Source organism: Paenarthrobacter sp. NPDC057981, from assembly GCF_042886835.1.
GTDB lineage: Bacteria > Actinomycetota > Actinomycetes > Actinomycetales > Micrococcaceae > Arthrobacter.
This window is the reverse complement of sequence record NZ_JBHVQI010000002.1, coordinates 281,790-338,255: the sequence shown is the minus strand read 5'-3', so window position 1 is coordinate 338,255 and position 56,466 is coordinate 281,790. Positions and strand designations below refer to the sequence as shown.

Genomic DNA, 56,466 nt, shown 5'->3' with positions numbered 1-56,466 from the left:
CCAAGGAAATGGTCCAGTCCTTGTTCATCGCCGGGTTCACCAAGCGCCAACCGAGCGTGGTCGAAGCCAGGGTCATGTCACCGGCCGGGTAGGGCTTGGACGTCTTGGGCAGCACCCACGGCGCACGGGACATCGACTCCGCGCCACCCACCAGCACCACATCGGCGTCGCCGGCATTGATCTGGCGGGAAGCGATGATCGCCGCATCCAAGGACGAGCCACAGAGGCGGTTCACCGTGGTGCCCGGGATCGAGACCGGCAGGCCAGCCAACAGCGTCGCCATGCGGGCAACGTTGCGGTTCTCCTCGCCGGCGCCGTTCGCGTTGCCGAACACCACCTCGTCGATCCGCTCAACGTCCAAGCCGGGTGCGCGACGAACTGACTCCCGCACAACATGGGCCGCGAGGTCATCGGGACGGACAGCAGCAAGCCCGGAGCCGAACTTACCAAACGGCGTGCGCACGGCGTCGTACACAAATGCCTGGTTCATAAAATTTCCTTCGTTTCTTGATACCCAACTAGGGGACAGCAAACGTCGCTATGAGCCCTCATTGGGACAGGTGCTGTCCCCTAGTTGGGTGAGCGGGGGTTAGTTGGGTGAGTTGGCGTCGATTTCCGCGAAGACCTTTTGGGCCGTCTTGAACGCCGAGTTGGCCGACGGCACGCTGCAATAGATGGCGGTCTGAAGCAGGATTTCCTTGATCTCGTCCCTGCTCAGGCCGTTGTTGAGGGCAGCCCGGACATGCATGGCCAGCTCCTCCCAGTGACCGTGCGCCACCAGCGCAGTCAGCGTCACCGCAGAACGCATCTGCCGGCTCAGCCCCGGCCGCGTCCAGATTCCACCCCAGGCAATCCTGGTGATCATGTCCTGGTAGTCCTCGGTGAAGGAATCCTTCGCGGCGTTGGCCCGGTCCACATGCGCGTCGCCGAGCACTTCGCGGCGGACCACCATGCCGGCGTCGTAGATTTCCTGCGCGGTAGCCTCGGGCTGGACAGCCCCGTTCCGCTCTGAAGACAAGCTCACAGTCCGTTCTCCTTCATGAAGTTCCGCATCAAACCAGCCACGATCGCAGGCGCCTCGGCAGGCGCGAGGTGCCCCACGCCGTCGAGCGCTTCCGCCACGGCGTACGAACCGCCCGCCCGGACACCCGAGACAATTTCCTCAGCAACCGACGGCGGCGCAACGGTATCCTCGACGCCGGCAATCGCCTGGGTGGGAACGGTGATGCTGCCGAGCTGCTCGCGGACATCGAACGCGGCAAGGGCTTCGCAGCAGAATGAGTAGCTGAAGCGGTCGGCGTCGCGCAGAGCGTGCAGGAGCCGACTGCTGATTTCGGGCTGGCGGTCCATGAAGCCCTTGGCGAACCAGCGCTCAGCCGAGCCTTGGATCATCACCGGCGTGCCGAGCTTCCGCACTGTTTCCGCCCGCTCCAGCCAGCCTTCCGGGGTGCCGAGCTTCGCGCCGCTGCACTGCACAGACAGGCTGCGGAGGCGGTCGCCGTGTTTGATGCCGAGCTGCAGGCCGGTGGCCCCGCCCAGCGAAACGCCCGCGTAATGGAACCGCGCGCCCGGCGCAACGGAATCGACAAGATCGACGACGGCGTCAGCCAGTTCCGCGACATCGAAACCTTCCGTGGCGGCCGGCGAGATGCCGTGGCCGGGCAGGTCCCAGCCGATGACGTCGTACTCGTCGCCGAGGAGGGCCGCGGTTTCGGACCACAGCACGGTGGAAGTACCCAAAGACGGGCCCACCACCAGGAGCGGCTTGGCTCCGAGTTCGCGCTGCGGGGACAGCAGCACAGCCTTGACGGTTGGCTTAGCCACGATGGGCTCCCTTCGTTGAAGCGGTGTATTCGGGGTAGGCGGCGAGGATGCGGCGACTGATTTCCGCGGCCTCGCCAAGGTAGCTGGCGGGGTCCAGCAGGGCGTCAAGCGCGGCGTCGGTCAGCTTGTCCGTGGGGACGGCTTCCCGGAGGAGCTTGCGGTACGTGTCCGCCTGCCGGGTTGCCGGAGCTTGGAGCGTTTCGTCGACGACGGCCTGCAGCTTCTGCTTTCCGTCCTCGCCGAGGAGAGGTGCGACGGCGGCCGACACACCTTCGCTGAGGAGCAGCGGCCCCGAGATCTCAAGGTTCCGACGCATGGCTTCGGGGAACACACGGAGGCCGCCGCTTAGCTCGCGAAGTTGGCGGGCAGCACCCAGAGCCAACGCCAGCAGCCGACGCAAGGCGGGCCATTCCGTGTGCCAGGCACCATCGGGCCGCTCGTCGTTGAAGGTGCCGGCAGCCGAGTGGAGCTGGGATGCCAGGGCCGGCGCCTGAAGTGCCGCACTGCGGATCAGCACGGACAGCACGGGGTTCTGCTTCTGCGGCATGGCCGACGAAACCCCGCGTCCGGCTGCCAAAGGTTCCCCGAGTTCGCCAACTTCCGGGCGGCTCAGGAACACCAGGTCCGAGGCGATCTTGCCGAAAGCATCCAGCAGGGAAGCCAGGGAATCACCCAGGCCAGTGACGGCCAGGCGGTTGGTGTGCCAAGGTGCCGGAGCGGGGGTCAGGCCAAGCTTGAGGGCCAGCGCATCCGCCAGCATGAACGGCGTGGAGCCGGAGCCCGCAGTCAATTTGGACCCGGAGGCCAGCGTTCCACTGGCGCCGCCGAACTGCACCGGCAACTCAACTGACTCCAGACGAGTGGCCGCCGCAGCGACTCCCTGGAACCATTGCGCAGCCTTGAGCCCGAAGGTGTACGGAAGGGCATGCTGCGTCAGGCTCCTGCCCACGCACAGCGTGTCCGCATGCTGTTCCGCCAAGCTGGCGAGCGCCGTCGTCGTGCTCTTTACTTCAGTGAGCAACGCCGAAACGGTGCGGCTGGCCAACAGCATGAGGGCGGAGTCGAGAACGTCCTGGCTGGTGAGGGAGGTGTGGACGGCTTTGCCCGCGCCGATCCCGGTTGCATCCAGGCTGCGCACATGTGCGCGGAGTTCACCGAGCAGCGGGATCACCGGGTTGGCGCCGCCTTGGGCGCGTTCGGCGATGACGACGAGGTCGTAGTGACCGGGGTCGGCGGCTTCGGCCACCACAGCTGCCGAACCTTCGGGGGCCAGCCCGGCTTCCTCGAGGACGGCCGCCCAGGCGGCTTCGACGTCGAGGATCGCCGCGATCACGGCACGGTCGCCCGTCAGTGCGGTCACCGCAGGGGAGGCAGTAACGGGGCTGAGGAGGCCGAAGTCGCCGTCGGTCATGATGCTGCCGACTCCTCTGAGGCCAGATCCAGCGAACCGTCCTGCTGGAAGTCCAGGAACACGGTCTCGTCCTGACCCTGGAGGCGGATGTCCCAGGTGAGTCCGCCGTCGGGATCGCGGCGGGCGATCAGCGTTTTGCGGCGCTCGGGGTCTAGGGAGCTGAGCAAAGGATCGTTGGCCAGCGCTTCCTCGTTTTCGGGCAGGTACACGCGGGTGAAGAGGCGGTTCATGAGGCCACGGGCGAAGACTGCGATGGAGATGAACGGCGCCGCTCCAGCCTTAAGCGGTCCCGGGTTCACCGTGGTGAAGGTGTAGACGCCCGAGTTGCCAACGGCGCCACGGCCCCAGCCGGTGAAAGTGTAGCCATCGCGGACCAGGGAGCCGGTGCGCTGGACGATGTTGCCCCCAGAGTCCGGCTGCCAGATCTCAAGGATGGCGTCCGGGATGGTGTGGCCCGCGCCGTCGTACACCGTGCCCTGGAGGCGGATGCTGCCCGGGCTGCCCGGTGCCAGGAGCTCGTTGTCCTTGTTAAAGGGGAGGGCGTAGCCGTAGAAGGGTCCGACGGTCTGGCCCGGTGTGGGTGTCAGCTTGCTCATGTGCCTACTCCTCGTCCCCGGCGTCGCCGAATGCTTCGTTTTCGGTCCAGGTCCGCTTGGAACCGGTCAGGATGATGTCCCACTTGTAGCCGAGGGCCCATTCGGGGCTGGTCAGCTCGTGGTCGTACTGCGCCACCAGGCGGTCGCGGGCGTCCTGGTCCACGATCGACTGGTAGATGGGGTCCAGCGGGAAGAGCTGGTCGCCCGGGAAGTACATCTGGGTGACGATGCGCTGGGTGAACTCCGAGCCGAACATGGAGAAGTGGATGTGGGCCGGGCGCCAGGCGTTGAGGTGGTTCTTCCACGGGTACGCGCCGGGCTTGATGGTGGTGAAGGAGTAGGAGCCGTCGGCGCCCGTGATGCAGCGTCCGACGCCGGTGAAGTTGGGGTCGAGCGGGGCGGGGTGCTGGTCGCGCTTGTGGATGTAGCGGCCCGATGCGTTGGCCTGCCAGATTTCCACGAGCTGACCGGCGACCGGGCGACCGTCGCCATCAAGGACGCGGCCGGCAACGATGATGCGCTCACCCTGCGGCTCGCCGTTGTGCTGGATGGTCAGGTCTGATTCCAGTGCGTGCACGTCCTGGTGCCCGAATGCCGGCGAGTACAGCTCGATGGTTTCCGGGTCTGCGTGGTGCAGGCTCTTGGTGGGGTGGCGCAGGATGGAGCTGCGGTAGGGCGCGTAGTCCAGGCGCGGCATGGTTTCCGGTGCCCTGCCGTTCTTCAAGGCCTCGGCGTACCGGTCTCCGATGGACTTGATCTCAGCACTGAGGTCCGCCTGCGTTTCCACTTTCTTGGACTCATGCGCGGCGTGTGGCTCAGCTGGCGGCACGAGTTCCTCGGATTCGAGAGCTTGTGCGGTGTTGTCTTGCGGCACAACCGGCTCCTTTCTATGGATTCTTCTACTGGATGGGGCGGCTATGCCCGGTGGAGTGAGTCGTATTGGACGGCGTGGCGGACGGGTGCATTCGGGGCTCCGTAGCCGTCGTAGTTGCCGCGGCGCTCCACCATTTCGAAGAACACACTGCCCACTGTGGCGGTGTAGAAGTGGAGGAATTCGCCGTTGGCGTCCCGGTCATACAGGAGGTTGAGCTCCTGGAGAGTGGCCAGGAAGCCGGGTTCAAGATCAAACCGCGCATCCAGGTCCTCGTAGTAGTTGGCCGGAATCTGCAGGAACTCGAGGCCACGCTCCTGTGCTGACCGGGCTGTTGCCACGAGGTCGTCCACTGCGAACGCGATGTGTTCCTGGTACGTTTTGCGTGCTTTTTCGCCCTGCTGCACAGGTGCCAGATTCAGGACCAACCGAACCGCGCCGTTGCTGGTCTCCATGACCTGCGAGCGAACCAGGCCGCTGGGACTGGGAACCTCGGCGAACGGCTGCGGTTCCAGGGCCAGCGCGCTGGTGTAGAAGAGGACGGCCTCGTCGAAGTGCTGCCACGGCTGGGCCAGATTCACATGGTCGATGACGGCGTTCTGCTGTGCACGCGGGTGCTCCAGCCCTTCGCCGAATTCGTGGGTCCAAGCAGCCGTACCGTCCGGGTTTCCCTGGCAGAGGAAAATCTCGGTGGAGTCCGGCGCGGAAATGCCCTGGAACACTTCCTCGTCCGCCTGCACCTTGCGGGCGACCACGGGGGCCTTGAGCTGCTGGGCGCGGGCCGAGGCAATTACTGGAGAGTCGACGTCGAACCCCAAAGCGGCGATAGCCGGTTCCGTGTGCGAGGCCGCTTGCTCGTTGATGATCACGCGGGCCTGGCCCATGGTCCACAGCTGGACGTCCTTGGTGCGGTGCCGGCCTTCGAATTCGAAGCCGAGCTGCCCGAGGAGCTTCTCCAGCTGGGCCGTGTCGTCGGCCTTGACCTCGGCGAAGTTGAACCCGGCGGGCTCGTTCACCTTGGGCAGCGTGGCCAGTTCCATGGGATAACGACGGCGGGAGTTCTGTTGGGTCTCTGCCGTGCCTGCCGCCGGGCTGCTGGCCAGCCACTTGGCGCTCTGTTCTTCCAGCCAGATGAGTGAGCGCATGGCGTCCACGGCCGTCCGCTCCACGTCCGACTGGCGGAACACATCGTTGAAGACCTCCAGGGAGACGGGCCCGGTGTAGCCCGCACGGACCACGTGACCCATGAACTTGGCGAGCTCGAACTGGCCCTCCCCGGGGAAAACCCGGTAGTGGCGGCTCCAGGACAGCACATCCATGGAGAGCTTGGGGGCATCCGCTACCTGAACGAAGAAGATCTTCTCCGCGTTGATGTCCTCGATCGGTGCGGTGTCCCAGTCGCGGGAAAGGATGTGGAACGAGTCAAGGCACGTGCCCAGATTGGGGTGGCCCACCATCTCGACCAGGCGGTGGGCGTGCTCGTAGTCGTTGACGTACTTGCCCCAGGCCAAGGCCTCGTAGGCAACCTTGACCCCGTGGTCCCCCGCCAGTTGGGCAAGTTCGGCCAGCTGTTCCGCCCTCAGTTGGTCATCGTCGATGGTGGCCGTGGCCACGTTGGAGCAGACCAGGATGGCGTCCATGCCAAGGCGGGCCATCAGCTTGAACTTGGCCTCCGCCCGTTTGAGGTTTGCCTCCAGCAGGTCCGGAGTGACGCCGTCGAAATCCCGGAACGGCTGGTAAAGGTCCAGACCCAAGCCGAGGTCTGCGGCCATTTTGCGCACATCTTCAGGGCTGAGCGACGAGGTGACAAGGTCCTGTTCGAAGATCTCGATGCCGTCAAAGCCCGCGATGGCGCAGGCCTGCATCTTCTCCTTCAGGGTTCCGGACAGGCAGACGGTGGCGATTCCGGTACGCATTAGTGGGCCGCCTTAGCGAGGGGGCCGGCGGTGAGCGAGGCTGCAGCGTCTTCCAGGGCGATCAGTTCCAGGAAGTGCGTGCGCATCCGATCGCGGTCGGCGTCCCTTCCGGTGAAGAGTTTGAAGGCGTCGGCCGCCTGGCCAACCGCCATACGGCCGCCGTCGAGCACTGCGCAACCCTTGGCGCGCGCTTCGCGGACCAGTTGCGTCTCGATGGGGCGGTAGACGATGTCTGCTACCCAATGGCGGGTTTCCAGGAGTCCGATATCGAGCGGGAGGCCAGGGTGCGCGGCCATGCCGACCGGCGTGCAGTGCACCAGTCCGTCGGCAAGGGGCATCAGCTCCGGCAACTCGTCCAGGCCCCGCGGCGTGACGGTAGCGTCAGGGAAGAGACTTGAAAGTTCCGCTGCGCGTTCACTCGACCGGGCGGTGTCCATGTCAACGAGGTCCAGGGTCTTTACCCCGGCCTTGAGCAGCGCGTAGGCGACGGCGGAACCGGCACCTCCCGCACCCAACTGGACGACACGGTCCAGCTTGGCTCCGGGCAGACCGTCGGCGAGCGCCGAACCGAAGCCGGAAAAGTCTGTGTTGTGGCCGATGAAGCGGCCGTCCTGGATCAGGACCGTATTCACGGCACCCAGGCGGGCGGCGTCGTCGGAAATTTCGTCAAGGTGCCCCAGCACCAACTGCTTGCAGGGGTGCGTGATGTTGAGGCCGTTGAAGCCCATCCGCTGGGCTGCTGTGAGGAGATCCCCGACGGCGGTGGCCGGCAATGCGAGTTCCAGCAGGTCGATGGGGCGGTACAGCAAGCGAAGGCCCTGCACATCGGCCTCGCGTTCATGCATGGGCGGAGTGAGCGAGGGCATGACGCCTTCACCAATCAGGCCCACCAGAACGGATTCAGCTCGGTTGCTCATCCTCAAGCTCCTTTTACTTCAGTCCCGCGGGTCGGCGTTTCAGGGACGCTTCGCCCGCGGTGTTATCCAGATTACTACAGTTGTTCATACTCCGCACGCTTGTTCTTATCGCGAACATTTGACGCACACACCCCCGCCCCCTACCCAACTAGGGGACAGCAAACGCTCCAATGGGCGCTCATTGCGACACCTGCTGTCCCCTAGTTGGGTCAGCGCTGGGGCAGGCGGGCCGCGAGTTCAGCCGCGGCTTCCTGGAGCGTGGGCACGTGGGCGACGAGTTCCTCCATGGTCAGGCGGAACACCGGCACCGCCGTCGCTAGCGAGGCGAAGGCGTGACCCTGCGAGTTGAGGACCGGCACGGCGACGGCGCGCATGCCGATCTCGTTTTCCTCGTCCATCACGGCATACCCCTGGCGGCGGACCTGCTCGATTTCCTCCCGGAACTTGTCACGGTCCGTGATGGAGTGCTCGGTCAGAGCGTCGAGGGGAAGTTCCTCAAGGAGCCGCTTGCGCTCCAGCTCGGTTTCGAATGCCACGATCGCCTTGCCCACCGACGTTGTGTGCAAGGCACCAAGATGCCCGGGGTCACTGGTCACGCGGAAGGTCTTGGGGCCATCGACTTTGTTGACCGTCAGGTGATGGTCGCCGTCGCGGACCGAGAGAATGGTTGCCTCATGAGTGCGCTCCGTGACCCGCTGCAACACCGGAAGAGCCGTGGCAGCGAAGCCGTGGTGGTTGGAAACCCGCTGCCCGAGCTGGAAAACCCGCAAACCCAGGTGGTAGCGCCGGCCATCAGGCTCGTAATCCACGAAGCCATCGCGGGTCAAGGAACCCAATAGGCGATAGGTGGTACTGAATGGCAGGTTCGCACTGCGCGCAAGATCGGCCGCGCTTGCCCCTTTTGGCTCGTTGCCGAGCAGCACCAACAGGCTCAGGGCTTTGCCGACCATGTCGGTCTTTGTGTCCTCTTTCACACTCATGCTTCGATGCTCTCACATAGTGAGAGCTATTTCTAGATGGTGGCGACAAGTATTGACAAGTGACCCCTCTCACAGCCACTATTGCTGTATTGCACAAGTAACTCTCACCATGTGGTTACTTTCGGAGAAGGCCAGCCGCACCTCGCTCGCCACTCCCTCCAGCTTCACCCGCGACACCGTTGTCACAGAAGGAACCCTCCCATGAGCCAAACAATGCCGTCAGCGACGCCCGGCACTGCATCAACAACGGGTACTCCCAAGAAAGCCGCCCTGGCCAGCTTCCTTGGCAGCGCCGTTGAGTACTACGACTTCTTCATCTTCGGATCCGCCGCAGCGCTGATCTTCCCGCACGTCTTCTTCCCGGACGCAGACGCCAACGCAGCCATCATGTCGTTCGCGACCTTCGGCTTTGCCTACGTCGCACGTCCGGTGGGAGCAATCATCCTGGGCCACTTCGGTGACCGGATCGGGCGCCAAAAGGTCCTCATGTTCACTCTGGTCCTCATGGGTGCAGCCACGTTCGTCATCGGCTGCCTGCCGGACTTCAAGACCATCGGCTGGTGGGCTCCCGTCCTGCTGGTCCTCGCCCGCCTGGCGCAAGGCCTCTCCGCTGCCGGCGAGCAGGCCGGTGCATCCTCGATGACGCTGGAGCACGCTCCGGACAATCGCCGCTCCTTCTTCACCTCCTGGACGCTCACCGGCACCCAAGGCGGTCAGATCTTGGCCGCGCTTGTCTTCATTCCGGTGGTGGCACTCCCCGACGAGATCAAGTACGGCATCGGCTGGCGTATCCCGTTCTGGCTGAGCGCAGTGGTGGTCATGGTTGCCTACTTCATCCGCCGTACCCTGCACGAGCCGCCGGCATTCGCCGAAGCCAAGAAGAACAACCAGATCGCCAAGCTCCCCATCGCCGACCTCCTGAAGCTGCACTGGCGCGACGTTCTCCGCGTTGTCTGCTGTGCCTTCATCGCTGCCGTCAGTACCGTCTTCGGCACCCTGGCCATCAAATACGCCCAGGACGTCGCCCACGTCAACAGCACCATCACCCTGTGGCTGGTAGTTGCGGCCAACGTTGTGGCCCTGGGCACCCAGCCCCTGTTCGGCATGCTCGCGGACAGGATCGGCCGCAAGCCCGTCTTCATCTACGGTGCCGTGGCCAGCGCCATCATGACGCCGGTGTTCCTGCTGACCTTGGAAGGCGGCAACGTGCCGCTGATGTTCCTGGTCTCGGTAGTGTTCTTCTCCTTCGGCTACGCAGCAGCCAACGCCGTCTGGCCTTCCTTCTACGGTGAAATGTTCAGCACCAAGGTCCGCTTCTCAGGTTTGGCCATCGGCACGCAGCTGGGCTTCCTGATGGCAGGCTTCGCGCCGGCCATCGTCACGGCAATGGGTGGAACGAAGGCTGGAGGCTGGGTCCAGATCTCCATCTTCAGCGGAGTGATCTGCGTGATCGCGGCTATCTCTGCCCTGACCGCACGCGAATCAGCCAAGATCCCGACGGCAGAGCTCGGCCTGCACAAGTAGGCCTGCGCCTCACCTGGAGGAGCGCTCCTTCCCGGTTCCTGGGAGCGCACACCCTACTGGTGCACACTGGTGACGACAAACGGAAAGCCCGGCATGTTCCCCGACATGCCGGGCTTTTCGCTGCCCGCAGATTCACCCGGTCGGTAGCTGCCTACCGGGGATCCAGCACCACGGACTGGAAACTTCCCTGGCCCGTTCCCGTGTACAGGAGGAGCACCCCGTTGCCTGCAACACCCACCACCGACGGATTACCCGTTCCGGTGAAAGCATTGCCCAAAGCCGCGAACGAGCTGAGGGTGTTCCATCCGCTTCCCAGGGCCACCCGTGCCAGGAAGCCACCACTGCCGTTGCCCGGGTAGAGCCACAACGTCCCGTCTGTTCCCCGGGCCATGATGTCCTCCCGGCCGTCGCCATTGAAGTCCCCGCCCTGGACAACGGAATCAAATACGTCCCAGCCCGTGCCGATCTGCTTCCACGGAAGGAAACCGCCCGAACCGTTACCCGGATAGATCCACAAACTGCCATTGGCCGCCCGGGCCACGAGGTCGGCTTTCCCGTCACCGTTGAAGTCCCCCGGGGCCAGCAACTCATTGAAACCCTGCCAGCCCACACCGATCTGCTTCCGCGGCAGGAACTGGCCGTGGCCGTCAGTCGGATACATCCACAGCACCCCGTCGGCTGTCCTCGCCACAAGATCCGGGTGACCATCGCCGTCGAAATCTCCGGCACTGAGCACCGTGTTGAAGGCATTCCAGCCCGTTCCGACCAGGACGCGAGGCCGGAAGCTGCCCGAACCGTTGCCCGGATAAAGCCACAACGCCCCATCGGCGCCACGGGCCAGAATGTCCGCGACAGCATCGCCGTCGAAATCCCCTGCTTCCCATACCTGGCTGAACTGGTTCCAGCCGGCGCCGATGGCCAGGCGGTCGGCAAAGCCGGAGCCGTTGCCTGGGTAGAGGCGCATGGTTCCGGTCGACGTCACTGTCAGGACGTCGGATTTCTTGTCGCCCGTGAAGTCTTGTCCGCTGACGATGTCGCCCACCGTGTTCCAACCGCTTCCGAGTGTGGTGCGAGGCACGAAGCCGCCCCAACCGTTGCCGGGGTACTGGTAGAGGGTGCCGTCGCTTGTCCGCGCAAGGAGCCCGAAGGAGCCATCGGACGTGATGCTGGTGAAGCCGTTCCACCCCGAGCCGATCTGCGACCATGCACGGAAGCCGCCCTGGCCATCGCCCGGGTACAGCCAGAGGCTGCCATCGGACTTGGTCGCCATGACGTCGAGGCGCGCATCGCCGTCGAAATCGCCGACGGCGATGATCTTCGTGAAGCCCTGCCAGCCGGATCCGATTTGCCGTTTGGCGAGGAAACCACCGTTGCCGTCGCCCGGGTACAGCCACAGGACGCCGTCGTTGGTGCGCGCCAAAATGTCGCTTCGTCCGTCTCCATCGAAGTCCGAAAATCCGGTGATGGCATCGAAGATGTTCCATCCGGAGCCCACTTGGCGGGGGTTGTCGAGCCTGTTGCCCGGCAAACCGGAATACAGCATCAAGGAGCCGTCGGGTTCACGGGAGAGGACGTCGGTGAGCCCGTCGCCGTCGAAGTCGCCCGCCGAAAAACGGATCTTGGCTGTGAGCCGTGCGTCGGCAGTAATGGTGATGGTGGCCGCCGTCGACGACACCGCATTAATGGTCACCTGGGTGCCGGTGTAGGTGGTGAAGGTGCTGCCCGCCTGCCACGCGTGGTTGCTGGCGTACCAAGGCTCCGGAAACGGCTTGGTCGACGGCATCAGGATCAAGGAAGAAGCAATGGTGGCGCCGCCGCGCTGGGCAATTTTGACCCCCATATTGCCCGGCTTGCCGGCAGTGCCAAGGTAATTGTCGTAGCCGGCCGGTTCCCGCAGCTCCAGGTAATAGACCTCTTTGCTGACGGGATCGGTGAATTTGACCGCGCGCTGCGCTTCGGTGCCGCCCCACGGCTTGAGTGTGTAACTCTTCGAGCCTGTCGCGACCCCCGCATCACGGATCTCATCGCCCCGGCCAAGTCCCGCGTAGTCCCAAAACGTGGAGCTGACAACGGGCAAGGAATACTGGGCGGCACCCATGATGTCGGTGGTGTCACCGTACTCACGGATATAGCAGGACGGATCCGTGAATTGGCCATTGCTGTTGACCCCGACGTCGGACACCCCGCTGCCGCACTGAAGCGCATCCGCGTGCATCAAGCCGATGACGTGCCCGAATTCGTGGGCCATCACGTTGTTGGTGAAGTTGCTGACCTGCGGCAGGAGCACGCGACCGCTGTAACTGCCGCTGCTGTAGCCTGCGCCAAGCGCGTTGCCCGACAACGTGGATGTCGGAATGAAGATGACCAACGCCGTGTACGGGCTGGCTGACCAGTTCAGCTCGCTCGTGATGGTGGAGATGATGGTGCTGTAACTGTCTGTGGAACGCGCCTTCGATTGGTGCCCGGCAACTTCACTGGTCACTGTCATGGACAGCTTGCTGGCTGTCATGGCTTTCCAGTAGTTGCTGGTGGACACTACAGCTTTTTCGGCGTCCGTCATGGAAACCGGATTGGTATTGTCCGCCAGCTTCGCAGTCACCAACCGGACGCTGATATTGCCGCCTGGACCGGCTGCGGCGGCCCCGTCACGGAGCAGGGAGTCGACGCCGGCCTGCCCTTTGGTGGGTTGCTTGGTTTCCGGGAGGGGCGTCTCGAAAACGTGCTCCGAGTGCGGGGTGCCCTCGACGAACTGGACGTTCGGATTATCGGGCCCGGGAAGGGGCACAGCTGTCGCCGGGGCTTGGACAAAAAACAAGCCGGCGGCAAAGACCGCCAAGCCTGTGGACAGCGCTACGGATCGCTGCATTACACCCATTGAATCTCCTGGGAGGACGGAGCCTGTGGTCGCTGGGCTCTCAACAACCGAGATCAGGCTACAGCCGTACGCGCGCTGGCCTGCGGAAACACGCGACACCGCACCCATCGAAGAAACTCAAGCATCCCGGAATGCTAACCGGACCCTAACCACGCCGAAATACCGTGGCAACATTGCCCCGCCACACTGGAATAGCCGGCAAGTGCAGGCACCAGCTCCAGCCAGGAGGACACCATGTTGAAGGAAGTCACCACTCACAGCACACGAATACGCGCGATCAGCCAGCTCCACCGCGGAGACGAAATCGAAGCCCGACTGTCAGTAGGACCCGCCTACGACGACGTGGTGATACGTCGCGGCCGCGTCCAGGAAACGGCCCCGGGCATCGGCGTCGTCTGGATCATGGACTACGCCTCGGGGATGAGAAAAGCCATCAATACCGACGAATGCACTGTGTGGCGCGTCGCCTGAAGCAGGATTTCCCTGGATCACGGCTGGACGCCCGCCACCCCTCAGCCGCCGGCTACGGACTGGACAATCAAAACCTCCTGGCCCGCTGCAACCTCCGTATCAAGACCTTTCAAACGCCGGACCTCGTCGCCGTTCACGTAAATATTCACGAAGCGGCGGAGCGCTCCGGTTTCATCACGCAAACGCCTGGCCAGCACCGGATAATCTCCGGTCACCGAGTCCAACAACTGTCCAACGGTCACAGCACCGTCGGCGGACGCAGTCAGATAGGACTGTCCGCCGACGAGCGGCTGCAGGACACCAGGCAACAGGACCGTAAAGTCAGCCACAACGGGCCTAACCAGGTACCGGGGCGCTGGCTGCTGCCGGCTCTGCGGTCGCGCTTCCGCTAACACTGCCACTCACGACGGCGGCGCGCACGCAGAGCACGTCAGGCAAGTGGGAGGCCACTTCAGTAAAGGTCCCGCCCTCGTCGGCGCTGGCGTACACGGAACCGCCGCGGGTACCGAAGTACACCCCGACGGGTTCGGCGGTGTCAACGGATGCAGCGTCCCGAAGAACGGCGTTGTATTCGTGATCCGGGAGTCCCGTGTGCAGTTCCTTCCACGTATTTCCGGCATCGTCTGTCCGGTGGACACTGAGTTTGCTGCCTGGTGGGATGCGTTCACCGTCAGCCTTCAACGGCACCACCCAAGCGGTCCCTTCCCGCCGGGGATGGGTGAGCATGACGAATCCGAAATCGGCAGGCAGCCCCTCCGCGATGGAGTCCCAGTTTTCACCGTTATCGTCAGTCCGGTACACGCCATGATGGTTTTGCGCGTACAAACGGCCTTCGACTGCGGCATCGGCGGCGATCTTGTGGACGCACTGGCCGAACTCCGGGTTGGGATCGGGCATGAAGTAGGCAGAGATACCCTTGTTGCGGGGCTCCCAGGAGGTCCCGCCGTCGAGCGATCTGTAGACGCCACCTGTGCTCATGGCGACGTGGACCTTCTCGCCGGAAGGATCCACCACGATCGAGTGCGCAGCCGCGCCGCCGTAGCCGGCACCCCACTCTCTGCGGTGGGGGTGGTCCCACAATCCGCGGTTCAACTCGAAGTGCTCGCCGCCGTCGGTCGATTTCCAGACAGAAATTGGTTCGCAGCCTGCCCAAACCACGCCGGGACGGGACTCGGCGTCGGGGTGAATCTGCCAGACCCGTTCCAGGGCGGCATCAGTGCCGTCAGGGAATTTGATGGCGCCTTGCTCGGGCTCGGTCCACGTCGCACCGAGGTCGTCTGAGTGTGCCACGGTGGGTCCCCAGTGCTCTGACCGTACCCCCACCATGATCCGTGTTTTGCCGCCCCGTGTATCTATCCCGATGCTGGGTATTTCGCTCATCAGGAAGTGCGGGCCGGAGAGGGACCAGTCTTTTCGGTCCGGGCTGGTTGCCAGCCACAGGCCTTTCTTGGTCCCGATCGCCAGGACATAACTTTCTGCGATAGCCATGAAACCCATCGAACCATCGCCGGGTGGGCAGGGCAATGGGTTTTGTGGCGTATGTGGAAAGCATCCGCGGCACCGCCATCCGGTGCCGCGGATGCAGCAGGCTCCTACGCCTCCAGCGTCACAGTCGTCGCACCCGGTTCGCGGGCGGCCTGCAGTTCCAACAGTTCAGCGCGCAGCTGTGGATCCAATGCAGCGTCCAGCACCGTCAAGGCAATCACCGTGGCGCCATCCACTACGGCGTCGTCGGCTTCGGGCGTGATGGCATCGGCCGTGAAGTCCGGATGGTGCGGGACGGCGGTGCTGTTGCGGACCACCACCATGCCGTGAACGGACGGGAGCACCTGGGAAACATTGCCCATGTCCGAGGATCCGCCGCCGAAGACGGGCGTGTGGTCCACGGGCCGTCCAATGCCTTCCATGTTGGCGTCCCACAGACCGCCCAGTCCGGAGTGGGTGTCGATCGGAGCATAGGGGTGTTCGGTCTGGCGGTGCGTCCAGGTGCATCCGGTGGCGATCGCCGCGCCTTCGAAGCATGCGAGAACCCGGCGCTTGAGGTCCCGCCACACGTCAACATCCCCTGCACGCACTTCCACCTGGACCGTGGAGTCTCCGGCAATGACGTTGGTTGCCCCGCCTCCGTGCGAAATGAAGGCATTGGTATTCGCGTTTTCCGGAAGGTGCTGACGGAGGACGGCCAGGTTCATCAATGCCAGGCTTGCGGCGGCACCTGCGTTGATGGCTTTGTCCGGGGCGCCGGCGGCGTGGGCTTCGCTTCCTTTGTAGTTCACCTCGAACCGCTCCACAGCGGCCATGGTGAACGCTGTGGCACTGCGCTCCGTCCCGGTCATGCCATGCACCATCAGCGAAAAGGCGGCGTCCTCCCACGCACCGGCCTGCAGGAGGGAGACCTTGCCCCCACCGTGCTCTTCGGCTGGGGTACCCAGGACCTTGATACGCAGCCCGGCGGCATCGGCCACGGGCTTGAGCGCCAAGGCTGCTCCGACGCCCGCCGCCGCGATGATGTTGTGTCCGCAGGCGTGACCTACCTCAGGAAGGGCGTCGTATTCGGCGCAGATCACTACGGTCAGCTCGCCGGCACCGTACGTGGCCTCGACCGCCGTCGGAATTCCGTAAGCGCATTCGGTGACGTCGAAACCGCCGTCCCGCAGAACAGCGGCCACGGCCGCCGCAGACTCGTGTTCCTCCCAGGAGATCTCGGCCAGTGAGTGCACTTTGTGGCTGAGTTCCAGGATGGCGGGTACGACGGCGGACGCGGCCTCGCGTACGGCGTCGCGCAAGGTTTCCTTGGACGTGATGTCGATGGATATGGTCATGGTTTTTCCTTCTTTGGTGATCGGTGGGGTTCAGAAGCTGGGGGTGTTCACTGGACTGGTTCGAGTGCGGCGTCGGCCACGGGATCCTCGCGGTCCTGGGCGGGTGTTTCCGGCGCCGCTTTTGCCTGTCGGATGAAAAGCACCACCACCGCGAAGACGACACAGAGGCCCGCGCAAATCCACCAGACCGCGTGGAAGGAGGACTGCGTGGAAACGCGGGATCCCGATGCCGCAGGGGTGGACAGGGCGGACATCAACAGGGCAAAGAGGGCACCGGCCACTCCACCTGCCGCGGTTCGGGCCGTGTTGTAGAGGCCGGAAGCAATGCCCACGGAGTCGGAGGCCGCACGCTGCACCACCAAGGTGGGAAGGGTTCCGCTGACCACGCCTGTGCCGAGGCCGGCCACTACCAGCCACACCGTGAAAGTGACCAGGGTGCCGGGTGCCAGGATCATGAGCACGTAGGCCACAGCTCCGAGGAAGCCGCCGAGGGCAACCGTCCGTGTGCCGCCCAGGATGCGGGATACCCGGTCCGCGAACGTTGCTCCAAGGAAGGCCGCCAGCGCCATGATGCTGAGCAGGACTCCCGCAGCCGACGCAGCAGCACCGAAACCGAATCCCAGTGTCGCGGGGTCCGAACGGAGGTAGACGGAAATGGGTGCCTGCGCGCCAAACAATTGGCCACCGAACAAGAAGGCAACCAGGATGGGCAGGCCGATGCCTCCTCGAAGCAGCATGCTGAGGTCCACCAGCGGGTGCTCCACCCGGCGGGCGGAGACTGCCCAGGCCACGAGGAGGACACCGCCCACCAGCATTGATGCACCAACGGCCAGCGGAGGCCACGTGGCCAGGTTGGACGCCCCACCGAGGACCGCCACCAAGCCACCGCCCAGCAGGACAGCCCCAAGGTAATCCACCTTTCCCTTGCTGCGGATCGGGGATTCCTTGACGAAGACTGCGATCCCCGGGATGCACAGGGCCATGAAGATTGCGGGGAGCAACAGGGTCAAGGAGAGGCTGCCGACGGCGTCCAGGACAATACCGGACAGGAGACCGCCGATCGTGGCGCCGAGGGTAAGCGCCGCGACGAGCCTGCCGATGCTCCGGCCGGAACGCGCGGAGTCGCGTTGGTGGACGATGGCAAATTCAAGAGGCAGGAAGACGGCAAGGGGAGCCTGGATGGCCCTGCCTACCAGGAACAGTTCGTAGTTCGGCGCGAAAGCAACCAGGACGGACGCCGCCGCAACGATTGCGGTGGCGATCATGAGGACGCGTTTGTGGCCGTGGATGTCACCAAGCTTGGACAGGAGGGGGACGACCAGGACCGTCGCCAGCAAGTAGGCGGCGCTGATCCAGTTGAGCGAGGCTGCCGAGACACCATGGTGTTCGCCGATCGAGGAAAACAAGGGACTCAACCAGCCCTGCAGGATGCCGCTGCCAAGCTCCATAACGACCAGGAAGCCAACGGCTCCGGCAGCTGTGGATTTCTGCGCAGTTGTACGCATGTGCGCTCCGATGTGATGAGAAGTGAACGGGATCACACCATGATCAAAGCGCCATGTTTCTATTAGATGAAATTGAAGCTTTCCATGGATTATCTTGCTCCTATGCAGGAAAACGTGCTGGATCCCCTTGAGGAGCGGATCATCCATGCTTTGCAGATCGAGGGCCGGGCATCTTGGGCCGAGCTCGCATCCCTCCTTGGCGCGGATGCCGTGACGCTTTCCCGACGCTGGGAATCCCTCCGCGAACGGGGACTGGCCTGGGTCACCGGGATTTTCACCGAAGGAGCCAGCGCCTTGGTGGATATCACCTGCATGCCCCAGCACACTGCGAAAGTGGCACAGGAGCTCACCAAAATCCCTGCCGTCATGACGCTCGACCATACTTCGGGCGGACGGGACCTGCTGGCCACCGTGCTCGCAGAGAACCCACTGGCGATCTGGGATGTGGTGACCAACCGGATCGGTGCCCTTGATGGCGTCCGGAACACGCAGACACATCTGGTCACCGAAATGATCATGGAAGCATCGGCGTGGAGGTTGCGTGCGCTCACGCCAGCAGAAGCCGCCAAGGTGGCCAAGCCCAAGGCGCCCCGGCCCAGGGCTCCCCGGACTGTCCATCCCGACGTCGAACACGCCCTCCGGCACTGTCTGCTGGAAGACGGGCGCCGACCCGTAAGCCGCATCGCCGCCGAACACGGGCTCAGCGAACAACGGGTTGCGGACGGGCTGGCCAGGATGCGGGCAGACGGGCGGCTGCGACTACGCACAGACGTGGCCCGCAGCGTCACCGGCTGGCCCGTCTACGCTTGGTACTTTGTGCGCACTGCGGCCAAGCACATCCAGCAAATGCGGGGGCTCATGGCCCAAATTCCCGAGGCCCGGACAGCCCTTGCCGTCGCCAGCCAGTACAACCTCGTGGTGGCGGTCTGGCTGCGCGAAATGACCGACGTCGTGCGCTTTGAGGCGGCGCTTGAAGCTGCCGTTCCGAGCGCACGGATTGTCGACCGGAGCGTCGTGTTCCGGATGAGCAAGCATTTGGGCCACGTCATCGACGACCAAGGGCGGGCGACGCTGGGATTCGTCCACCCCTTCTCCCCCAACGGATCGTGAGGTTAAGTAGAGCTAAACCGAAGGGAGTAGCCCGTGCTGGACATCCGCCGCCTGCATATCCTGAAGACCCTTGAGCTTGAGGGCACCATGACAGCAGCTGCTGCCAAGCTTCACATGACCACCTCTGCCGTCAGCCAGCAGTTGGCGGTGTTGGAAAGGGAGGCCGGGTTGGCTCTGCTGGTGCGGACCGGCCGGAAGGTCCGGCTGACCGAAGCGGGTGTGTTGCTGGTGGAGCATTTCGCCCGCATCGCCTCTGAGGTTGAAGCCGCTGAAGCCACCTTGAAAAAGTTCCAGACCGACGTCCGCGGACGATTGGCCATCAGCGCCTTCCCGAGCTTCTGCAGCACAGTCCTTCCATCGGCGGTCATGTCCCTCCAAGCCGCCTACCCCGGGCTGGACCTTACGGTCTCGGATCTCGAACCATTCGAGAGCGTGGCCCAACTCCGGGCCGGAAACATTGATATTGCGGTGGTCGACGACCTCCACGAGATCCAGGACGAGGGCCTGGTGAAAACTGTCCTGGCACGGGATGAGATCATTTTGGTCCTCCCCCGCGACCGTGCCGCGCCGGAGCCCGGTACCCCCGTGAAGCTCCCCGGCTACGCCAATGAAAGCTGGCTCCTGGACCAGGAAGGCAGCGTCTTTGAACAGTTCGTCCTCCAGACCTGCCGTGAGGCGGGCTTCACTCCCAAGGTCATCGCCCATTGCCGGAACCTGATGGCCACCTTGGGCTTGGTCCGCGGCGGGCTGGGGGTTGCCCTGATGAGCGAACTCAATCTTGGCCGGGAAACGGAGGACCTCCTGGTGCGCCGCGTTGATCCCAGCTGCGGCCGCAACATCATCGTCCTTTACCGTGCCGCGAGCCAGGCCTCGCCGGCCATTGCCGCCGTCCTCGAGGAACTCAGGATAGCCACCAACGCGCGGCCGACGGCGTAATCGTTAAGCCCAACTTGAAGGTCACTTCACTTATTTCCGATGGACGCGAGCGCCGACGGCCCCCACAGTTGAAAGGGAACCCGCCCCCTGCTCCCCTGGAGGATCCCATGGCCCTGAGCGCCCTCGACCTGTTTTCCATCGGCATCGGCCCGTCGTCGTCCCACACGGTGGGTCCCATGCGCGCGGCCCACACCTTCGTCCAGGGACTGGAGCAGGAGGGAAAGCTCGACGCCGTTGATCGCGTTTACGCCGGGCTGTTTGGTTCGTTGGGGGCTACTGGAAGGGGACACGGATCGGACAAGGCCGTGATCCTTGGCTTCATGGGTGAGCTCCCGGAGACCGTGGACCCCATGGCTGCCGATGGCATGGTTGCCGAGGCTACGGAGGCAAAAAAGATCTTCTTGGACGGGCGCCGGATGGTCTCTTTCAACCGTGCAAAAGACGTGGTGCTGCATATGCGCCAATCGCTTCCCGCCCACCCCAATGGAATGCGCTTCCAGGCCTTCGACGGGGAAGGAAACCTCCTCTCCGAGCGCGTGTTCTACTCCGTGGGCGGCGGTTTCGTGGTGGATGAGGACGCCGTGGGAAAGACGGAGCAGGACACTGTCAGCCTGCGCTACCCCTTCAGCAATGCCGAAGAGCTGCTGGCCCACTGCGACCGCGAGGGCTTGTCCATCAGCGACATCATGCTCGCTAACGAGAACGCCTGGCGCAGCGAAGAGGACACCCGGGCTGAACTGCTCCGCATTTGGGAGACGATGAAGGAGTGCGTCTCGCGCGGCTGCAGCCGTACGGAAGAGCACCTGCCCGGCAACCTGATGGTCCGCCGTCGTGCTCCCCGCCTGTATGCCGACCTGCAAACCAAAGACGACGCGAACGATCCTTTGCGCGCCGTGGACTGGGTGAATCTGTTCGCGTTGGCCGTGAACGAAGAGAACGCCACGGGCGGGCGCGTTGTCACCGCACCCACCAACGGTGCTGCCGGAATCATCCCCGCGGTCCTTCACTACTACATGAAGTTCACGCCGGGTGCCTCTGAAGAGCAGGTCATCCGGTTCCTGTTGACGGCGGCGGCCATCGGCGTCCTCTTCAAGACGAACGCCTCGATCTCGGGTGCGGAGGTCGGCTGCCAGGGTGAGGTCGGGTCCGCGTGCTCCATGGCCGCCGGGGCACTGTGCGAAATCCTGGGCGGAACACCGCAGCAGGTTGAAAACGCCGCCGAAATCGGGATCGAGCACAACCTCGGCCTGACGTGCGACCCTGTGGGTGGGCTGGTCCAGATCCCCTGCATCGAACGCAACGCCATGGCAAGCAACAAGGCCATCAACGCCGCACGGATCAGCCTTCGCGGAGACGGAATCCATCACGTCTCGTTGGACACCGCCATCAAAACCATGCGGGAGACCGGCGCTGACATGAAGAGCAAGTACAAGGAAACCTCCCGCGGCGGCCTGGCGGTCAACGTCATCGCGTGCTGAGGCAGCCCGGCGACGACACCAACGAACTGGCTATGCTGGTGTCATGCGTAAAAGCAGCGAAATTGCCTCGATCCCGGCCCCTGCCGCCATGCTGCTGGTCCGTGATTTCGTAAATACGGTCGAATGGCAAGAAGATGCGGACAGCTGGTCCAGCCCCCAAGACCTTGAGCGCTGGTATTCGGAACGTGCAGACATAGCCGTCCGGACGCAGACTGAGGACGATCTTGCGCAGGCCCGGCGCTTGAGGGAAGGTCTGCGGAATGTGCTGCTGCAGCACGCAGGTCATGAGCCGGTCAAAGGTGCCGCTACGGAGCTTAATGTCGCCCTGGCGCAGATTTCACTTCGTTTTCGCGTCGGCGACGGCGGTGAGCTGACTATCGGCGGAGACGACGACCTGGTAGACCCCCTGGGCTACGTCCTCTCCGCTGTGGACTCGTGCCGCGTTGGAGGGACGTGGGAACGGCTGAAGGTCTGCGCCCGCGACTCATGCAGATGGGCCTACTGGGACGAGTCCCGTAACGGGTCCGGCCGTTGGTGCTCCATGGCATGGTGCGGCAACTACGCCAAAATGCGGACGCGCAGCGGCAAGCCCCTCGCTGCGGACGAACTGTCTCCCGAGAGAGGTGAATACCGTCCGGCCCGCCTTCTCGATGTGGCTGCCAAAGCCGGCGTTTCAATGAAGACCGTCTCCAACGTCATCAACGCAACCGGCAACGTCGCCCAGGCTACCCGGCTGAAAGTTGAGGACGCGATCCGCGAACTCAATTACTCTCCGAACCCTGCCGCGCGGGCACTTAGAAAAGGGGTCCGCCAGGGCGCTTGATTCGCCCCTGCAACGATCAAGGAATCTTGTCTTCCGCGGCCGAAGACACCTGATCCGGCCGCAAGCGCCCGGCGGAAATGTCATGACGATGTCTCACGATGAAGAAAGCCGTAGCCAGGACAAGCAGCGATGAGGTCCCCAGGAGAGTCGCACCGAGTGGTGTTGTTCCGGACACTCCAATGATGCCGGGAATGGGAGATATCAATGCTGCGGCCGTGAACGTCGTGAAGCCGTATGCGGACGTTGCAGTCCCCGCCTGATCGCCCTGCTTCGCAAGGGCAATTGTTGCTGCGCAAGGAAAAATGCCGCCACAAGCTGCGACGAAAAGCCACAGTGACGCCAGGGTCGCGGGAAGTCCCAATGGGCCCAGAATAAGCAGGGCAAGAGCGGCGGAGACGGCGGCACTGACGGAGAGCATCAGTACCCGGCTTGTTCCGAACCGCTTCACCATACGGCTGGCTAGCCGTACCCCAATGAACAGACCGAGGGTCGTGCAGAAAAAGAACCCGGCGAACGCGGCCGCCGATAGGCCGTACACCCCGCGGAGCAGAAGTGGCGCACACGCAACGTAGGTATAGACGCCGGCATAGGTCCCGACACCAAGCAACAAACCATGGAGAAAGGACCGGTCCCGCAGCACTCGGCGGAGCCGGCTCCCCGAGGCTCCACGGGAATGCGTATGCGACTGCGGGAAGACGAGCGCCACCGCGACAGTGAGTATCGCGGCGACGACCGCGAGGACGAAGAACAAGCCACGCCAACCCACGACGGGCATGAGCATTGCGCCGAGCACGGGTGCTACAAGGGGTGCGCCAGTGGTCAGGAGGGTGATGCGTGAGAGTAAGGTAACGAAGGCTTCGCCGGAGGAAAGATCCCGCACGATCGCCAACACCAGTACGGCACAGCCGCCAGCACTGACGCCCTGCAGGAATCGGAAAACAACCATTGCCATCAGGTTCGGGGAGACGGCGCAGCCCATCGAAGCCACGGTGTAGATCGCCGCCGCCAGAAGCAGCGGCCCGCGACGGCCTACTCTGTCACTCCATGCACCAGCCACTGCCTGTCCTGCGGCGAGCCCGCCCGTCATGGCCGCAAGGGTGAACTGCACAGCGGCATCGTCCAGGTCCAACGACGCCTTCAGCTCAGGAAACCCGGGAAGGTACAGATCGATCGACAGAGGGCCGAGCGCGTCGAGCAAGCCCAGAATGACCACCAGCAAACGGAAATTGATTCGGTCTCGCATTTTGTTCCCATCCCACCGGCACTGAAAGGAGTAGTGGCAGGTTCAGATTACACCGGCAAAACGCTTACGCTGGTGTAACGGGGATAAATTTCCTCCGGTCCGGGACGGGTCAGGCGTGTGCAGCCTCCGGATCCAGGGGGCTTGCTGCAATAAACGCGCGGTTCCGTCCGGCTGCCTTGGCTTGGTACAGGGCACCGTCAGCGGTGTAAATCAGCTGTGCCAGCGCATGTCCCGCAATCGGGGTGGATGAGATTCCGTAACTGACGGTGGGGAAGGCAAGTCCATCCGGGGCCTGCGCAGCTGCCAGCCGAGCGCTGATCTCGGTGGTGATGGCCTCAGCGCTGTCCTCGTCGGCGCCGGGAAGGAGGATGACAAATTCCTCCCCGCCGTATCTGGCCACCAAGTCGGTCTTGCGCAGGGTCCCCTTGCACGCAGCCGCGAAGGCCCTGATTGCCGCGTCCCCTGCGGCGTGGCCGTGGGTATCGTTGACCGCCTTGAAATGATCAAGATCAGCCAGGATTACGGCGGCAGACAACCCTGCCCTGTGCAGCCCTGCGAGTTCCCGCTCGGCCAACTCCATGAACGCTTGGCGATTCAGCAAACCGGTCATTCCGTCGCGCATTGCCCGCTCGTTGAGCACCGTAATGAGCTGATGGTTATTGAGCGCAGTCATGCTGAATGAAACCAGGACCAACAGCATGATCAGCAGCAAGCACGTCACCGCCGGGGCAAAGAGCGTGCTGAGGATTTCGCTGTCCGGCCCCTCAACGGCGTATGCCACAATCCGGCAACCGAAGTAAGCCACAAGGGCGACCGCGACGACCAACAATGGTTTGTGGGCTTGGGAAGCCTGTGACTTCAACAGCGCGAGTTCGCGCGCGGCCAGCGCCATCCCGACCCCCATCAGGGCGAAGTAGACCAGCACGCCCCGCCACTCGCCGTCGGGGGTCACCTCAGAGAAAGCTGCGACGGCGGTGACCGCCGGGGCGGCCAAAAGCAGCCACAGCGGCGTCTTCAAACTTCTGAGGGATCGGAACCCCGCCCACACGCCGAATGCTCCCGCCACCAACAACGCGTTGCCGAATGGGACGGCTGCCCTGCTCCATTCGGTTTCCTTCAACAAGTACGCCCCAATGCCGGCCAGCCAACATCCGAGGGCCGCGGACCAGTAGGAACTGTAAAGAGAGCGGGTCCTCCGGTACGACCCCAAGAAAAGCACCCACAATGTCAGCGTCACCACTGCCAACGCCAATTTCAAGCTCAATAAATCCAACATGGATCCCCCCATTCATCGGCCAGCCTAAAGGCCAAGAGGAGAATGGGCGAAACACGACGCGGCGGAAAGCCGGGCCAATCGTTTGCCTTTTTGAACGACACGTTAACCGGACCCGGACGACCGCCCTTGCGCTCGTGGAGTTGCCGCTTGAGTAGAATGCGCCCATGGCACAGGTCATCGTCTATGGACACAGAAGCTCAATCGAACAACGCCGCGAGGCCCTTTCCTCTGCGATTCATGGAGCAATAGTGACGACCCTCGACTATCCACCTGAAAAGAAGTTTCAACGTTTCATTTCACTGTCGGACGTTAACTTCATCCACCCGGACGACCGGGGTGGAGACTACACAATCATCGAGATCTCCATGTTCGAAGGCAGAACAGAGCAGGCAAAACGCAACCTCATCGCGGACCTGTTCGCACGGATCGAATCCGAAGCAGGAATCAAGCCGCACAGCGTGGAGATAACCATCACGGAGACTCCGCGGGTGAACTGGGGGATCCGTGGTCAATGCCGCGGACCTGTCACTCAATTACCAGGTCAACGTTTAGCAGGCCCTCCTCTCAGCCCATGTAGTCCTCATCAGAGACGTGCTCGAGCCAGGTGACGACGTCGCCGTTCTTGTCCGCTTCCTGCATCGCGATGTGTGCCATGAACCGGTCAGGGGTGGCACCGTGCCAGTGTTCCTCGCCGGGTTCGATGTAGACCACATCGCCGGGGCGGATCTCCTGAATCCCGCCGTCCCGCGTAGACACCAGCCCTATGCCGTCGGTGACGTACAGCGTCTGGCCTTTGGGGTGATGATGCCAGGCAGTCCGGGCGCCCGGAGCGAACCGGACGTGGGCGCACCCGACGGCGGATTGCTCGTCCGGGGTGCGGATGGAATCAACCTGTACCGTTCCGGTGAACCGTTCCTCGGGGCCGGCTGTTGTCCGGCCCCCGCTTTGCGTGTATTTCATGGTTGCTCCTTAGCGGGTGCTGGCTTTTTCGACGACATTCTCCGTGGCTGCCCATGACGACAGGAGCTTCAGGCCTTCTTCGCTGGCACTCCCGGGAACTGCGGGGTAGACGGTGACGTGAAGGCCGGTGTCCTCGTCGAGTTCAAGTTGTTGATACGTCAGTTCCAGGGGACCGACCACAGGGTGGTGAAAGTTCTTCATTCCCGATCTGTGGCGCCTGACGTTGTGCGCGGCCCACAAAGTGCGGAACTCCTCGCTCCGCATGGACAATTCGCCCACGAGCTCGGCAATGGCTTTGTCGTGTGGGAAGCGGCCTGCGTTGCGGCGAAGGATCTCCACATTGGTGTTGGCTGCGCGGTTCCAGTCCGGGTAGAACTCCCGCCCCCTGGGATCCAGGAAGATGAACCGGGAATGGTTCGCCGGGCCGGCACTGCTCCGGAAAAGGTCGAAGTACATGGCGTAACCCAACGCGTTCGCGGCAACCACATCCATACGGTGGTTCGAAATGAGAGCCGGCGCGCCGGTGATGGAGTCCAAGAAGTACTGCAGCGCCGGATCGATCGTGTGGATGGCCTTCTTCACCTTGGTCCGAACTCCCCTGTTTGCTGTCCGGGCAAGGTCATAAAGGTGCTCGGTCTCCGCGCGGTCCAGCTGCAACGCCCCGGCCATGGCATCCAGAACGCTGTCCGAAACGCCGGAGAGGTTTCCTCGTTCCAAGCGGATGTAGTAGTCGACGCTCACGCCGGCGAGACGTGCCACTTCATCGCGGCGAAGGCCCGTGACCCGGCGTCGGATCCCGAAAACTTCGATGCCTGCCTGCTCAGGGGTGATGCGTGCGCGGCGGGACATCAGGAACTCCCGCACTTCCGACCGATTGTCCATGCCCACCACGTTACGACTTCGCCGACCCGTGGTGAGAGGTTCTGTTGGAACCTGTATAACCGGAGCCTCCCACCTGTCCCCAAGGCCGTGTTCCGATGAATCCAGTTGTTCACCTGAGAGGCCAATCCATGTCAGCAGATACACCCACCGCGACGCACAGGGCGGCGCCCGAGGAAAACCCTGTAAGCAATAACCCCATAAGCCGTTGGGGAGGTGTGTTCGCCATGTCCTTCGGGGCTTTCGCCGTCGTGGCCTCCGAATTCATGCCCGTCAGCCTCCTTACTCCGATGGCCCGGGATCTTCAGGTTTCCGAAGGGCTGGTGGGACAGGGAATCGCGATATCGGGCCTGTTCGCCGTTCTCACAAGTCTTTCGATTTCCACGCTGACCGGAAGAATGAACCGGCGCACGCTGCTGATCGGCCTGACCGCCCTGATGGGTGCCTCGGGAGCCCTGATTGCGCTGGCGCCAGGTTACTTGCCCTTCATGGTGGGCCGGGCGGCCATTGGGGTGGTCATCGGCGGATTCTGGTCAATGTCCGCGGCCACGGCGATACGGCTGGTGGCGCCGTCGCGGGTCCCCCGTGCTCTGGCGATTGTCAACGGCGGGAACGCCCTGGCCACCGTTCTGGCAGCGCCTCTTGGCAGCTACTTGGGTTCCTTCATCGGTTGGCGTGGAGCATTTCTCTGCCTTGTACCCGTCTCTGCGGTTTGCGTGGTGTTGCTCTGGGTGTCCCTGCCGTCTTTGGAAGCACCGACCACCAGGACCAAAGCCCGCGACATCCTCGCGATCTTCAACGCTTTCAAGGACCGGACTGTCGCGTGGGGCATGGCCGCCTGCGGGACCTTCTTCATGGGCCAGTTCATCCTCTTCACTTACATCAGGCCCTTCCTGGAAACCGTCACCCATGTGGAAGTGGCCCTGGTTTCCGTCGTTTTACTGGTCATGGGGGTGTCCGGATTTGCAGGAACAATCCTCATCGGCCGTTTCCTGGGACCCGGCTTGCACAGGACGCTCATGGTGATTCCCGCCGTCATGGCCCTCATTGCGGTTGCCCTCGTACCGCTCGGTGCGGTGTTCGCCGTCGTTGTTCTTCTGCTGGCCCTTTGGGGCCTTTTGGGGACCTCGGCTCCGGTGGGCTGGTGGAGCTGGGTAGCGCAAGCGATGCCCCACAACGCCGAACAAGGCGGCGGGCTCATGGTGGCCGTGGTCCAGACCTGTATTGCCCTGGGATCCACTCTTGGCGGGGTCCTGTTCGACTCGCTCGGCTTTGACAGCACATTCCTTGCCAGTGCCGCGGTTCTTGTGGTGGCGGCGTTCCTTGCGTCTAGGCTGAACATTGCACCAACTCCCAACCGAGGATGACGGAGAGAACCATGACAGAAGCAAGCATCGAAGCCCGCGCGGAACAACTGAAGGCCCTTCATGAGGCGCCTGAAATCCTGAGTGTCGTCAATGTTTGGGATGCCGTCAGTGCAACCGCCGTGGCCGCGCTCCCCCAGACAAAGGCGATCGCCACGGCAGGCCACTCCATCGCCTCGGCCCTTGGATACAAGGACGGAACCATGCCTTTGGATGTGGCGCTGGGCGGTGTGGAGAGGATCGTCAACGCTGTTGACCTCCCGGTCACTGCAGATCTCGACGACGGATATGAGGACCCAGCCGAAACCATCCGTCGCGCTATTGGCATCGGAGTGGTGGGCGCCAATGTCGAGGACCGCCTGCGGCCGTTCGATGAAGCAGTTGCCCGCGTGAAGGCGATCATTGACGCCGCCAACGCCGAGGGCATTGCCTTCCAGCTGAACGCACGAACTGACGCCATCGTCCGCGGCGGTGACCGGCCGGTCAAGGAAAGCATCGACGACGCCATCGCGCGGGGCCGGGCCTTCCTCGACGCCGGTGCCGCTCTGGTTTTCGTGCCGGGCGCACTTAACCGCGAGACCATCGAGCCTCTCGTTGAAGGCCTCGGCCACGGCAAGCTCTCCGTGATCGGCGCTCCCGGAGCGTTGCCGGCCACCGAACTTCAGGAACTCGGCGTGGCACGTGTGTCCTACGGGCCGTTCACGCAGCGGGTGGCCCTGCGCGCCCTCCAGGACCTCGCCTCCAACCTGTACGGTTCCGGCGTCATCCCGAAGGACACCCCGGCGCTGAACTAGGGCGAAACAGTCCCGGCCCGCTCGCAGCGGGTGGGCCGGGACTGCCCTCCAACAAGGTCTTTCAGTGCTGCCGTGGTAATCCTAAAATTGTTGTGCTGATGGCAGCAGAACCTGGCGGAAGGGGCGTGGTTGCCATGACCAAGGATCCATTCCGGCACGAAAAACCGGATGACCATAGCGAAAGCAAAGAACACAGGACCCGCTTCGGCGAGTGGCTCAGGCGCGAAGACTCAGGCGTGGAGGGAACCGCCAGCAGTATTTTCATCCGCCGGCATGATGATCACCACCCGCCGGAACGCACATGCATCCAAGGGCATGAGATCGCGCCCGGGGAAACGCACTGCTCCCATGGACACCCAGTAGGCTGACGCTCCGGGCCGTAACCGGTTACGGAGTCGACCGCGTATCAAAGGCCGCCGCCGATTCACGCAGGAGGCGGGCCACGGTGTCCAAGGGAAGGCTCGTTGGCCGCCGTCGATCGAACCGGCGAAGGGCAATGTGCCTTGTCCCCAATCCCGGGACATCCAGAATGTCCACCTGATCCTGGACCACGCCCGTCAGAGCCAAGGTGGGCACGATCGCGACGCCCTCGCCCGCAGCTACCAACGCCAGGGCGGTAAGCGTGTCCTGGTACTGGTGAATCGTCTCGATCTGGGCTCCTGTGGAATGGCGCAGGCGCCCGAGGACGGCAATGTTGGCCGCTGATGGCTCGACCCCCAGCCACGGGAGGGGCAAACGGCTGAGGTCCAGGTTGTCCGTGGTGAGCAGCGACCCTGCTGGAACCACCAGCTTCCAGGGCTCATCCAGCAGGGGTTCTTCCACCATTCCCGCGGCAAGGGGACGCTGGTTTGAGGTGGTGGAATCCTGTTCGACCACCACCGCATCCAGCTGGCGTTGACGAAACAGCCGCATAAGCGCCGGGAAGGCGTCCTCAACCAGCTGGATCTGGAGCTGGGGATACTGGATGCGCCATTCGGGAAGCCGCGGGATCACCACGGTCCGCATGAAGCTGGTGAATCCGCCCACCCGCACCACACCGGCAACCTCGGCCTGTCCCTGCACGCGGGACCGCGCCACATTCAGTGCGCGCTCTATCTCCTCCCCTGCCTCTGCCATCGCCAGCCCGGCGGGCGTCAGGACCGAGCCTTTGGGGGTTCGGAGAAGCAGCGCCTGGCCTGCTTCGCTTTCCAATTTGGTGAGTTGCTGCGACACCGCCGACGGCGTAATCCGCAGCTCATCGGCAGCGGCGAGGACCCCGCCGGTACGGGCGACGGCGAGGAGAACCAGCAGGCGACGAGGGTCCATTTCCATGTTCAGCGATTCTAAATACCGCCTTCAGAATAATGCAATTGAACTAAAGGTAGCTTTCCCTCAGAATTTAGGCATAGCCGCTCTTCGCTCTGGGGATGCGGTCTCTGTACACAGCAGAAAACACCCCTGAAGATATTCGTCATTCGGCCTGCCTCCGTGCTGGCTGCCTGGACATGGGAGAGGACACCCGATGGAGCTGCTCTGGGAAATTACCGGTTGGGCCGGTGCTGCAGCGATGCTTTGCGCCTACATGACGGTGTCCATGGGCTGGATCAAGCCGGGTACGACGTTCCAGGCCGCGAACCTTTTTGGCTCCTGCGCCTTCATCATCAACGGCACGCTCCACGGAGCCTGGCCCTCGGTGGCCACCAACGTGGCGTGGTTCCTCATCTCAGCGGTCGCCCTGCTAAGGATGCGCAACCAGCAACCTGACGCAGTCGTCGAGGCGGAACCGATCGTCGTCCCGGCCTACGTCACCACGGATACGGGCACGCAGCCTGTCATCCCGCACCCCGCTCCTGTCGCCAACTGCGCGTAACCTGCTCGTCCAGGGGCGCGGCGAACACACAAGGTAACCTCCCGCCGTCGTCGTAAGAACCAGCGCATAGGCTGGGCCGTAAGCGCCGCCCGACAGAGAAGGAAGCCATGCCTACCCCAGACCGCCCGCTCCGCAAGCTTGGATTCCTTACCATCGGGCTGTTTGATCCGGCGGATGCTGCTGCGGGCCACCGCTCAACCTTGGACATCATTGAACTGGGCGAGCGCCTGGGATTCGACAGTGCCTGGTTGCGCCACCGCCACCTGCAGTTCGGCATCTCGTCGCCCGTCGCGGTGATGGCGGCGGCCAGCCAGCGGACTTCCCGGATTGAACTGGGCACGGCAGTAACGCCGCTGGGCTGGGAAAACCCTTTGCGGCTTACCGAAGACCTGGCCACAGTGGACCTGCTTAGCGGGGGTCGGGTCAACCCGGGCGTCAGCGTAGGTGAACCGATGCACTATGACACCGTCAAACACGAGCTGTACCCGGATTCGGACGATACCGAGGACTTCAGTTACACCCGCGTGGACCGCTTTGCCCGGCTGGTCGCGGGCGAAAAAGTGCGGGAGTTTTCGGGCAAACAGGGCGTGGTGGAGGAGTTCTCAAACCGCGTGGAACCGCACTCTGCCGGGTTGCGGGAACGGCTCTGGTACGGAGCAGCGAGCCTGAAGTCTGCAACGTGGGCCGGAGAGAACGGCTTCAACCTGCTCTCCAGCAGTGTGGTGTTCCCCGGACCGGATGAAGAACCGGACTTTGCCGCGGTACAGCAACGCCAGATCCGTGCGTTCAGGGACGCCGCAGCAACGGCCGGCCGCGCCCCGGCCCGGGTTTCACAGGGCCTGGTGGTGATCCCCACGGATTCGGCATCAAGCGCGCAGCGGGAAAAGTACCAGCGTTACGTCGATGAGCGCACACCCCGCACCAGCGCACCCCAGGGACCAAAGCGCATGATGTTCGCTCAAGATCTCATCGGCAGCAGCGAAGAAATCGCTGAACAACTGTACGCGCACCAGGGCTTCCAGGAGGTGGACGAGGTAGCGTTCGCGTTGCCGTTCAGCTTTGAGCACGAGGATTACGTACAGATCCTCACGGACATCGCAGAAAAGTTGGGGCCGGCACTGGGTTGGACACCCGCGAAGTAAGGATTAGTCAGTCCACGAACTCCGACTGGGTCTGGATGAAGTCCCAATCGGCCGAGCTCAATACTCCGCTGACCTTGTCCGGGTGGGGTCCGCCGGCCTCGGCGATGTGTTGCAGGACCTGCAGTGGCAGTTCTTCCACCCGCAGGTTTTCGCGCAGCCATTCCTTGCTGTCCAGGTGCAGATCAAGCCACCACATGTAGATTTCCACCGCGGGACCACCACCTTCCGTCGGAGCCGTCGAATTAACGGTAGGCCTGGGCCGTGGCGTCTTCAAGGGTTCACGGATAAGGCTTGTAAGCAGCCGGATGTAGGGCCAATCTAGTCCTAAGGGCACTCCGGCACGCCGTTTCCGGCTGCCGGCCGCCCGTCGCACAAGGGACCCGCGATGGACTGTGACATCGAGCTGGAAATCGATACCGGCTCTGCACGCGGCGAATATACGGTACACGTGGTTCGCGCACCGGCGGGCGGCCACGCGTCCGGCATCTTCACCCTGGACGTGGACGGGATCATCGACCGGCTTCCTCAACTTGAAGCGACAGTCCTGGCTTCCGCCGTCGCCGCCCGCCGCACGCTGCCGGTAGCGGAAGTGGCAGTCCGCGAAGTCGGCCAGGAACTCTTCCAAGCGCTCTTCACCCGGGAGGTTTACGGCACGTACCGGGCCAGCCTGGGCGCAGCCCAGCACGCGGGCCAGCAGCTCCGGGTTGTCCTCCGGCTGGCGGCCCCCGAGTTGGCGACCATGCCGTGGGAAACCCTGTTCGACCCCGAAACCGAGACCTACCTTTGCCAGACCGAGCCCTTGCTGCGGCATGTCCCCGCGCCTGATTACAACCTCAATCCCTTGGATGTGGCACCGCCGTTGCGCATCCTGGGCATCGTGGCCTCGCCCCGTGATCTGCCGGCCTTGGATGTCGCAGCCGAAAAGGATCACCTGAGCAAGGCACTTGCAGGACCGGCGTCGGAGGGCCGTGTTGAACTGGTGTGGACCAGGAGCGGCACGTGGGATGACGTGCAATCGATGCTCCTCGCCGGCCCCTGGCATGTAGTCCACTTCGTTGGCCACGGCGACTATGACTCCCGGACGGACGAGGGCCGCATAGCCTTGGTGGGGCAGGATGGCCGCGCCGCAATGGTCCGCGCCGTGCGTTTGATGGCGTTGCTGAGCGTAGCTGCCCCGCGCCCGCGGCTCGTGGTGCTGAACTCGTGCTCCTCGGGCGAAATGGGCCAGACCGACCTCTTCTCCGGTACCGCCTCGGCCCTGGTGCGCAGCGGGATCGGCGCCGTCGCCGCGATGCAGTTCGCCATCAGCGACTCCGCAGCAATCGCGTTCTCCCACGGCTTCTACGCCGCGATCGCCAACGGCAGGACGGTTGACGAGGCCGCCCGCATCGGCCGGATCTCAGTGATGGCAAGCCCGGACGGCACACTCGAATGGGTCACCCCGGCTCTCTACGTCCGGGGCGGATCCACGCAACTTTTCACGTTGAAGGGCGCGCCGCGCGTTCCGGCTTCTGTTGAAAGTACGACGGCGGTCGCGGCCTCGGGCGGTCAGGCTGCTGCAGGTGCACAAGCGAACACAGACCACGCCATGAAACGCGCCCAGTTGAGGGCGTTGTACGTACAGGCAACTGCGGAATTGCGTGCCCGGCGATTCGACCAGGCCGTCGAACTGTTTGAGGATCTCCTGACATTGGAACCCGGCTACCGGGACGCAGCAAGCCAACGTGACAACGCCCGCAAACGGCTGGAACTTGCCCGCATCTACCGCGAGGCCCGCCAGGCGGAAGAGTCCGGCGACTGGTTGGCGGCGGCGGACGGCTTTGCCCTGGTCCTGGACGATCCCGAATATCCCGATGCCGCGGCCCGGAAACTGGACTGTGAAAGAAAGCAACGCCTTGCCGATCTGGAGGGTGAACTGCGGTATCACTCCTCCCAGGGTTCGTGGCAGGCAGTTCTCGATGTCTCCCGTGAGCTGGCTTCGTTGGACCCGGCTGCTGCCGATCCCGGTGGGCTCGCCTCTGCGGCGCGGGCCGAAATCGAGAAGACCAAGCCAAAAGAAGCCCCCGCGCCGGCGAACTCCGGAACAGATCAGGGCTCGTACACGGCCGTCTACCAGCCACCGGCGCCGCCCCGGACTCCCCCGTCGGGCACACGACCGACGTCCAACCCGAGACCCGCGCCACCTCGCGCCGCGCCGCTGGCCGGAGTCCCGGCGTCGAACGTTGGCGGTTCCGGCCCCGCCGTCACCCAGCCGCGACCGGCCGCCTCCAAGCCGCAGCCCTTCAAAACCATTCCCCTCGCCTGGGGCGGAGCCGCGCTGGCGGTGGCGGGCGGCCTGGGAGTGGGCTTTGCCATCTACTTCCTGTGGCTGGATGAGAACTACTGGTACGAGAGCGGCGGCGATGCCTCCCTCCGAATTGTCTACGGCCTGGTGGCCCCCTTGGGATACCTGCTGCTCGCCGTCGCAGGCCTTCCCGACCGCTCCGTCATGGGCAGGCTTGTGATGGCCGGAGTGGTCGTCTCCGGTGCGGTCTTTGGGTTGTCGGGCCTGAATTACGCCGTGGAACTGACAAGCGTCGTGTTCAGTTTCGTGCACGCGGGCTTCGGTTTGTGGGCGGGTGTCCTGGCCTTGCGCGCCGGGGAATCCAGGCTGTTGGGATGGCTGCTGCTGTACGCCACCGTGTCCGTGCCGCTGGTCTGGGTCCAGGACAAAGGCGTGTTCCTGGAGTCCTGGTACCGGACCCACGCGTACTTTGCCCTGATACAGCTTGCAGTGCTTTGCGCGGCAGGCGTGGGGTTCCTGGTCGAAGCGCGCCGCCTGCGCGCGCAGTCAGCAGAAAGGACCGGCAAATGAGCAGGCTGGTTGAGTTCACCACCGACGACGGCGGCACGGTAGTTGTGGAGGTGGCCAGCGGGGCCGGGAGCCTGGTGACCAGGGGTGGCGACCACGCGGCCGATCATTCGGGGGTTTTCGCGAGGGCCCAGCAGACGTTCCAACGGGCGCTTGAGCAGGTCCGGCCGGCAGTGCAGGGTGTAATCGACGAACTCCTGAGCCTCGAAAACCGCCCGGACGAGCTCAGTGTGGAGTTCGGAATTGACCTCCATGCCGAGGCCGGGGCGTTCATAGCCTCGGCCAGCACTGCATCCAACTTCAAGGTGCGGCTGACGTGGAACAAGCCCGCCCCAACCGCGCCGCCCAACTAGGGGACAGCACATGTCCCAATGAAGCTTGGGTGGAGCGTTATCTGTCCCCCAGTTGGGTAGCCAACAGCCTGTTCAACAGCCCCCTGCGGCGCAACAATAAGGGTATGGCTGAAGAGGATTTCAGCGGCCCCATCCCCTTGGTGGTGGGCGTCCTCCCGGACCAGCACGTGGAAGTGCTGCAGACAGCCCGGACCCTCGCCGAAAAACTCGGTGTGCCACTGGTCTGCGCCTACGTGGACGAGGCCAGTTATCTGGTGGAGTGGGATCCGTCCCGCGAAACCCACCGGATGTCGCTGCACCCGGAGAAGGACGACGCCGAGGTGGACGCCGTCCGGGGTGACCTGGGGAGGGTCATCGCCGAAGCCATGGACGGTGGCACCGCCGATTGGACCCTGCGGCTCCTGGCTGGCGACCCCGCCCGCGCCCTGGGCAGGCTGGCCTCGGACATCAACGCCTCCATGATCATTGTGGGCTCGCCGGAGCCCGGCCTGGGGCACCGCATTTCCGAGGCTCTCAACGGCTCGGTGGCTGCGTGGCTCAGTCATCACCAGCGCCGGCCGGTCCTGATTGTGCCCCAGAAAAAGCGCCAGGAAGCGGCTCGGAAAAACTAAAGCGAAAGTACTTATTCAAGGTGGTGGCAATGGGCTCCCATGCCACGTAGAGTGATGAGTGCAGGAAGCGAAAGCGCCTGTCCAAAGACCGCTCCGGAGTGCGTATCCCCCAATAACGCACTCCGGAGCTCTTTGTTTAAGCGGGCTCACGCGCTGTCCGCCCCCACCTTCTTTGACACACGAAACGGCCCCGACACGCCTTGTTACAGGCATGTCGGGGCCGTTGGGGTTTTCATTGTGGGTCGCGACGGTACAAGCTCACGACGCCGGCACCCGGCTTGGGTGCCGGAAGGTCACCTGACGAAGGTGTACAGCAATGCCGCCATCCCGAAGCCCACCAGGGACAGCACGGTTTCCAGGACCGTCCAGGTCTTCAGGGTGTCCTTGACGGACATGTTGAAGTACTTGGAGATGATCCAGAACCCACCGTCATTGACGTGGCTGGCGATGATGGAGCCCGAGGAAATGGCCACCACGATCAACGCGAGCTGCGGCTGGGAGTAACCGGAGGCCAGGCTTGGCGCGAGGATGCCGCCGGTTGTCACGATCGCCACTGTTGCCGAGCCCTGGGCGATACGCATGCCGGCGCTGATCACGAACGCGGACAGGATGATGGGCAGACCGGCCTGGGACAGTGAGTCAGCCACGGCCTTGCCGACGCCAGTGGCGGACAGGACTGCTCCGAAGAACGCACCGGCACCAACCACCAGCAGGATCATGCCCACCGGACGCAGCGAGGAACCCGTGATTTCGCTGAGCTCAGCAGAGGTCATGCCACGGCGGATGCCCAGCAGCCACATGGCCAGCAGCACGGCCACGGTCAGCGCGATGGCCGGGTTGCCGAAGAACTGGAGGACGTCCCGGAAAGCACCTGGGGGAGCGAAGATGTTGCCGAACGTGCCGCCGAGGATGAGGATCATGGGCAGGCCGATAGCCAGCAGCACCAGGCCGATGGAGGGCTCATGACCACGCGCCGTGTCGGCCTCGGGGACGATCCGGTCTTCCGGAACGGACACCATCACTCGCTTGCCGATGTACGTGCCCCACAAAATACCGGAGGCGAACCAGGCCGGAATACCGCAAATGAGGCCCATGAGGATGATCCAGCCGAGGTCCACGTGGAACAAGCCGGCAGCAGCGACGGGTCCCGGGTGCGGGGGAAGGAAAGCGTGCGTCACGGACAAACCGGCGAGCAACGGCAGGGCGTACAGGGCAAGCGACTTGCCGCCACGGATGGCTGCGACGTAGACCAGAGGTGCCAGCACGAAGATGCCGATATCGAAGAACACCGGGATACCCAGCACGAAGCCGGTGATGCCCATCGCAAGCGGGGTGCCCTTTTCACCGAAGATCTTCACCAGCCTGCCAAGCAGCACTTCGGCACCACCGGACCGTTCGAGGATGGCCCCCAGGACGGTACCAAGGCCGATGATCACGGTGATGTGGCCAAGGATTCCGGCAAAACCCTTTTCAATGAGGGCGTCGCTGCTCTTGGTGGCCGAACCCACCAGGGCTTCCACCGAGATTCCGCCTACCAAGGCCACGATCACGCCGGTTCCCACCAGGGCGATGAACGGCTCGAGCTTGACCTTGATGATCAGGAACAGCAGCAACGCGATGCCCGCGCCTGCCAGGAGGAGCAGGCCGGCGGTGTCGTGCCGCAGCCATTCAAGGAATTCATTCATGGGCGTTTCTTTCTGGGTGAGTCCTACTTGAGGGTGCTGGTGAAGGCTGCGGCGCGCGCCGCGATGTCTGCCCAGTCGCCGGCAGCAACTGCCGCGGGCGGGACCACGCTGGTGCCGCAGCAGACCGCGGCAGCACCGGCGTCGAGGTAGCTCTTGGCATTGGAGGCGTCGATGCCCCCCGAAGGAAGCAAGCGGATGCCCGGGTAGGGCCCCTGCAGATCCTTGAGGTACGCCGGTCCGAGCTGTCGGGCGGGGAAAATCTTGACAACGTCCGAGCCAAGGTCCAGCGCCTGAGCCACTTCCGTGGGCGTCATCGCGCCGAGGCTGAACGGGATGCCCGCCGCGGAGGCAACGGCCGCGACTTCGGGCCGGAGTCCGGGCGTCACCAGGAACCGGGCACCGGCGTCGATGGCTGCGCGCGCTTGGTCCGCGGTCATCACCGTGCCGATTCCGACGGCGGCACCATGGTCCGCTGCGGTCTCCGCCGCGCGCTGGACATGCTTGAGTGCATCGGGCGTGGTGAACGTCAGCTCCACGCTGCGGATGCCGCCCTCGGCCAACGCCCGGCACAGGTCCGCGGCGTCGGTGATGGAGGGAGCCCGGACCACTGCAAGCGTGCGGTCGGTCTCGAGCTGCTGGACGAATTCCTGAGGGGTCATTGTTGTCCTTCTCTGGTGAGGCCATCACTGTGGCGGCGGAGGGCACGGCCGGCGCGCGCTCCGGTGGGCTGGCCGCCGTCGATCGCTGCCGTGCCGTTGACGAACACGTACTGGATGCCGCTGGCGGCTTGGCGGGGATTCTGGAACGTGGCGGTATCGCGGATTGTTTCGGGATCGAAAAGTACGACGTCGGCGGCGAACCCCTCGCGGACCAGTCCCCTGTTGTGGAGCTTGAGTCGCGCGGCGGGCCGGCCACTGAGGTGGTGGACCATTTCTTCGAGGCTGAGGAGACCGAGGTCGCGGGAATAGTGGCCGAGGTAGCGCGGGAACGTGCCCCAGGCGCGGGGGTGCGGCTTGGCGCCGACCAGGAGCCCGTCGCTGCCACCCGTGTGGGTGCGGTGCTTCATGATGACCTGGACGTTTTCCTCATGGCCAACGTGCTGCAGGATGCCCGTGCCGAGGCGGTCTTCGGTGAGGATCTGCGTGAAGACATCGAACGGCTCTTGCCCGCTTTCCGCAGCTATGTCCTTGATGGTCTTGCCCACGAATCCTGTCAGCGCCGGGTTCTGGACGCCGCTGATTTCCAGGGTGTCCCATTCGGCCACTACGCCGTGGCAGCCGTCGGAACCGTAGATCTCGACGGCTTCCCGGATACGGGCGCGGGTTTCGGGGTCGGCCAGGCGGGCCAGGGTGGCTTCGGTTCCGCCGGATGACGCCCAGCTTGGGAGGATCGCCGAAAGGGTGGTGGCGCCGGGAAGGTAGGGGTACGTGTCCAGGGTGATGTCGACGCCCTGCTCCAGCGCTTCGTCGATGAGGTCCAGGAGTTCCCCGGCACGGCCCTTGTTTTCGGCGAAGTTCATGGTGGCGTGGGACAAGTGCAGGGCGCAGCCGGTATCGCGGCTCAAGGAGATCATCTCGGCGTACGCACCCAAGGCGCCCTTGCCGTAGGAACGGTGGTGGGGTGCGTAGAAGCCGCCAAGTTCGCCAACGACGCGGCACAGTCCGGCGAGTTCCTCGGTCTGCGCGTACATTCCCGGCGTGTAGGTCAGCCCCGAACTCATGCCCACGGCGCCTTCCTCCATCGCGGTCCGGATAACGACCTGCATCTGCTGCTGTTGCTCCGGCGTCGGATCACCCTCGGCGAAGCCCATCACCATTGCGCGGACGGTTCCTTGCGGCACGAGGTACGCGGCGTTGGTGGCGATGCGGCCGGTGGTGCCATCGGGTCCATCGTCCACGCGGTCCAGCCGATCGAGGTACTCCCCCACGGTCCGCCAATTCCAGTCAAAGTCCGCAGGATTGTCGTTCCAACCCGCGATCTTCTCCCGGACACCGGCAAGCGTGGCATCATCCACTGGTGCATAGGAAAGCCCGTCCTGGCCGAGCAGTTCCGTGGTGACGCCCTGGCTGAGCTTCGCGTAGTGGTTCTTGTTGACCAACAGTTGCAGGTCCGAGTGCGCGTGCATGTCGATGAACCCAGGGCTCAGGACCAAGCCCGTGGCATCGATGACGCGGTCCGCGTCTCCCACGGTGAGGCTACCGGCGTCGACGACGGCGGCAATCACCGCGCCGTCCAACAGGACGTCGGCGGCACGGCGGTCCGCTCCGGTTCCGTCCACCAGGGTGGCGTTGCTGATGAGGGTCTTCATGGGGAGTCCTAGAAGAAGGTATGGATGAGGTCGACGACGGTCTGGTCACTGTTGGTGTCGGCCAGGACCGGGATGACGGTCCACTTGTCGAACGCCGTGCACGGGTGGGACAGGCCCAGCCGGACCACGTCGCCGGGGCGGACTGTGGTGGTGTGCGGGTCGTAGGTCATGAAGGAATGCTGGTCATTGACCGACGTGATTTCGGCTCCAGCCAAGCGCTCCATGGCTCCGCCGAGGACCGGACCGAGGAGTTGCGGCTCGGGAAGTCCTTCGTCGAAGGGAAGGTCGCGCTTGCCGGCGTCGAGGATCGCCAGTCCCGGCTCAGGCTGCGAAACAACCCGCGCCCAGCCGTACATTCCGGCGTGGAACGGCTGATCGCCCACCCGGGAGAACGGCGAAATTCCGCGGTAGAAGCCGTCGTCGTGGATGATGTAGGCCCCGCTGCGGATCATCAAATCCACTGACGGTCCTCCGGTTTCGGCTCCGGTGCTGATGGCCGGGGCGAGAACGGTGACGACGTCGTCGAAGTAGGCGCTGCCGCCGGCGGTGATGAACACGGAACCCGCGCCGTACAAGCCAGCTGCCAGGAGTTCCTCGTGAAGCAGCCGCATGTTGGCGAGATACCCGCGGACAGCGGCAAGGCCGGCGTCGTCCGCGGTGTGCGCGAGCGAGCCTTCATAGCCGCTGACCCCCACCAAACGGAGGTGCCCGGCCGCATGCACGGCACGGGCAACGTCCATCGCGGCGTCCACGCCACGGGCACCCGTCCGGCCGCCATGCGCTCCGAGTTCCACCAGGACATCCAGCACGGCCCCGGTCCCCGCCAGGGTCCGCTCGATCAAGGCGACAGTCTCAACGGAGTCAACCCACGACAGGATGGTGGAGTCTTGGTCGGCGACCCAGCGGATGGCCTGGGGATCGGTGAGGCTGTTGGCGAGTTGCAGGTTCCGCATACCGAACTCCCGGGCCACCCGAAGCTGCGCGAAGTTGGCCAGCGTGATGCCCCACGCACCACGGTTGAGCTGCTCCGTCCAGAGTTGCGGGGACATGGTGGTCTTGCCGTGGGGAGCGAGCAGTACACCCTTTGCGGCGCACCACTGCGCCAGCCGATCCGCATTGGCGGCGAGCGCCTGCGCATCGAGCGTGAGCAGCGGAGTCTGGAGGTCCGCGAGCGTGTGCTTTTCGCGGAGGAATTCTGCGTGCGTGGTCCCGTTCGCGTTGGCGGGAATGGCCTTGTGATGCCATTCGAGCCGGCGGTCGGCCAAGGATGCCACGGCGGTTGCCGAGATGGCTTTGGAAGTGTCCACGCGTTGATTCCCTTCGCGGTGCTGCGGCGTTGAAGCTGCGTTGTGGGCTGCTTGTACTTGCGTTGCGTATTTTGCAACGCTGGTTGCAAACCTGATGGTGATATGTCTAACATGGTGGCGGATCGAGAGTCAAGGCCGCTGCGAAGCGCGCGAACCATGGGAGAACGAGTGCTTTCAGCTGTATGTGTCGGCGAAACGATGGCGATGCTGACCCCCGCCCAAGCCGTTCCCCTGCACTTGGCCTCCGAGCTTCACTGCGGGATCGGCGGTGCGGAGTCCAACGTCGCCATGGGCCTTGCCGCCATGGGCCTGGAGACCCACTGGGTCAGCCGCGTGGGCCACGACGGCTTCGGCACCCGCATCCTCAACGACCTCCGCGACCACGGCGTGGGAGTCTCCGGAGTGGAGGTCGACGCCGAGCGGCCCACCGGCCTCTACGTCAAGGTGCCGGCCCAGGAGTCAGACCCCGACGGCGGCAGTTCAGTCCTGTACTACCGGCAAGGATCAGCGGCTTCGGCCATGGGACGGGACACCCTTTCCAATCCTGCAGTTTCCTCGCTGCTGGATAACGCATCGCTGATCCACCTGAGCGGGATCACCGCCGCACTGTCCCCCGATTGCCTTTCCCTGCTCGAAGCCTTGCTCACCGCGCCCCGCGATGGACGCATCATCAGTTTCGACGTCAACTGGCGGGCAGCGCTCTGGGCAGGACAGGATCGCGGCGTCCTGCAGCGGCTGGCGAACCTTGCCGACGTCGTACTGGTTGGAAAAGACGAGGCCGAGCACGCGTTCGGAACCACCGACGAAGCTGAACTCCGCCGGCTTATGCCGAACCCCGGGGTGCTGGTGATCAAGAACGAAGCCATCAGTGCCATTGCGCTGGACAAAGCCGGCACCCGGGAAGAGGTCCCCGCGCTGTCCGTCGCCGTCGTCGAGCCTGTGGGCGCCGGCGACTCCTTCGCCGCCGGCTACCTCAGCGGCCTCCTCTACGGGCTTGGACAGAAGGAGAGCCTCCGTCGCGGCCACGTTGCCGCCGCCTGCACCCTGACGGTCCACGGCGATCGGGGACCGTTGCCTCCGGCGGAGGAACTTGCGGCCATCCTCGATTCCTCCGATGACGCTTGGGCTGCTATCCATGTTGAAGACGGACATTTCAACACCACCCGGAGCGTGACACCTTGAGCCAAAGCCTCCTGCGGGCCATCGACCTGCTCGGCGAACTCGCCGCGAAGCCAGCCACCCTGGACGAACTCTCGTCCAAGGCCTCCGTGCACAAGACCACCGTGATGCGGCTCCTGCACGCCCTTGAGGAGAAGCGGTTGGTAGTGCGGGACGAGGACCAGCGGTTCATGCTCGGCTCGAAGCTCTTTGAACTGTCCTCCTTGGCGCTGGAACAACGCGACATCCGCAAGGTGGCACACCCGCATCTCGCCGATCTCAACGGCAAGACCGGACACACCATCCACCTTGCCGCCTTTGAAGGAAACGAGGTGGTGTACATCGACAAGTTCGAGTCGCACCACCCCGTCCGCATGTACTCGCGCATCGGCCTGACTGCATCGTTGCACTCGGCCGCTGTGTCCAAGGTCCTCCTCGCCGACATGCCGCGCAGCCGGCAGGAAAAGATCGCCGCGGGGTTGGACTACGTCAAAGTCACCGAAAACACCCTGACCTCGCCCTCTGCCCTCCTGGCGGAGCTGGAGCTGGTCAAGGAACAGGGCTGGGCGCACGACAACGCCGAGCACGAAGCCTTCGTGCACTGCATCGCGGCCCCCATCCGCGATGCCAGCGGCGCCGTCGTAGCCGCAGCCTCTTGTTCGGTACCGGTAGTGATGCTCAGCTATGAAGGATTGCTTGAGCTGCTGCCCGACCTCAAAGCCAGCACCGAGGCCATCTCCAACGACCTCGGCTGGATCAGCCACGAAAGGAAACCCGCATGAGCGAGAAGACCGTAGTACTCACCGAAAACGCCCCCGCCCCGGCACACGTATTTTCACAGGGCATCAAGAAGGGCGGCATGTTCCAGGTGTCTGGCCAGGGACCCATGGACCCCGCCACCAACCAGTACATCGGCGAGGGCGACGTCCGCGTCCAGACCCGCCGCACCTTGGAAAACGTCAAGGCCATCCTCGAAGCCGGTGGATCCTCCGTTGAGGACGTGCTGATGTTCCGCGTCTACCTCACCACCCGCGACGACTTCGCCGCCATGAACGAGGTCTACGGCGAATTCATCAAGGAAAACGTCCCCAGCGGCCTGCTGCCCAGCCGGACCACGGTGTTCGTGGACCTGCCGCACGAGGTCATGCTGGTGGAGATCGACGCCCTGGCCGTCACCGCCTAACGCCCGCTCACATCCCACCCGCTTGAGCCGAACGCTCACTCACATCCCACCCGCTTTTCGGGGACGCTAGTTCACATTCCACCGACTTGAGCCGAACGCTCACTCAAGTGGAAAACACGCCCGACGGCGGCACTCACCGTGAGTGCCGCCGTCGAGCCGTTAAGAGGCCGTCACCCGGGCAAGCTGAAGAGTCCGTGCCGCCACGACCCACTTTGAGCCCCGGGAAGCGCCAACACCCCGTATTTTCCAGCGATTTCGGCGGCCTGGAGGCCCAAAGCAGGTGGCGGAGGTACGTACTAGTGACCAGCCTGCAGGCGCTTCGGGGCAAGCGTGGGTGGAACCGCCGGAACCCGCTGCCGTTTGGCGTACACCCTGGCCCGCTGGCTGGACAGTGCCAGGAGCACGAGGATGTCAGTAGCCAGGCCGGAGAGGCCGGCTTCCAGGGTGATGTTGGCACTACCCGTGAAGTAGTCGATGGCCTGCACCACCACGGAGATGGAACTCAACCCCATGGCGATCACGCGCGCCCCGTTGCTGCCGAGGAAAATCCGCCAGGCCAGGAAAATCTCACCCAGCCCGAACAGCAGGACCACCACGGCAATAAAGGTGACCACCGCCGTCGTGGTTTGTGGGTCAAGGGGGTCGCCGTCGGTGGTGAGTTCCGTGAACACCTCGGAAGAGGTCAAAAGCGTCAGCGCGAGAACGAAGGCCGCAATGGAGCGAGCCACCACCAAAGCTGCGCCCATCATGGTGGGCGCCGGCCGTCGGTCGCGGCTGTCCGTTGGGCGGGATGGTTGGTTCGCCGGGACCGGCACCCGGCGCGCGTCGATGATGGGGAGGTCGCCGTCGGTGGAAATCGAGTCCCCGCCGCCGTTCCGTGAGTGGTAGCCGGTGGAGAAATCCTTGATCACCTGGACCGTCACAGCAGGCTCGGCGTCGGACACTGTCCGCACGATATGGTCCCGCTCAACGTCGGTGTTCTGCTCGATCTTGTGCGTGATCTGAAGGGTGAAGAGCGAGAAGCCGACGCTGCGGTCGTAGGTTCCGGCGGCGAGCCAGTCCACTTTGTGTCCGCCGGGAAGGAGCCAGCCGTCAGGACACCGCCAGAAACGGACGTGATGGCGTTTGCCCGGGTTGTTGTCCACTTCCTGCTGATAGGCGAAATCCTGTTGCCGGTCGAAGAGGTAGAGCGGGCTGACCGGAGCCTCGGAGTAGCTGCGCCGGAAAATGGTGGAGCTGATGATGCGGCGGCTGCTGCCGAGGGTGACGTCGTCCGCTTGCGTCCAACCCGCGGCCCGCATGATGGCATGAACTTGCGGCTCGTCACCGAGCAACGCAACGTTCACGGGGTCACCCAGCAGCCCGTCGCTGGTCCTGGCCCGGCCGATGAAGTAGCCGGGAACGTAGATGGTGGTGAGGATGCGGTGGAGCCGGGGCAGAAGAAGGTAGGCCAGGAATGCCCAGAAGAAGAAGTAGAACCACAACTGGCCCCACCCCAAGTGGAAGCTCTCCCCCACCAGCAGGAAAGCCAGCCAGACTGAAGCGGCACCGCCGAGAATAAAGAACGCGTGGTCAAGCCACGTATCGGTCACGTCCTTGGCAGGTGCCTTGTACACGGGCTTACCCTTCGGCGAGGCTGAGTTGTTTGTTCCCGATGAGCCACTGCACTGACTCATGCACAGCCTGCTCCGGTTCATACCGAGGCGCATAGCTCAACAGCGACTTTGCCTTCTCAATGGTCAGGCAATGGTTTCGCGACAAGTGCGCCCAACTCGCCTCGGCGTGCTCGCGGGGTGTGTTCCGGCGGAATTCTTCCCACCCCACCGATTCAAAATGCGGCTCCCGACCAAACCAGGAAGCAGCAATCCCCGCGAAGCCGCGTACGCTCAAAGCCGTCGGGGCGACGATGTTGAAGTCTTCGCCAGCTGCGGCTTCGCGTCGCTGGATCGCCTTTTCAAACGCTTGGGCGACGTCGTCGGCATGGACGTGGTGCATCAATTCCGTGCCGCTCCCGGGCATTTCCACTGTCTGCCCAGCGGAGATCTTCTGCCAGACAGAGGGATCGAAATTGCCCAACGGTCCCACCGGATGCCAGCCGGGACCCACGATGTGGCCAGGATGCAACGATGTCGTGAGCAGGCCGCCGGACGCCGTCTCCTCCTTAAGCATGCGGGCGATGTCGCGCTTCTGGATGCCGTAGTCGTCGATGGGTTCCAGGGCTGATTGAGAGCCCTCCGCTATTGGCAACTTGATGCTGGCCCCATACCGCCAAATGGATCCACAGTGGAGGAGATGTCCCACCTCGCCACGGAGCCGTCCTACCAGCGCTGTGGCGGAGTCGAGCGTGAAGCACAGCAGATCAACCACGACGTCGGCACCCAGTCCCGCTATGCGGTCGCCGAAGGTGCCCGCATCGTCCTCGCGCGTACGGTCCGCCGTCACTTGGCGGACCTGCTGCCACTCGGGGGTATCCGTGTACGGCGCTCTGGTCCCACGGCTGACGTTGATCACCTCATGCCCACCGCGGACAAGCCTGGGCACCAGGAATGAGCCGATGTGGCCACTGCCGCCGATGACAACGATTTTCATGGCTTCCCTTCATCTCCGGGGTAGAGCTGGGAGTTCCAGAGTAGCGGGGCTTGCAGCTTCAGAGCAGGGCTATGGCATTCGCCGGCGATCCAGTGCCACCTACGATGTTGAGCGGCTTGATGCTGACGAAGGCCTCCCACGTGCCCGTGGTGCGCATGTGCCGGGCCAAGGGTCCGAGCTTCCACAGTTCGCCAAGCGGCATGCCCAGTTTGGCCAGGAGTTGCTGATGCATCATCCCGTTGTCATTGGGAGCCGATTCCAGGAAGGGGCTGTCCGGCACAGCGGGCAGGCACTCGAAGGCGAAGTTGTCGGCGGCCAGAACCGAGAGCCGGTTGTCCCAGGCCCAGGCCACGAACTCTTCGCTCTGTGCAATTCCGGTTGCTTTGCGGCTTGCCCGCACCTCCTGCTTCTTGTCCGATGGCAGACCGAGGAACCACTCGCACCAGCCCGTGTGCAGCATGAGGATGTCCCCCGGTTTCACCACGAGCGACTGCGCCTCAACAGCGGCCTGGATCAGCTCCAAGCCAAGGGGTTCACCGGCTTCGTGGTCGATCGGCGCCCCGGCAGCAGTTCGGTAGCCTTCAAGGTCCACCAGCACACCCCTGCCGACGATAGGCTGCTCTGCCCACTCCTGGATGCCCAGCTCTGCAGTACCTTCGCAGACCAAGCCGTCCGGGGTGCCGTTGTAGAAACCCACGTCATCCGCCCGGCGGTGCCTGAGCCCGTCGATCTGGGTGGAACCTTGCAGGTAGTAACCGTCCAGGTAGTCGTCACGGTGGGCCGGGTGGGCCGAGTAGATGATGTGCCGTGGTGCGCCGCGCTTGAGGGACATGCCGGGGTCGAACGCATCGGCCGCGTAGTCCAGCCCAAAGACTTCTCCGGTGCGGATGCAGTCCTTGGCCGAGAGCACGGCCTCAGGGGTAATGAACGACGGCGTTCCGCGGTCCGTGTCGGGAAACAGGTTCCAGGATGTGCCGGCAAGTTGCCCCTCCCGCTGGAGCAGTTGGGCATATGAGGGGTAGTTCATCGCGTCGTTGCCTCCTGTTTCACGTCCGCACGCTGCGGGCTCTTGTAGCTGAGCAGGAACCCGGCCACGGCGCACACAGAAGCCGCAATGCACATGCCAGGCTTGAAGAACTCGTTGAGGAACGTCAACCAACTGCCCTGGCCCACAACCAGTCCAAGGGCCTGGCCGGCCACGAACAACACCCCTCCTGCCAGAAGCAGCCCGAGGGTAATGACGAAGACTGCCTGGACGGCTCGTCGCAGCTGTTGCATGGGTATTTCCTTAGATGGGGAGGACGCCCAGGATGATCAGCACACCGATACCCAGCAAAGGCAAGGCATAGTGCGTGAGGAGCCTGGAGAAGGTCTTGATGGGATTGACGTCCGCGATGCCGCACGCCACGTACAAGGGCGCCCCGCCCGGCGGGACCGCAGCTTCGCAGGAGGAAAAAACCAGTACCGCCACAGCCGCCGTCGTTGCCGGGACACCGGCGGCCACAAGCGTAGCGACGCCGACAGTTCCGACGGCGGCCATCGTCGCCGTCGCGGACAACGGCGCAGCGACGGCGATGACGATCAGCCCGATCAGGATGGCAAGGAGCCACAAGGGCAGGTTCATCTGGCCAAGCAACGCCGTCATCTGCTTGGGCAATCCTGTCGCGGCCAAGGCGTTGGCGCCGGCAAACGCGAACACCACGGTGATGCCCACTACGCCGAACCGCGGCGCCGAATTCTGCAGGAGGTCCCACCAGGCCCGCCCGTTCCGGGGCAGGGACTTCCGGCCCAACAAGGCGCCGGTGATGATGAGCACCACGGGAATCCAAACAATAATGCTGAGAGATTTCGTGACGTCCCCTCCTGTCCAGTCGGACAACGCCGAGGCGATGGCGCCGGAGGTGATGATCAGGGGAATTGCCACCACAACAAAGAGGAGCAGCGTTGCCCAGCCTTGGCCGAAAGCCGTGCGGACAGCCAAGCGGTGGGCAGGATCCAATGGCGCCATTCCACTCTTGCGGACCAACAGCCACGTGACAACCAGCCGGTGCAGGAAGCACCACAAGCCGCCAACCAACAGGGGCAGCACAAGGTCGTTCACGTTCAGCAAAGGTCCCACCGTGGCGGAGCCCACCAGCACGAACATGGACGCACTGAACGGGAACGTGATGCCCATGCCCGCGTTGCCCGCAACAAGTGTCGCTGCTGATGGCTTATCCAGCTTGGACTTTTCCATCCACGGAATGGTCACCGAGCCCACGGTGGCGGCGATGGCGGCTTGGTTGTGGACCACGCCGCCAAGCCCGGCGGACGCGACGGTGGACACCCACGCCGGGCCGCCCTTCACCCCGCCGATCAATGAGTTCAACAGATCGATCAGCTTGTCCAGTACGCCGGTTTTGTCCAACAGGTACCCCATGAACACGAAGGCCATGGTGGCGTAGACAATCTCATCGGTGACGGCCGAATAGAGCGATGCCCAGCCAACCTGTGCCGCGGCAGCGCCGGTGAACGGCAACACCACCAGGAAACCGATGATCATGGCTTCGCCGACGCTGCGCTTGAACAGCGTGGTCCAGAGCAGGATCACGGCGAGGTAGGCTCCGAGGGCCCAGATGCCGATCATGGTGCTGCTCCTGACAGGGGTCGCGTTTCCGCTGAGTACTTCATTGTTTCTCTAGTCCCGATTCTTCCTGCTGTATCCGTGAGCGCAATACTGCAGCTCAGCGCAGTACCGCCACCGGCTCTGCCGCTTCGCTGGCTATCCGTGTCAAAGCCGCGGCTGCCGCCGTCGTCATTTCGGCCGGAACCTTCAGGTCGTCCGCAAGGAAGCTCGCGGTGTCCTGCATTTCCTTCGACCGGCGCTGGGCGTGCTTGGCCGTGCCCACCAGGAAGCGGTCGATGACCGCTTGGCCGTCGCCGGCCAACTGGCGCGCGATCTGCTCCCGGATCCACTCTTCCAACCCCGCTGCCCGGCCCGCGGTGACGGCCTCAACCACCACGGACGCCAGTCCCTTCATCAGGACGCTCCGCAACAGCTTATGCGCCATGGCAGCGCCCGGTTCGCCGTCGGCAATTTCGACGTCGGCACCCAGCGGAGCGAGCAGCGTGGCTACCGCCTCGGAGCCGGGGCCGCTGACCATCAGCGGAGTCTTGGCGCCCTGGGTGGGCACCGGACCAAGAATCGCGACGTCGGCAAAGTCCGCCTCGGAGGGGATCCGGCTCAATTCCTGCATCACGTGCGGTGAGGAGGACGTGAGGTCCGCATAGCAGCTACCCTTGGCCAGAACGGGAAGGCATTCCGCTGCGACCGCCGGGGCTGCCGCTGCTCCCGTCAGGACAAGGACGATGTCGGCTCCCTGGCAAGCTTCCGCAGCGGTGGACGCGCGGACGACTCCTGCCGGCGTGGTCGGCGCCACGGGGTCGAAACCCTTGACCTGGTGACCGGCGGCAACCAGGGCCGACGCGTAGGTGGCTCCTGCTTCTCCGAGGCCAATAACGGTGCAAACTGTCATGATCTTGTCTTTCGTTCGGGGTTCAGGGCTGGAGATTCAGCGGGCACGGCGACAGGGACCTGCCGGGCCGGGAGGTTCGGCCAGGCAGGTCAAGCCGTGGTCGCTGCTTCTTTGGGTTTTACTTTTGGCGGTTCGCGATGATCGCGGCGCGGCGGTTGCTTTCGTCGGCGAAGACGGCCTCGGCAGCATCGGCGACGGCGGCCGCCTGCTCGCGGGGGATGACCACCACGCCGTCGGAGTCGCCGATAATGATGTCTCCGGGCAGCACGGGAACGCCGCCGAAGGAGACGGGGGTGCCAAGTCTCGAAGGCCCATTCTTGTAGGGCCCGGCAGGGGTGATGGCGCGGGCGAAGACGGGCATCCCGATCTCGCCCAGGGCCTCGGCGTCCCTCGCAGCGCCATCCAGGGCGAAGCCAGCGATTCCCAGGTTGATGGCCCGCTCGCCGATCAGCTCGCCAAGAAGGGCCCGGGATTCATCTCCTCCACCGGCAACCACAATGACGTCGCCGGCTTGAGCCAGCTGGAGGGCCCGGTGGATGCCTTGGTTGTCTCCGGGGCGGGTCCAGACGGTGAAGGCCGGGCCGGCCAGGCGTGCGCCGGACCAGATGGCCTGGATGGCCGAGTCGGCGATCCCCAGGCGGTCCATGGCGTCGCCGATGTTGGCTGCAGGCAGTTTCGCGAGGCGGCCAAGAACGTCCTGGTCGGGGCGGGGGAAGTTCGTATCGAGGTCTTCGAGGACGGGAGTGGACATGGTGTCTCTTCTTTCTAAATGGTGCGGGGACCGGCTAGTCCTTCTTCTGGACCATCGGCAGGACCTTCTTGAAGCCGTCTTCCTGGGAGGCCCAGAACTGCTTGTAGTCCGCGCCGTTCAGGTAGCTCGTCTCAAGGCCCAGATCCTTCATCTTCTGGACCACAGTGGGATCCTCGATCGCCTTCTGCAGGGCTGCTTCGATCTTCTTGGCGACGGCGTCGGGCAGGCCTGCCGGTGCGGAGTAGCCACGGACCGTGCCTGCTTCAATCTCGTAGCCGGATTCCTTGAACGTGGGGACGTCCGGCAGGGACGGAGCGCGCTCTGCCGTCATGACGCCGAGCACCCGGGCCTTGCCCTGCTTGGACAGGTCAGTTACGTCGCTGACGTTGGCAACCAGGATGTCCACGTGCTTGCCCAGGAACGCGGTGGTTGCCTGGGATGCACCCTCGGAGAAGTGCACGGGAGCGAACTCGGCACCGGTGGTTTCCTGCATCTGTGCCAGGGCGAAGTGCTCGCCGGTCTGGAGGCCCGTGGTGCTGGCCGTCATGGACTTGGGCTTTGCCTTGGCTGCATCAAGGAGTTCCTTGAGCGTCTTGTAGGGGCTGTCCGGCTGGACCGCGATCACGGTGGGGTCGATCACCTGGCGGCCCAGCGGCTGGAAGCTTTCCCGGGTGTACTTGGCCCCACGGGCAGGGTCCAGCGGCGATACAACCACGGACGGGGAACCGGTGGCACCGATGGTGTAGCCGTCGGGCTTGGCGCTGGTGAGCTGCGTGTAGCCGATCTGGCCACCGGCACCGGGCTTGTTGATGACCTCAACGTTGGTGCCAAGTTCCTTTTCGAGGATCGGCTGGACCAGTCGGGCAGCAGTGTCCACGGCTCCACCGGAGGAGAAGGAAACGATCAGGTCGATCGACTTTCCCTTCTTGGGGAAATCGTCGGCTGTGTTGTTCGCGGCACCGGCGTTGGCACCACAGCCCGTGAGGGCCATCAGGGTTACGGCAGCGAAAGCTGCGATCATGCGTGTACGGGGCATGGTTCTTCTCCTTTGAAGTATGGGTTGGGGGGGTGAGTGGTTGCGGTTTAGGTTTCCGGGTCCTCGGTGAGCGCCTTCGGCTTGCGCAGCTTCAGGAGCGGGCTCAGGACGATCAGCAACCCGAGGCCGATGAGCACCACCGAGATGGGACGGTTGAGGAAGATTCCAAAGTCACCCTGGGAGATCTCCAGCGACTCACGCAGCGAGCGCTCCATGAGGGGACCCAGAACAAGCGTCAGGACCATGGGTGCCAGGGGGATGTCGAGGTGCCGCAGGGCAAGGCCGAGCAAGCCGAAGGCGATCATCACAAAGACATCGAAGACGTTGAAGTTGATCGTGTAGGCGCCGATCACCATGAAGAGCAGGATCAGTGCGGTCAGGATCGGCGCAGGTACCCGGAGGATCGAGGTCCACAGGCCCACCAGCGGAACGTTCAGGAGCAGCAGCAACAGGTTGCCGATGAAAAGGCTGGCGATGATGGCCCAGGCGATCTCGGAGTGCTCGGTGAAGAGGGTCGGCCCCGGAGTCAGTCCTTGCTGGAGGAAGGCGCCCATCAGAACTGCGATGGTCGGCGAAGCCGGGATACCCAGGGTAAAGAGGGGAATCAGTGCCGCGTTGGCGTGGGCGTTGTTGGCGGTCTCAGGGCCAGCGACACCCTCAATGGCACCCTTGCCCAGTTCGTTGCGGTACTTGGAGAACTTCTTTTCCGCACCGTAGGCCAGCAACGAGGACACCGAGCCGGTCATGCCCGGGATCAGTCCCAGCCCGAATCCAATGCCGGTTCCGCGTGCCATCGATGGTGTGCTGCGACGCCACTCGGTCCGGTTCGGGAGCAAGGATCGCAGCCCCGGAGCGTGCACCACCGACGTGCTGGTGTCCTTGCGGTAGGAAAGGATTTCGGACAGGCCGAAGACGCCGACGATCACGGCTACAAAGCTGACGCCGTCCAAGAGGTTGTCCGAGCCGAAGGTGAAGCGGGGTGCGCCTGCCACGGGATCGATGCCGATCATGGAGATCAGCAGGCCCAGTGCACCGGAGATCAGCGCTTTGACCATGGACTTTCCGGCGAGCGCCACGAGCAGCGAAATTCCCACCACCATGAGCGCGAAGAACTCCGGCGGCCCGACCAGCAGGCCCATCTCGCCCAGTGGCTTGGCTGCGGCCACGAGGCCCAGCGTGGCTATGGTTCCACCCACGAAGGACCCGACGGCGGCGATGGTCAGTGCCGCTCCGGCCTTGCCGATCTTGGTCATGGCATAACCGTCGATGGTGGTGATCGCCGAGGCTGCTTCCCCGGGAGTGTTCAGCAGGACGCTGGTGATGGTTCCGCCGTACGCCGTCCCATAGAAGATGGCACAGAGCATGATGATGGCGCCGGTCGCATCCAGGTTCATGGTCAGCGGGATCAGGAGGGCGACGCCGGCCACCGGACCGATTCCGGGCAGTACGCCAATGATGGTGCCCAGGAGGCATCCGAGGAAGGCAAAAATCAGGTTCTGCCACGTCATGGCGGCGGCGAAACCGCCCATGAGTTCGTTGAGTGTATCCACGGCTAGAGTCCGATCGAGTTCAAAAGGGGAATGCCCGCCGTCGGCAGGGAGACGTTAAGTCCGTAGTTGAAGGCATAGAACGCTCCGAAACTGCCGGCCACCGCGATGATCAGCGAGGAAACCCAGCCGCGGCGTCCGCGCACCTTCAGGTGATAGAGCAGGAAGAGGAACATGCTCAGCTGAAATCCGAGCAGGTCGAGCACTGCGGCAAGGACCGCAAGGCTTACGACGACGGCGATCACCAGCCGCGCGTCGACACCCTCGGGCGTTTCACTGGGACGTCGGAGCTCCTGGAAGAGCCACAGGACAGACATGGCCACCAGCAGGACGCCCATGGCGAAGGGGAACATTCCAGGCCCGGGTCCAAGGGTTGTCCAGAGGCCCAGCTCGATGGAACTGACCAGTACGTAAACGCCCACTACGACGAAAGCGCCGATGCCCGCGAGCACCGACTTCGCGATGCGCCCCTTGAGCCGGGGCTCGGCGATGAGTGACTCCGTTGTCATGGTTTCCTTCTTGCGATTGGTGTTACTTACATCCCGTGGTTCTAAGTTTCACAGAATGAAAGAGTATTGCGTATGGAGAAATAGTGACAGGAGCCACATGACCTGTCAAGCGCAAGCAAGTTACATAGAATGGAAGGATGACCCTGAGCTCCACGCACTCAGCCACCGCACCCGAGGACGGCCCCAAGGCCGCCAACATGCGTTCCCTCTCCAGGGCCATGGAGGTTTTTGCTGAGCTGCAGCGGGCCGAACGTCCCCAAAGACTGAGCGATCTCGCCAGGACCTGCGGCATGAGCCTGCCCACCACGCTCCGCATCCTGCGCGTCCTTCAGGATTTCGGCATGGTGAGCCAGACCGACAAGTCGTATCGCGTAGGTCCAGCGGTCCTCCCCGCAGCCCGCAGTTATCTGGAAAACGATCCGTTGGTGGTCGCTGCCAGGCCGATCCTCCAGCAGGTCGCCTCGCAAACAGGACTTACTGCCTCGCTGTACACCCGGCTCGGCTATGAACGCATTCTTGTAGCCCGGGTCGACGGCGAATCACCGCTTCGTTACGACCTTCCCCTGGGTAAACGCCTCCCTCTGACGGTGGGCGCCGCCGGGAAGATCCTCCTGGCCTCGGCCTCGGAAGCTGAACTTGAGCAAGTGACGGCAGCTGCAATTGGCGCCGGCCACGAAAAGGACACCTTCACCATCGATGAACTACGCAGCCGGCTGCCGACACAGGGTGCCGACTATGCCTACTCCGAAGACGAACGCGCCACCGGCGTCCTTTCCATAGCCATTGCCGTTCCGCATCGGAGTGGCCGGCCCAGTGAGTCCATTGCCCTGACGAGCCCCGTGGAGTCGGCCACGGAACCGGCGTTGCGGGCCGCGGTGCCGGAGCTTAGGCGAGCGGCGGGGCGTCTGTCAGAGGTGTTGGAAGGTTCTGTCTACTAGCAAGCTGCCGGCAATGACGCCTGACAACGCATGACTCACTTCTCCTTGAGGTCGACAAACAGCTGCCAAGGATGCTTAGCATGATTACGCCGGGTACTCCCGGGTACGTGACCTGTTGAATGACCCCTCGGACGGTCGGCGCTGATGCGGCGGCCACGTAAAGGAGAATGCTGTGCGGGAGCCTGTAGTCAACGAAAGCGCGGCAGAAGTCAGTGCTGGTCCAGCCGAAATACAACTGGAAACGCAGGATGAACCCCAGGAAACAGGGGAAACCGCCACAGAGTCACCGGAAATCACGTTCGACGAGCAGTTCTACCCCGCCCGTCCCAAAGCGCTGCGGCCCATCGCCCGCCGTCGTCAGTTTTTTGCCGCGCGTCCCTCGCTGGAGTTCGACGGCCTCAACAAAACGTATGTCGACTGGCTGAGAAACCAGTCCATGCTCGGCGACGCCAACACGATGGCGCGGCAGCTTTCGGGCCAAGCCAGCATGTGGCAGAACTCGTACGCCAGGCCCAATCCACGCGCAGCCGTGGAACGAGCACCAGTCTGGTTCACCGCCTATCCCCTGTCCTTCATCACCAAGGGCGGGCAGTCGTTCCTGTCGGCGCTTGGCGATCCGGAGCTGTGGGACGCGTTCAGCCAGATTGGCATCCGCGGGCTTCACACTGGACCGGTGAAGCTCGCCGGCGGTATCCGTGGCTGGTCGCAGACCCCCAGCGTGGACGGGCACTTTGACCGCATCAGCATGGCGATCGACCCCGCATTCGGTACCGAGGAAGAGTTCCGCCAGATGTGCGAGGTCGCCGTGGAGCACGCCGGCACGATCATCGATGACATTGTGCCCGGACACACCGGCAAGGGCGCTGACTTCCGGTTGGCCGAAATGAACTTCCGGGACTACCCCGGCATCTACCACATGGTGGACATCCCGGAGGAAGACTGGCACCTGCTGCCCGATGTTCCCGAGAACGAGGATTCCGTCAACATCAGCCCGGAGGCAGAACGGGCCCTTCAGCAGGCCGGCTACATCATCGGCCGGCTGCAACGTGTGATCTTCTACGAGCCCGGCGTGAAGGAAACCAACTGGAGCGCCACCAAGGCGATTATCGACACCACCGGCAAGGCGCGCCGCTGGGTGTATCTCCACTACTTCAAGGCAGGTCAGCCGTCCATCAACTGGCTTGACCCCACGTTCGCCGGCATGCGCCTGGTGGTGGGCGATGCCCTGCACTCCCTCCTGGATCTAGGCACAGGAGCGTTGAGGTTGGACGCCAATGGCTTCCTTGGCGTCGAGAAGAGTGCCGAGGAAGAACCGGGCTGGTCCGAGGGCCACCCGTTGTCCGAGGCAGCCAACCAGCTGATTGGGTCCATGATCCGCAAGGTGGGAGGGTTCTCCTTCCAGGAACTGAACCTCACCATTGACGACATCAAGGCGCAGTCAGAGTCGGGCGCGGACCTTTCCTACGACTTTGTCACCAGGCCCGCCTACCACTACGCCCTGGTGACCGGCGATACCGAGTTCCTGCGCCTGACCCTGAAACTTGCCATGGACATCGGCGTGGACCAGGCGTCCCTGGTCCACGCGCTCCAGAACCACGATGAGCTGACCTACGAGCTCCTGCACTTCGCCGCCGGCCACCGGGACGACATCTTCGAACTCGGCGGGGAGGAACTCACGGGCGCGGAAGTGGCCGAAAAAGTCCAGAACACCATGCGCGAACGGCTCACTGGCGAAAACGGCCCCTACAACGCCGTCTTCACCACCAACGGGATCGCCTGCACCACTGTCAGCTTCCTCATGGCTGCGCTGGGTATCAAGGACCCGGACGCCATCACGCCCGAGCAGGAAGCCCAGGTGCTGGACGCCCATGTCCTCCTGTCCATGTACAACGCGCTTCAGCCGGGCGTCTTTGCACTTTCGGGGTGGGACCTCACCGGGGTCACCGCCCTGGATAGGGCGACCGTCGGCGAGCTGACCTCCCAGGGCGATACCCGTTGGATCAACCGCGGAGCCCACGACCTCATGGGTACCAGCCCGGACGCACAAACCTCTTTGGCCGGCATGCCCCGGGCCCGCAGCCTCTACGGCCCCTTGCCGGAGCAGCTCAAGGACGCGAACTCCTATGCCCGACGCCTGCAAAAGATCCTCACGGTCCGGGAAGAGTCCGGCATCGCCACCAGCACCCTGCTGGATGTCCCGGACGTGTCCAACCGCGGCCTGCTGGTGCTGGTCAACCAGCTCGCAGACGGAGCTGTGCAAGTGACGGTCCTGAACTTCTCCGACCAGGACATCGCCGGCAGCATCCAGTCCGCCTACCTGGTACCGGGCGCGACCGTCCAGGATCTGTTCAGCGGCGAGGACGTGGGCCAAGTGGACGATCTTGGCAGCTTCTTCCTGGAGCTTGGCCCCTTCCAAGGCACGGCGCTGCTGTTGAAGGACCCGGTTGCGGAGGACGAAGCCACCGAATAGAGCCCTGACGCTCCGCGAGTTGGGGGGGGGTGTTAAGAAGTTTAACAAAAAAAATGTTAAAAAAAAAAAAAACCCGGGGGGGGTGGGCG

53 protein-coding genes (1 of these 53 cut by a window edge) are annotated in these 56,466 nt (G+C 63.9%); 19 read left to right on the top strand and 34 right to left on the bottom strand.

All coding sequences use genetic code 11. The features are described from left to right. The 9 genes from ACFVSI_RS04715 to ACFVSI_RS04675 form a co-directional block, all read right to left on the bottom strand. The coding region annotated (locus ACFVSI_RS04715; protein WP_387820207.1) for a thiolase family protein crosses the window boundary (this coding region is incomplete at its 3' end): on the bottom strand, positions 1–490 show 490 of its 851 nt. The annotated region extends 361 nt beyond the left edge of the window. Between the two features lie 99 nt (positions 491–589). Further along, entirely contained in the window at positions 590–1,024 is a 435-nt protein-coding gene (gene pcaC / locus ACFVSI_RS04710; protein ID WP_387820205.1) for a 4-carboxymuconolactone decarboxylase, read from the bottom strand. Beyond that, positions 1,021–1,824 (bottom strand): alpha/beta fold hydrolase, encoded by an 804-nt coding sequence (locus ACFVSI_RS04705; protein WP_387820204.1) that lies wholly within the window; start codon positions 1,822–1,824, stop codon positions 1,021–1,023. The genes pcaC and ACFVSI_RS04705 overlap by 4 nt, the downstream gene beginning before the upstream one ends. After that, positions 1,817–3,235: an adenylosuccinate lyase family protein gene (locus tag ACFVSI_RS04700; RefSeq protein ID WP_387820203.1), complete on the bottom strand. Its 1,419-nt coding sequence runs from the start codon at positions 3,233–3,235 to the stop codon at positions 1,817–1,819. Before ACFVSI_RS04700 ends, ACFVSI_RS04705 begins: the two co-directional genes overlap by 8 nt. Continuing rightward, positions 3,232–3,831 carry a protocatechuate 3,4-dioxygenase subunit alpha gene (gene pcaG / locus ACFVSI_RS04695; RefSeq protein ID WP_387820201.1) on the bottom strand — a complete coding sequence of 200 codons (600 nt, stop codon included), beginning with the start codon at positions 3,829–3,831 and terminating at the stop codon, positions 3,232–3,234. Before pcaG ends, ACFVSI_RS04700 begins: the two co-directional genes overlap by 4 nt. A gap of 4 nt (positions 3,832–3,835) precedes the next feature. Continuing rightward, complete coding sequence (pcaH, locus tag ACFVSI_RS04690) at positions 3,836–4,705, bottom strand: protocatechuate 3,4-dioxygenase subunit beta (RefSeq protein ID WP_387820199.1); 870 nt, start codon at positions 4,703–4,705, stop codon at positions 3,836–3,838. A 41-nt stretch (positions 4,706–4,746) separates the two neighbouring features. Further along, positions 4,747–6,618 carry a bifunctional sugar phosphate isomerase/epimerase/4-hydroxyphenylpyruvate dioxygenase family protein gene (locus tag ACFVSI_RS04685; RefSeq protein WP_387820197.1) on the bottom strand — a complete coding sequence of 624 codons (1,872 nt, stop codon included), beginning with the start codon at positions 6,616–6,618 and terminating at the stop codon, positions 4,747–4,749. Beyond that, the gene (locus tag ACFVSI_RS04680; protein WP_387820195.1) at positions 6,618–7,535 is read right to left on the bottom strand and encodes a shikimate dehydrogenase; all 918 of its coding nucleotides are present in this window, start codon (positions 7,533–7,535) and stop codon (positions 6,618–6,620) included. Before ACFVSI_RS04680 ends, ACFVSI_RS04685 begins: the two co-directional genes overlap by 1 nt. A gap of 209 nt (positions 7,536–7,744) precedes the next feature. Continuing rightward, positions 7,745–8,515 carry an IclR family transcriptional regulator gene (locus tag ACFVSI_RS04675; RefSeq protein WP_274258479.1) on the bottom strand — a complete coding sequence of 257 codons (771 nt, stop codon included), beginning with the start codon at positions 8,513–8,515 and terminating at the stop codon, positions 7,745–7,747. A 201-nt stretch (positions 8,516–8,716) separates the two neighbouring features. Between ACFVSI_RS04675 and ACFVSI_RS04670 the strand changes: the two genes are divergently transcribed. Beyond that, positions 8,717–10,039 carry an MFS transporter gene (locus tag ACFVSI_RS04670; protein WP_387820194.1) on the top strand — a complete coding sequence of 441 codons (1,323 nt, stop codon included), beginning with the start codon at positions 8,717–8,719 and terminating at the stop codon, positions 10,037–10,039. 151 nt (positions 10,040–10,190) lie between these two features. Here ACFVSI_RS04670 and ACFVSI_RS04665 read toward each other — a convergent pair whose 3' ends face one another. Beyond that, positions 10,191–12,914 (bottom strand): FG-GAP repeat domain-containing protein, encoded by a 2,724-nt coding sequence (locus tag ACFVSI_RS04665; protein ID WP_387820192.1) that lies wholly within the window; start codon positions 12,912–12,914, stop codon positions 10,191–10,193. Between the two features lie 234 nt (positions 12,915–13,148). Between ACFVSI_RS04665 and ACFVSI_RS04660 the strand changes: the two genes are divergently transcribed. Then, positions 13,149–13,385: a hypothetical protein gene (locus tag ACFVSI_RS04660; protein ID WP_387820190.1), complete on the top strand. Its 237-nt coding sequence runs from the start codon at positions 13,149–13,151 to the stop codon at positions 13,383–13,385. A gap of 41 nt (positions 13,386–13,426) precedes the next feature. Here ACFVSI_RS04660 and ACFVSI_RS04655 read toward each other — a convergent pair whose 3' ends face one another. From ACFVSI_RS04655 to ACFVSI_RS04640, 4 genes are all read right to left on the bottom strand, one after another. Next, positions 13,427–13,714 carry a MoaD/ThiS family protein gene (locus ACFVSI_RS04655; RefSeq protein ID WP_159707990.1) on the bottom strand — a complete coding sequence of 96 codons (288 nt, stop codon included), beginning with the start codon at positions 13,712–13,714 and terminating at the stop codon, positions 13,427–13,429. A gap of 7 nt (positions 13,715–13,721) precedes the next feature. Continuing rightward, positions 13,722–14,882 carry a WD40/YVTN/BNR-like repeat-containing protein gene (locus ACFVSI_RS04650; protein ID WP_387820188.1) on the bottom strand — a complete coding sequence of 387 codons (1,161 nt, stop codon included), beginning with the start codon at positions 14,880–14,882 and terminating at the stop codon, positions 13,722–13,724. 95 nt (positions 14,883–14,977) lie between these two features. Further along, the gene (locus ACFVSI_RS04645; RefSeq protein ID WP_387820186.1) at positions 14,978–16,207 is read right to left on the bottom strand and encodes an amidohydrolase; all 1,230 of its coding nucleotides are present in this window, start codon (positions 16,205–16,207) and stop codon (positions 14,978–14,980) included. A 47-nt stretch (positions 16,208–16,254) separates the two neighbouring features. Then, complete coding sequence (locus tag ACFVSI_RS04640) at positions 16,255–17,712, bottom strand: MFS transporter (protein ID WP_387820184.1); 1,458 nt, start codon at positions 17,710–17,712, stop codon at positions 16,255–16,257. A 102-nt stretch (positions 17,713–17,814) separates the two neighbouring features. Between ACFVSI_RS04640 and ACFVSI_RS04635 the strand changes: the two genes are divergently transcribed. The 4 genes from ACFVSI_RS04635 to ACFVSI_RS04620 all read left to right on the top strand — a co-directional run bounded on the left by ACFVSI_RS04635 (position 17,815) and on the right by ACFVSI_RS04620 (position 22,059). After that, complete coding sequence (locus ACFVSI_RS04635; protein WP_387820182.1) at positions 17,815–18,822, top strand: Lrp/AsnC family transcriptional regulator; 1,008 nt, start codon at positions 17,815–17,817, stop codon at positions 18,820–18,822. 33 nt (positions 18,823–18,855) lie between these two features. Next, positions 18,856–19,758, top strand: coding sequence for a LysR family transcriptional regulator (locus ACFVSI_RS04630; protein WP_387820181.1), 903 nt, complete (start codon positions 18,856–18,858; stop codon positions 19,756–19,758). 107 nt (positions 19,759–19,865) lie between these two features. Then, positions 19,866–21,236: an L-serine ammonia-lyase gene (locus ACFVSI_RS04625; protein ID WP_387820179.1), complete on the top strand. Its 1,371-nt coding sequence runs from the start codon at positions 19,866–19,868 to the stop codon at positions 21,234–21,236. 43 nt (positions 21,237–21,279) lie between these two features. Next, positions 21,280–22,059: a LacI family DNA-binding transcriptional regulator gene (locus tag ACFVSI_RS04620; RefSeq protein ID WP_387820177.1), complete on the top strand. Its 780-nt coding sequence runs from the start codon at positions 21,280–21,282 to the stop codon at positions 22,057–22,059. Between the two features lie 16 nt (positions 22,060–22,075). Here ACFVSI_RS04620 and ACFVSI_RS04615 read toward each other — a convergent pair whose 3' ends face one another. Both ACFVSI_RS04615 and ACFVSI_RS04610 read right to left on the bottom strand, forming a co-directional pair. Further along, positions 22,076–23,302, bottom strand: coding sequence for a multidrug effflux MFS transporter (locus tag ACFVSI_RS04615; RefSeq protein ID WP_387820175.1), 1,227 nt, complete (start codon positions 23,300–23,302; stop codon positions 22,076–22,078). Positions 23,303–23,411: 109 nt separating this feature from the next. Then, on the bottom strand, positions 23,412–24,566 hold the full coding sequence (locus ACFVSI_RS04610) for a diguanylate cyclase (RefSeq protein WP_387820174.1): 1,155 nt from the start codon (positions 24,564–24,566) through the stop codon (positions 23,412–23,414). Positions 24,567–24,742: 176 nt separating this feature from the next. Here ACFVSI_RS04610 and ACFVSI_RS04605 point away from each other — a divergent pair, with 176 nt between their 5' ends. After that, on the top strand, positions 24,743–25,186 hold the full coding sequence (locus ACFVSI_RS04605; RefSeq protein ID WP_387820172.1) for a tautomerase family protein: 444 nt from the start codon (positions 24,743–24,745) through the stop codon (positions 25,184–25,186). On the opposite strand, the gene ACFVSI_RS04600 is transcribed toward ACFVSI_RS04605, so the two are convergent. Next, the gene (locus tag ACFVSI_RS04600) at positions 25,143–25,538 is read right to left on the bottom strand and encodes a cupin domain-containing protein (RefSeq protein ID WP_387820171.1); all 396 of its coding nucleotides are present in this window, start codon (positions 25,536–25,538) and stop codon (positions 25,143–25,145) included. The two genes, ACFVSI_RS04605 and ACFVSI_RS04600, sit on opposite strands and share 44 nt — an antisense overlap. Positions 25,539–25,547: 9 nt before the next feature. Next, positions 25,548–26,420 (bottom strand): helix-turn-helix transcriptional regulator, encoded by an 873-nt coding sequence (locus ACFVSI_RS04595; protein ID WP_387820170.1) that lies wholly within the window; start codon positions 26,418–26,420, stop codon positions 25,548–25,550. A gap of 128 nt (positions 26,421–26,548) precedes the next feature. Here ACFVSI_RS04595 and ACFVSI_RS04590 point away from each other — a divergent pair, with 128 nt between their 5' ends. Beyond that, the gene (locus ACFVSI_RS04590; RefSeq protein ID WP_387820169.1) at positions 26,549–27,784 is read left to right on the top strand and encodes an MFS transporter; all 1,236 of its coding nucleotides are present in this window, start codon (positions 26,549–26,551) and stop codon (positions 27,782–27,784) included. Between the two features lie 11 nt (positions 27,785–27,795). Then, positions 27,796–28,575, top strand: coding sequence for an isocitrate lyase/phosphoenolpyruvate mutase family protein (locus tag ACFVSI_RS04585; RefSeq protein ID WP_387820167.1), 780 nt, complete (start codon positions 27,796–27,798; stop codon positions 28,573–28,575). Positions 28,576–28,962: 387 nt separating this feature from the next. Here ACFVSI_RS04585 and ACFVSI_RS04580 read toward each other — a convergent pair whose 3' ends face one another. Beyond that, the gene (locus ACFVSI_RS04580; protein ID WP_387820165.1) at positions 28,963–29,886 is read right to left on the bottom strand and encodes a LysR family transcriptional regulator; all 924 of its coding nucleotides are present in this window, start codon (positions 29,884–29,886) and stop codon (positions 28,963–28,965) included. A 190-nt stretch (positions 29,887–30,076) separates the two neighbouring features. Between ACFVSI_RS04580 and ACFVSI_RS04575 the strand changes: the two genes are divergently transcribed. Together ACFVSI_RS04575 and ACFVSI_RS04570 are read left to right on the top strand one after the other, a co-directional pair. Next, positions 30,077–30,424, top strand: a complete 348-nt coding sequence (locus tag ACFVSI_RS04575; RefSeq protein WP_144660563.1) for a hypothetical protein — start codon at positions 30,077–30,079, stop codon at positions 30,422–30,424. A gap of 107 nt (positions 30,425–30,531) precedes the next feature. Next, positions 30,532–31,566 (top strand): LLM class flavin-dependent oxidoreductase, encoded by a 1,035-nt coding sequence (locus ACFVSI_RS04570; RefSeq protein ID WP_387820163.1) that lies wholly within the window; start codon positions 30,532–30,534, stop codon positions 31,564–31,566. A gap of 7 nt (positions 31,567–31,573) precedes the next feature. On the opposite strand, the gene ACFVSI_RS04565 is transcribed toward ACFVSI_RS04570, so the two are convergent. Further along, a complete protein-coding gene (locus ACFVSI_RS04565; RefSeq protein WP_387820161.1) occupies positions 31,574–31,774 on the bottom strand; it encodes a hypothetical protein in 201 nt (66 codons plus the stop codon). 177 nt (positions 31,775–31,951) lie between these two features. On the opposite strand from ACFVSI_RS04565, the gene ACFVSI_RS04560 reads away from it, so the two are divergent. The 3 genes from ACFVSI_RS04560 to ACFVSI_RS04550 all read left to right on the top strand — a co-directional run bounded on the left by ACFVSI_RS04560 (position 31,952) and on the right by ACFVSI_RS04550 (position 35,381). After that, a complete protein-coding gene (locus tag ACFVSI_RS04560; RefSeq protein ID WP_387820159.1) occupies positions 31,952–34,420 on the top strand; it encodes a CHAT domain-containing protein in 2,469 nt (822 codons plus the stop codon). Further along, complete coding sequence (locus ACFVSI_RS04555; RefSeq protein ID WP_274258521.1) at positions 34,417–34,770, top strand: CU044_2847 family protein; 354 nt, start codon at positions 34,417–34,419, stop codon at positions 34,768–34,770. The genes ACFVSI_RS04560 and ACFVSI_RS04555 overlap by 4 nt, the downstream gene beginning before the upstream one ends. A gap of 104 nt (positions 34,771–34,874) precedes the next feature. Beyond that, the gene (locus ACFVSI_RS04550) at positions 34,875–35,381 is read left to right on the top strand and encodes a universal stress protein (protein ID WP_387820157.1); all 507 of its coding nucleotides are present in this window, start codon (positions 34,875–34,877) and stop codon (positions 35,379–35,381) included. 293 nt (positions 35,382–35,674) lie between these two features. On the opposite strand, the gene ACFVSI_RS04545 is transcribed toward ACFVSI_RS04550, so the two are convergent. The 4 genes from ACFVSI_RS04545 to ACFVSI_RS04530 are packed head-to-tail and all read right to left on the bottom strand — an operon-like array spanning position 35,675 to position 40,681. After that, a complete protein-coding gene (locus ACFVSI_RS04545; RefSeq protein ID WP_387820155.1) occupies positions 35,675–37,066 on the bottom strand; it encodes a GntP family permease in 1,392 nt (463 codons plus the stop codon). A 23-nt stretch (positions 37,067–37,089) separates the two neighbouring features. Then, positions 37,090–37,725, bottom strand: a complete 636-nt coding sequence (locus tag ACFVSI_RS04540) for a bifunctional 4-hydroxy-2-oxoglutarate aldolase/2-dehydro-3-deoxy-phosphogluconate aldolase (protein ID WP_387820153.1) — start codon at positions 37,723–37,725, stop codon at positions 37,090–37,092. Then, on the bottom strand, positions 37,722–39,374 hold the full coding sequence (locus ACFVSI_RS04535; RefSeq protein WP_387820151.1) for an amidohydrolase family protein: 1,653 nt from the start codon (positions 39,372–39,374) through the stop codon (positions 37,722–37,724). The genes ACFVSI_RS04540 and ACFVSI_RS04535 overlap by 4 nt, the downstream gene beginning before the upstream one ends. An 8-nt stretch (positions 39,375–39,382) precedes the next feature. Beyond that, entirely contained in the window at positions 39,383–40,681 is a 1,299-nt protein-coding gene (locus ACFVSI_RS04530) for an alanine racemase (RefSeq protein ID WP_387820149.1), read from the bottom strand. 168 nt (positions 40,682–40,849) lie between these two features. On the opposite strand from ACFVSI_RS04530, the gene ACFVSI_RS04525 reads away from it, so the two are divergent. From ACFVSI_RS04525 to ACFVSI_RS04515, 3 genes are read left to right on the top strand one after another with little or no spacing between them, the layout of a single operon-like run. Then, positions 40,850–41,863, top strand: a complete 1,014-nt coding sequence (locus ACFVSI_RS04525; protein WP_387820147.1) for a sugar kinase — start codon at positions 40,850–40,852, stop codon at positions 41,861–41,863. After that, the gene (locus tag ACFVSI_RS04520; protein ID WP_387820145.1) at positions 41,860–42,621 is read left to right on the top strand and encodes an IclR family transcriptional regulator; all 762 of its coding nucleotides are present in this window, start codon (positions 41,860–41,862) and stop codon (positions 42,619–42,621) included. The genes ACFVSI_RS04525 and ACFVSI_RS04520 overlap by 4 nt, the downstream gene beginning before the upstream one ends. Further along, positions 42,618–43,022 carry a RidA family protein gene (locus tag ACFVSI_RS04515; protein WP_262276579.1) on the top strand — a complete coding sequence of 135 codons (405 nt, stop codon included), beginning with the start codon at positions 42,618–42,620 and terminating at the stop codon, positions 43,020–43,022. The genes ACFVSI_RS04520 and ACFVSI_RS04515 overlap by 4 nt, the downstream gene beginning before the upstream one ends. A gap of 296 nt (positions 43,023–43,318) precedes the next feature. Here ACFVSI_RS04515 and ACFVSI_RS04510 read toward each other — a convergent pair whose 3' ends face one another. The 10 genes from ACFVSI_RS04510 to ACFVSI_RS04465 form a co-directional block, all read right to left on the bottom strand. Continuing rightward, positions 43,319–44,638, bottom strand: coding sequence for an LssY C-terminal domain-containing protein (locus tag ACFVSI_RS04510; RefSeq protein ID WP_387820142.1), 1,320 nt, complete (start codon positions 44,636–44,638; stop codon positions 43,319–43,321). Between the two features lie 4 nt (positions 44,639–44,642). Next, complete coding sequence (locus tag ACFVSI_RS04505; RefSeq protein WP_387820140.1) at positions 44,643–45,611, bottom strand: NAD-dependent epimerase/dehydratase family protein; 969 nt, start codon at positions 45,609–45,611, stop codon at positions 44,643–44,645. 58 nt (positions 45,612–45,669) lie between these two features. Then, on the bottom strand, positions 45,670–46,638 hold the full coding sequence (locus ACFVSI_RS04500) for a cyclase family protein (protein WP_387820139.1): 969 nt from the start codon (positions 46,636–46,638) through the stop codon (positions 45,670–45,672). Then, on the bottom strand, positions 46,635–46,889 hold the full coding sequence (locus ACFVSI_RS04495) for a hypothetical protein (RefSeq protein ID WP_387820137.1): 255 nt from the start codon (positions 46,887–46,889) through the stop codon (positions 46,635–46,637). The genes ACFVSI_RS04500 and ACFVSI_RS04495 overlap by 4 nt, the downstream gene beginning before the upstream one ends. 10 nt (positions 46,890–46,899) lie before the next feature. After that, entirely contained in the window at positions 46,900–48,237 is a 1,338-nt protein-coding gene (locus ACFVSI_RS04490; protein WP_387820135.1) for a TRAP transporter large permease subunit, read from the bottom strand. A 97-nt stretch (positions 48,238–48,334) separates the two neighbouring features. Then, positions 48,335–49,126: a DUF1932 domain-containing protein gene (locus ACFVSI_RS04485; protein ID WP_387820133.1), complete on the bottom strand. Its 792-nt coding sequence runs from the start codon at positions 49,124–49,126 to the stop codon at positions 48,335–48,337. A 118-nt stretch (positions 49,127–49,244) separates the two neighbouring features. Further along, the gene (locus ACFVSI_RS04480) at positions 49,245–49,877 is read right to left on the bottom strand and encodes a methyltransferase (protein ID WP_387820131.1); all 633 of its coding nucleotides are present in this window, start codon (positions 49,875–49,877) and stop codon (positions 49,245–49,247) included. 34 nt (positions 49,878–49,911) lie between these two features. Next, on the bottom strand, positions 49,912–50,913 hold the full coding sequence (locus tag ACFVSI_RS04475) for a tripartite tricarboxylate transporter substrate binding protein (RefSeq protein WP_387820129.1): 1,002 nt from the start codon (positions 50,911–50,913) through the stop codon (positions 49,912–49,914). A gap of 47 nt (positions 50,914–50,960) precedes the next feature. Continuing rightward, a complete protein-coding gene (locus tag ACFVSI_RS04470) occupies positions 50,961–52,463 on the bottom strand; it encodes a tripartite tricarboxylate transporter permease (protein ID WP_387820127.1) in 1,503 nt (500 codons plus the stop codon). A 2-nt stretch (positions 52,464–52,465) separates the two neighbouring features. Next, positions 52,466–52,969, bottom strand: a complete 504-nt coding sequence (locus ACFVSI_RS04465) for a tripartite tricarboxylate transporter TctB family protein (protein WP_387820125.1) — start codon at positions 52,967–52,969, stop codon at positions 52,466–52,468. 137 nt (positions 52,970–53,106) lie between these two features. Between ACFVSI_RS04465 and ACFVSI_RS04460 the strand changes: the two genes are divergently transcribed. Further along, positions 53,107–53,907, top strand: a complete 801-nt coding sequence (locus tag ACFVSI_RS04460) for an IclR family transcriptional regulator (protein WP_387820124.1) — start codon at positions 53,107–53,109, stop codon at positions 53,905–53,907. A 172-nt stretch (positions 53,908–54,079) separates the two neighbouring features. After that, positions 54,080–56,377, top strand: a complete 2,298-nt coding sequence (treS, locus tag ACFVSI_RS04455; protein ID WP_387820122.1) for a maltose alpha-D-glucosyltransferase — start codon at positions 54,080–54,082, stop codon at positions 56,375–56,377. Positions 56,378–56,466 lie beyond the last annotated feature (89 nt).

Excerpts from the sequence above, each read along its gene's own strand:
- ACFVSI_RS04645 (WP_387820186.1), bottom strand. The coding sequence starts at position 16,207 with ATGACCATATCCATCGACATCACGTCCAAGGAAACCTTGCGCGACGCC.
- ACFVSI_RS04540 (WP_387820153.1), bottom strand. The coding sequence starts at position 37,725 with ATGACCCCTCAGGAATTCGTCCAGCAGCTCGAGACCGACCGCACGCTT.
- ACFVSI_RS04635 (WP_387820182.1), top strand. The coding sequence starts at position 17,815 with ATGCAGGAAAACGTGCTGGATCCCCTTGAGGAGCGGATCATCCATGCT.
- ACFVSI_RS04680 (WP_387820195.1), bottom strand. The coding sequence starts at position 7,535 with ATGAGCAACCGAGCTGAATCCGTTCTGGTGGGCCTGATTGGTGAAGGC.
- ACFVSI_RS04685 (WP_387820197.1), bottom strand. The coding sequence starts at position 6,618 with ATGCGTACCGGAATCGCCACCGTCTGCCTGTCCGGAACCCTGAAGGAG.
- ACFVSI_RS04500 (WP_387820139.1), bottom strand. The coding sequence starts at position 46,638 with ATGAACTACCCCTCATATGCCCAACTGCTCCAGCGGGAGGGGCAACTT.
- ACFVSI_RS04570 (WP_387820163.1), top strand. The coding sequence starts at position 30,532 with ATGCCTACCCCAGACCGCCCGCTCCGCAAGCTTGGATTCCTTACCATC.
- ACFVSI_RS04670 (WP_387820194.1), top strand. The coding sequence starts at position 8,717 with ATGAGCCAAACAATGCCGTCAGCGACGCCCGGCACTGCATCAACAACG.
- ACFVSI_RS04535 (WP_387820151.1), bottom strand. The coding sequence starts at position 39,374 with ATGAAGACCCTCATCAGCAACGCCACCCTGGTGGACGGAACCGGAGCG.
- ACFVSI_RS04660 (WP_387820190.1), top strand. The coding sequence starts at position 13,149 with ATGTTGAAGGAAGTCACCACTCACAGCACACGAATACGCGCGATCAGC.
- ACFVSI_RS04625 (WP_387820179.1), top strand. The coding sequence starts at position 19,866 with ATGGCCCTGAGCGCCCTCGACCTGTTTTCCATCGGCATCGGCCCGTCG.
- ACFVSI_RS04675 (WP_274258479.1), bottom strand. The coding sequence starts at position 8,515 with ATGAGTGTGAAAGAGGACACAAAGACCGACATGGTCGGCAAAGCCCTG.
- ACFVSI_RS04575 (WP_144660563.1), top strand. The coding sequence starts at position 30,077 with ATGGAGCTGCTCTGGGAAATTACCGGTTGGGCCGGTGCTGCAGCGATG.
- ACFVSI_RS04580 (WP_387820165.1), bottom strand. The coding sequence starts at position 29,886 with ATGGAAATGGACCCTCGTCGCCTGCTGGTTCTCCTCGCCGTCGCCCGT.
- ACFVSI_RS04495 (WP_387820137.1), bottom strand. The coding sequence starts at position 46,889 with ATGCAACAGCTGCGACGAGCCGTCCAGGCAGTCTTCGTCATTACCCTC.
- ACFVSI_RS04475 (WP_387820129.1), bottom strand. The coding sequence starts at position 50,913 with ATGCCCCGTACACGCATGATCGCAGCTTTCGCTGCCGTAACCCTGATG.
- ACFVSI_RS04640 (WP_387820184.1), bottom strand. The coding sequence starts at position 17,712 with ATGCGTACAACTGCGCAGAAATCCACAGCTGCCGGAGCCGTTGGCTTC.
- ACFVSI_RS04700 (WP_387820203.1), bottom strand. The coding sequence starts at position 3,235 with ATGACCGACGGCGACTTCGGCCTCCTCAGCCCCGTTACTGCCTCCCCT.
- ACFVSI_RS04515 (WP_262276579.1), top strand. The coding sequence starts at position 42,618 with ATGAGCGAGAAGACCGTAGTACTCACCGAAAACGCCCCCGCCCCGGCA.
- ACFVSI_RS04600 (WP_387820171.1), bottom strand. The coding sequence starts at position 25,538 with ATGAAATACACGCAAAGCGGGGGCCGGACAACAGCCGGCCCCGAGGAA.
- ACFVSI_RS04550 (WP_387820157.1), top strand. The coding sequence starts at position 34,875 with ATGGCTGAAGAGGATTTCAGCGGCCCCATCCCCTTGGTGGTGGGCGTC.
- pcaG (WP_387820201.1), bottom strand. The coding sequence starts at position 3,831 with ATGAGCAAGCTGACACCCACACCGGGCCAGACCGTCGGACCCTTCTAC.
- ACFVSI_RS04555 (WP_274258521.1), top strand. The coding sequence starts at position 34,417 with ATGAGCAGGCTGGTTGAGTTCACCACCGACGACGGCGGCACGGTAGTT.
- ACFVSI_RS04665 (WP_387820192.1), bottom strand. The coding sequence starts at position 12,914 with ATGGGTGTAATGCAGCGATCCGTAGCGCTGTCCACAGGCTTGGCGGTC.
- ACFVSI_RS04465 (WP_387820125.1), bottom strand. The coding sequence starts at position 52,969 with ATGACAACGGAGTCACTCATCGCCGAGCCCCGGCTCAAGGGGCGCATC.
- ACFVSI_RS04505 (WP_387820140.1), bottom strand. The coding sequence starts at position 45,611 with ATGAAAATCGTTGTCATCGGCGGCAGTGGCCACATCGGCTCATTCCTG.
- ACFVSI_RS04490 (WP_387820135.1), bottom strand. The coding sequence starts at position 48,237 with ATGATCGGCATCTGGGCCCTCGGAGCCTACCTCGCCGTGATCCTGCTC.
- ACFVSI_RS04585 (WP_387820167.1), top strand. The coding sequence starts at position 27,796 with ATGACAGAAGCAAGCATCGAAGCCCGCGCGGAACAACTGAAGGCCCTT.
- ACFVSI_RS04460 (WP_387820124.1), top strand. The coding sequence starts at position 53,107 with ATGACCCTGAGCTCCACGCACTCAGCCACCGCACCCGAGGACGGCCCC.
- ACFVSI_RS04545 (WP_387820155.1), bottom strand. The coding sequence starts at position 37,066 with ATGAATGAATTCCTTGAATGGCTGCGGCACGACACCGCCGGCCTGCTC.
- ACFVSI_RS04620 (WP_387820177.1), top strand. The coding sequence starts at position 21,280 with ATGCGTAAAAGCAGCGAAATTGCCTCGATCCCGGCCCCTGCCGCCATG.
- ACFVSI_RS04560 (WP_387820159.1), top strand. The coding sequence starts at position 31,952 with ATGGACTGTGACATCGAGCTGGAAATCGATACCGGCTCTGCACGCGGC.
- ACFVSI_RS04595 (WP_387820170.1), bottom strand. The coding sequence starts at position 26,420 with ATGGACAATCGGTCGGAAGTGCGGGAGTTCCTGATGTCCCGCCGCGCA.
- ACFVSI_RS04615 (WP_387820175.1), bottom strand. The coding sequence starts at position 23,302 with ATGCGAGACCGAATCAATTTCCGTTTGCTGGTGGTCATTCTGGGCTTG.
- ACFVSI_RS04480 (WP_387820131.1), bottom strand. The coding sequence starts at position 49,877 with ATGTCCACTCCCGTCCTCGAAGACCTCGATACGAACTTCCCCCGCCCC.
- ACFVSI_RS04590 (WP_387820169.1), top strand. The coding sequence starts at position 26,549 with ATGTCAGCAGATACACCCACCGCGACGCACAGGGCGGCGCCCGAGGAA.
- ACFVSI_RS04650 (WP_387820188.1), bottom strand. The coding sequence starts at position 14,882 with ATGGGTTTCATGGCTATCGCAGAAAGTTATGTCCTGGCGATCGGGACC.
- ACFVSI_RS04605 (WP_387820172.1), top strand. The coding sequence starts at position 24,743 with ATGGCACAGGTCATCGTCTATGGACACAGAAGCTCAATCGAACAACGC.
- ACFVSI_RS04485 (WP_387820133.1), bottom strand. The coding sequence starts at position 49,126 with ATGACAGTTTGCACCGTTATTGGCCTCGGAGAAGCAGGAGCCACCTAC.